Genomic DNA, 53292 nt, shown 5'->3' with positions numbered 1-53292 from the left:
AAAAAAAGAGCCCGTTTTTTTATAGAAAACGGGCTCTTTTTTTATTTGGAATTTTTATTTAATTGTAAAGTATTCGGTTTGTAGTAAATGCGTTCTTTCATCAAATGAGAAGTCTACATATTTTGCATCGTCTTTTTTAATAGAAACCTCTAAACTGCTTCTTCCGATTTCTTTTTTATCGGCATCAAAAGCTTTTAAAACTAGATTTCCTTTAAAATCTTTTTTAGCAATTAAGTAAATTGTTACTTTCTTTTGTTTATCAGTATCTGCTCCGTATATTTTTTCGGCTTTGCATTCCTCAAAGTTTGCTTTAAAAGTGGGTTCAGAAATCACTTTAGAGGTGTTGATGCTTTCGCTCATTCCTGAATTTATTCCTTTTATAACATCTCCAATTCCTTTAGATGCGCTTTTGGCGGCGTCTTTTCCTTGTTCTTGGAGTGCTTTTCCTGCACCTTCTATTAATTTAGATTTTACAGCAACTGCTTCGTTTCCGTCAGCTTCTGCTTCTTTCATTTTCTCTTCTTTACTCATACAGGAAACCAGAAGGGTTAATGCGCCAAATAAAACTGCTATTTTTTTCATTTTAAATTTTGATGTGGTTAGTTGGTTAAGATTATAAGTGTTAAAGTCAAAGATATAAATTTAAAATATAATTTCTATATTTAGCTTTTATTATTGAATATGAGAAATAGTAAACCATTGGTGATTTTTGGGGAATCCATTTTACCAGGTGAAAGCAAAACCGTTAACGTCGAAATTGCTCGACTGCACACTACAACCAAATTAAACATTCCTGTTATTGTAAGACGTTCGAAGATTGAAGGGCCTGTTGTACTTTTTTCGGCAGGGATTCATGGTGACGAAATTAATGGTGTCGAAATCGTACGTCAGATAATAAGCAAGAGAATTAATCGTCCGCAAAAAGGAACTATCATTTGTATTCCGGTTATAAATATGTACGGTTTTGTAAATAAAGCGCGTGAGTTTCCTGATGGGCGTGATTTAAACCGAGTTTTTCCAGGAAGTAAAAAAGGCTCTTTAGCAAGCCGTTTTGCTTATCATATTGTTACCGATGTTTTGCCAATTGTAGATTATGCTGTCGATTTTCATGCCGGTGGAGCAAGCCGTTTTAATGCACCGCAGATTAGACTCTCTGAGAATAATCATGACTTAAAGGTTCTTGCAGATGTATTTAACGCACCATTTACTTTGTATTCTAAAAATATTTCGGGTTCGTTTAGGAGTATTAGCGAAAAATTAAAAGTAAAAATGTTGCTTTTTGAAGGCGGAAAGTCATTAGATATTAATCATGAAATTGCTAATATTGGTATTGATGGAGTAAAGCGTTTGCTAGCTTATTTAGGAATGTTAGATTCTAATCATATTGTTGCAACGCCTGAAGAACCGTCTATTTATATCGAAAAATCGGTATGGCTTCGAGCTAAATGCTCAGGGTTACTACATGACTACAATACAATTGGAAAGTTTGTTAAGAAAGGAACTATTCTGGCAATTATTACCGATCCTTTTGGTAAGTTTGAAAGAAAAGTAAAAGCACCGCATGATGGGTATATTATTAATGCAAACCATTCGCCAATTGTGTACGAAGGGGATGCTATTTATCATATGTCCAAAAACAATCTAGAAGAAGATGATAACTAAAAAAGAATTGCGCTTACAAAAAAAAGGGTTGAGGAAACAACTTACGGAGACTGATATTGACGAATTGAGTTTGGTTATTGCCAATAAAGTACTTTCATTACCAATTTGGGAGAAAACTTATTTTCATGTTTTTTTACCAATAGTAGAACATAAGGAAGTAAATACGGAGTTTATTTTGCATTTACTTGCTGGAAAAGACAAAGAAATTGTAATTTCTAAAAGTGATTTTGAGACCCGAGAAATGACTCATTTCTTGCTTACTGATAATACTAAAATAAAGAAGAACGAGTATAATATTCCTGAACCGATAGATGGTCTGGAAGTTCCGTCGAGTAAAATTGATGTTGTTTTTGTTCCTCTTTTAGCGTTTGATACTTCTGGAAATAGAGTAGGATATGGAAAAGGATTCTACGATAAGTTTTTATCTGAATGTAAACCAGAAACAATTAAAATAGGTTTATCTTTCTTTGAGGCTGAAACCGAAATTACAGATGTTTTTGAAGGGGATATAAAACTTGATTATTGTGTTACGCCTGAGAAGGTATATGAGTTCTAGGTTTTGGGTTTTTACCGCAAAGTTTATTTTGGGTCTTTTTACCGCAAAGTTCGCTAAGAAATTAGGTTTAGTTTGTGGTGTATTAAGGTTCGCAAAGTTTCTCCGTTTGTTTTTTTTTACCACAAAGTTCGCTAAGAAATTAGGTTTAGTTTGTGGTGAATTAAGGTTTGCAAAGTTTCTCTGTTTGTTTTTTTACCGCAAAGCTTCGCTAAGAGATTATATCTAGTTTGTGTTGAATTAAGGTTTGCAAAGTTTAAGAAAACAACATTCAATTTTAAATCGTTTATTTTCATTTGTAGAAAAAATTTAAAAAAATTTTGGCATTGAATTTGAATTGGCTCAAATCGCAGATAATTTTAACTAGTACATCCGGAATGCTAGCCATTATTTGAAAGAAAAACCAATTTACTAATTCTTAAAATTTATTTAAATGAAAAATAAACATTTTTATTTGATGGCATTCCTTGTTCTTGTTTTATTTAGTTGTTGTAAAAAACGTGAGTATAGCGATGAGGCTGCGGCGGCTGATGATGTAGTAGTTTATGATACGGAAATTCCCGAAAACATACTTCCAGATTCTAATACCGAAAGTTATGTTGGCCTTGAAGAAAATCCTTTTGAATCTCCTATAAAATCACCACTTTCTACTTTTTCTATTGATGTTGATAACGCATCTTATACCAATATCAGGCGTTTTATTAACAACGGACAAAAGGTTCCTCAAGATGCCGTTCGTGTTGAAGAAATGATGAATTTCTTTAAGTATAAATACCCACAACCAGAAGGACAAAATCCATTTTCGATTAATACAGAATTAAGCGATAGTCCTTGGAATAAAAACAGTCAATTACTAAAAATTGGTTTGCAAGGAAAAGATATTCCAATGACGAATTTACCAGCATCAAATCTTGTTTTTTTAATAGATGTTTCTGGATCTATGAGTGATGATAATAAGCTTCCGCTATTAAAAGAATCTATGAAGATTTTAGTAAAAGAACTCCGTAGTCAAGATAAAGTTTCGATTGTAGTTTATGCTGGTTCGGCGGGAGTGGTATTAACGCCAACTTCTGGAGACAATAAAGAAGAGATTTTAGACGCTTTTGATAATTTAAGTGCGGGCGGAAGTACAGCAGGAGGTGAAGGAATCGAATTGGCTTATAAATTGGCACAACAAAATTTTATTAAGGAAGGAAATAACAGAATTGTTATCGCTACTGACGGAGATTTTAATGTTGGAGCTTCTTCTGACATGGATATGGAAAAACTAATTGAAGAAAAAAGAAAATCGGGTGTTTATTTAACTGTTCTTGGATTTGGAATGGGGAATATTAAAGACAGTAAGATGGAAATTTTGGCAGATAAAGGAAATGGAAATTACGCTTATATTGATAACATTCAGGAAGCGAATCGATTTTTAGGAAAAGAATTTAAAGGTTCAATGTTTGCCATTGCAAAAGATGTAAAAATTCAGATAGAATTTAATCCTAAGCATGTTCAGGCTTATCGATTAATTGGGTATGAGAATCGCAAATTGAAGCCTGAAGATTTTAAAAATGATGCAATTGATGCTGGAGAATTAGGAAGTGGTCATACCGTTACGGCATTGTATGAAATTATTCCGACAGGTGTTGAAAGTGATTATATTCCTTCTGATTTAAAATATACAAAAGTAAAATCGGACAATTCGAATTATAATGATGAGCTTGCAACTATTAAATTTAGATACAAAAAACCAGATGGTGATAAAAGTATAGAAATGGTAAGTACTATTGATAATAAGAAAGTCTCTTTGGATAGTAGTTCTTCGGATTTTAAATTTACAACGGCAGTTGCCTGGTTTGGATTAAAATTAAGAGATTCCAAACTTATTGCGAATAGTTCTAGCACTGATATAAAAAAATTAGCAAAATCAGGATTAGCAAATGATGATGAAGGTTATAAAGCCGAATTTATACGATTGGTAGATGCTGTAAATTAGATAGATGTAGCAAACAAAAGAAAATCCCCAATTCAATATTATATAAAATTGAATTGGGGATTTTTATTTTTTAAAACAAATGAATTATTTCACCTCTTTAACAGCCGAGGATTCTATCCAACCTTCAGTTCCATCGGTTAATTCTATTTTTTTCCAGTTTTGTAATGACTGTTTTACGTATACTTTTGCTCCTTCGTGAAGGGTGAAAATTGGAGAACCAGCTTTTTGAGGTTCGCTACGTACTTCGGCAATTTCTGCAAATACTATGGCAGGTCTTTCGTTATCAAAATGACTTTTTTCTAAAAACCCTGCTGTTAAGCTTACCAATAAAGCAAGTAATATCAAAAACATTCCGATAAAATAAACTCTTTTAGAACGTGTAAGTTGCGAAAAATAGTATCCGATAAAGCAAAGCAAGAATGCCGATGCTATCCCTACAGAAATCCATGCCCAAGTGTTGTAATGATATATTCCGGTAAAGTTTCGGATGAGTTTTGCAAAACCCACTTTAGGAACTTCTTTTATTTCGTCGATTGTTAGTTTTTTAGCAAATTTTAAATTGTTTAGAGCCTCTGGATGATTAGGGTTTAATACCAAAGCTTTTTCGTAATTGTATATTGCTGGAGCTACTTTATTTAGTTTGTAATAGCAATTACCTAAATTATAATATAATTCAGCCGATTGTTTTTTATCAACTTTTATAACGTTTTCATACTCTTGTACTGCTTGCTCGTATTTTGATTCTTGGTATAAAGCATTCGCTTTATCAAAGCTATTTTGAGCAAAGAAAATTTGGGATAATAATAAGAATAGGTATAAAAGAATATTTTTCATTTTATTGATATGTAATAAGAGTTTCAACTTTGCGAACCTTAATTCAGCGTAAGCTAAATTTAATTTCTTAGCGAACTTGTATGGTTAGAAACTATATTAAACAATTTGTTTTTCTAATTCTGAAATTATCAATACAGCTTTATCAAAATCTTGCTGAATAGAAGCGCTAGATGCTGGTGCATATCGTGCAAACTCACAGTTTTCGGTTAGGCTAATGAAATTTTTAACCGATTCTGGATTTGCTTTTCGAGACAATAAAAGCTCTGTGATATTATCTTTGCTCATTTCTGAAGTTTCGATATGTAATTTGGCTTTCAGAAAATTATGCATTGCTTTTTCAAGCGCAATATAAAACGGCTCTTTGTTATTGATTTGTTTTTTAGCTTCAGATAAATATTTCTTAGCCAGTTTATTGTTCATTTTAATTCTGTTTCCAGTAATGTCACCATCAATAGCTTCTTTTTTCTTCTTAACTAAAACTATAATTGGTAAAATCAGGAATGGTAAAAACAATAGGGCATAAAACAAGTTTGATCCATAAAAATCATCGTTTACGACAGAGGTAAAATTGCTTTTTAGCTTAATATACTTGAACTGTTCTGTAGCCGATATTTTGTTTTTTGCAGTTGGGCTAGAAGCCACATTTGCGTCTGATGGCGTTGGACCATCAAGAACATTCACCATGATTTCTGGAGAAGTAACTGTTTTGTAACTTCCTGTATTTAAATCAAAATACGAGAACTGCATTGGTTTTATGGCATAATTCCCTTTGTATTGTGGTATAATGGTATAGGTGTCTGATATTTTTCCAGACATTCCGCTAAGTGTTGTGTTTACCTTCTCGTCATGTACAGGGTCGTACATTTCTAGCGCATTTGGTACAACTGGTTTAGGCAGGGTAAATAATTTCATATTTCCGCTACCAGCAGCACTAACAACTAACTCCAGGCTTTCTCCGTTTTTTAACGTAGTTTTAGATGGTGTTACTTTAAAGTCAAATCGACCTACAGCGCCCGAAAATCCTTCTGGTTTGCTAGATTCTGGAAGTGCTTTTACATTGATAGTTTTAGCACCTGCCGATACGCGTTTGTTGCCATCGGTAACTACAACCTGACCAAACATATTTCTTCGGTTAGTAGGTAATTGCACATCGATATCTAACGCTAAAGGTTCAATCACTAATTTACCAGATTTTTGTGGATATAATACCGTTTTTCTAAGTACTACGTAACGATATTTTTCGCCTTTAAACATACCTTCTTCAGCAACAAGTTGTTTAATATCGATATTCTGACTCCAGAAATCATTGTATTTTGGTTTGTCTAATTCTCTCCAATTTGTGATACCGATATTATAACTGAAATACAATTTGTAAACAACTGTAATTGGTTCGTTTATATATGGGTTTGTCTTAGATATATCGGCAACTAGATATAAATTATCATCGGCAGATATTTGTTGTGGATCATTTGGATCTCTTTCTTGTGCTACTGCGGCAGTAACATTTATTTTTATAGGAGATGTTTTGTAAACCTGACCATTATATTCTATTGCAGCTTGTCTTATAACAAGGCTTCCTTTTTGGTTTGGTAATAAGAAATAGGAATACACTTTCTCGAATGAACTTCTTCCGTTTACCCATGACTGACTTACTTGCTGACTTGGTCCAGCAACAATTCTAAAACCTTCAAATGTGGGCTGAACAAAGTTATCGCCATCAACATTCATAATGAAGTCAATTCGAACTCTTTCGTTTAAACCAAGCGTAGTTTTGCTTACTCTGGCCTCAAATTGAACTTGAGCCATAAGCCCTTGGAAACTTAATAGTAATAGAATTAAATATCTTTTCATTACCTGTTTAATCGTTTTTTTTAAATCGTTTAACTGTTTAATCGTTTAACCATTAATTGTCTATCAAATAAACAAACTAACAGCTAAACGATTCAACTTTATTTTACCAGTCTTTTTCAGTTTTTCTAGGAGTACCTTTTACTTTTTGACCGTTTACTTTATCCTGTATTTTCTTTTCTTCGTTATTTACTGCATCAAGAAGATTTTGTAAACGTTCTTTTGAGATTCCACCTGGAGTAGGTTTTGGCTCTCCTTTGTTATCCTCTTTCTTAGGGTCGCCTTTATCGTCTTTTCCGTCTTTTTTATCTTTATCAGGATCTCCCTTGTCATCTTTTTTATCCTTGTCCTTATTGTCTCCTTTGTCGTCCTTTTTGTCTTTATTATTGTCCTTCTTGTCGTCTTTTTTATCCTTGTCCTTATCTTTATTCTTGTCTTTGTTTTTATCGTTTTTAGGAGGATTTTCTTTTAGCATTTTCTTTGCCAATGCATAGTTGTAACGTGTTTCTTCATCTGTAGGATCGTTACGTAATGCATTTTTATATGCTTCGACAGCTTGTCCATAATCTTTCTCTTTCATAAAAACATTACCTAGATTGTGGAATGCTTTGTGTTTTTGAGATGGTGTCTTAGCATTCTTTAATGCTTTTACGTAAGCAAATTTAGCTTCGCTAGCCTGGTTTTGCTTATAAATAGCATTTCCTAAGTTATAAGGTGCAACGGTACGATTTGGGAATTTAGATTGCGAGATTCTATAATCAGCTTCGGCATCTACAAATTTATTCTGTTTATATTCTTCATTAGCTTTAGGCAACGCTTTGTCCTTTTCTTGAGCTGAAATAGCCAAAGAAAGCGTTAATAAAATATATAGAAGTAAATTTTTCATTCTAATTTTTTTGTTTTTTTGTTTCAAAAGATAACTGTATTGAAACAATTATTTTGTTTCGTTAAATAAATTCAACTCTTTAATCCAATTTGTTTTTCTTTCTAATAAGAAAAGATCTATGAACAATAATGCAAAAGCAATACCAATAAACCATTGGAATTGAGACTGAAAATCCGCCATTTGCGTAGCTTCAAATTCTGTTTTCTGAATATTATCTAAAGCATTTTTCACATAATCCAAAACTTCTTTGGTATTACTGCCATAAACATAACCACCTTTGGTCGCTTTTGCAATAGCTTTTAATCCTTCTTGATTTAATTTTGTTATAACGACTTCATTATTATTGTCTCTCTGGAAACTCTCGACAACACCATTTCTTTTTAATGGAATTGTGGCTCCTTTTTCGGTTCCGATACCAATAGTAATGATTTTCATTCCTAGTTTATTGGCTTCTTCTGCAGCAGCTTCGGCACCTTCAGAGTGATCTTCTCCATCTGAGATTAAAATCAGTAGTTTGCTTGTTTTGCTTTTTTCGTCAAAATAAGTTGCCGATAATTTTATGGCTTCGTCTAGTGATGTTCCTTGTGATGAAACCATATCTGGACTCATACTTTGCAAGAACATTTTGGCAACGCTATAATCTGTTGTAATTGGTAAAACCGGGAAAGCACTACCTGCATAGGCAACGATTCCTATTCGGTCGTTTCCTAATTGATTGATAATTTGCGAAACGAGTTGTTTACTTTTTTCTAAACGGCTAGGGGCAACGTCTTCGGCAAGCATACTTTTAGAAACGTCTACTGCAAACACAATATCAATTCCTTCACGTTTTACAGTTTCCATTTTTGTTCCAATTTTCGGATTAACCAATCCTAAAATTAATGCAGCTAAAGCTAAAAGGATAACTCCTAATTTTAAAAATGGTTTAAAAACAGAATGCTCTGGAGTTAGTTTTTTTACTAAATCCAAATCTCCAAATTCGCGTTGTTTTTTTCTTTTCCAATACATATTGAAAAGAAAAATGCACACCAAAATTGGAAGCAATATAAGAAGGTATAAATATTTTTTTTCGTCTAATTCCATTTTAAATTTTAGATTTCTGAGTTTAGATTTTAGATTTTTTTAATCCAAAATCAAATAAAACTCCTGTAAACAGTATTTCGTAATCCGATTTCCAATAATAGCAATAAACCAGCTAATATCACAAAAGGTCTGTATTTTTCGTCGTAATCATAGAATTTTAATTCTTCGATTTCGGTTGTTTCCAGTTTATTAATCTCATTATAGATAGAAGCTAATTTTTCATTACTTGTAGCTCTAAAATATTTTCCGCCAGTTTTGTTTGCAATGGTTTTCATCATTTGCTCATCAATTTCTACTTTCATCATTCTGAACAAAAATTGACCATTTGGAGCAATTGCATAAGGAAATTCGGCCATTCCGTTAGTTCCTATACCAATTGTATATACTTTAATACCGTATTGTTTTGCGATGTCTGCTGCAGTATCAGGCTCAATAAATCCAGCATTATTAACACCATCGGTCATTAATATAATAACTTTACTTTTGGCTTTACTGTCTTTAAGTCTGTTTACGGCAGTTGCCAATCCCATTCCTATTCCCGTTCCGTCTACTAGAACATTGTCATATTTTATACTTTTAATAGCCTCAAGGATAATTGCTTTATCGCTAGTTACAGGTGTTTTTGTATAAGCTTCAGATGCGTATAAAACAAGTCCAATTCTGTCGTTTGGTCTTTCGCTAACAAAGTCGGCAGCCAATTTTTTAAGCGCTTGCATACGATCTGGTTTTAAATCTCGTGCAAGCATACTACCAGAAACGTCTATTGCCATTACAATATCAATTCCTTTTGTTGTTTTTGTTTTATTACTTACATCTACCGTTCTAGGTCTTGCTAGTGCAATTATCAAAGAGCTTAAAGCTAAAATCCTAAATACACCCAAAAATGGTTTTAGTTTTGCTAATAATGATTCTGAAGATTTAAAACCTTGCAGTGAACTCATTTTTAATGTTGCCGATTGCTGATTTCTTTTCCAGAATAACCAAGCAATTGCAATGGGAATCAAAAGAAACAACCAGAAAAACTCAGGGTTTAAAAAAGTTATTTTATCCATTAATTAGTTGCTTTTTTTAGTTCTACAGAGTTTAATATGCGGTCTGCAATATCATTGGCATAAGTATCTCCTTCTTCGTGAAAAATCATTATTTGTTGTAATCCGCCTTCTTGGCTAAATAAAAGGATTTCGTAATACATCTTGGTACTCGATTTGGTTCCTTCATCTATACTAGAGAAAGTTCCGTAACCTTTAACTCCACGAATTCCTTCTTTTGTTTCGAAATCTTCTTGTTTTACAATCATATTTCGTGCTCCTTGTGCTTCGATAGTTTTTATGGTAACTTCTAGTGATTTTGATAAATCGATTTGAGTTTCTTCTTTATATTTTAAAGTAGAGATCATCAATGAGAAATTATCTACCAAGCTTCCGTATCCAAAAGATTGCATTTCTTTAATCAATGCTAATCCTTCTTTAGGGAACATTTTGGTTAAATCCATTCTTTTTAAAACTTTTGGAGTTTCAATCAGGATACCAGGATTTCCGTATTCGCTTTTTACCCATTCTCCTTCTAATAGTTCTTTAGATGGATGTCCGATAATATTATCTTTTACATAAGTAAAACCTTTGGTCGCGATAAAATAACTGGTTACAAGAATAATCAAAAACAATACAGTTGCTACTGATAAAGCAATACGTTTGTTGCGTTTTTTAAGTAACTGAAGTTTTATTTGTTTTTGTCTTTGTGCTTCGTTTAATAAAGTATCTTCCTCAACAACTACTTCTACAGGTATTGCGCTGTCTAGGGTAAGGATTGCTTTTTGAATCTTATTTCTGTCTTCAGTAATTTCAAAATCTAAAGGTTTAGATTTTGCAAATTTCACTAAATCGGCTTGTTTTAATACACGCTCTAAGTTCTCGACAGTTTCTGGCGTTAAAGCCATTTTTTTCTTTACCGAAGCTGCTCTAATTCCTTGTATTAACTCAGATGTAGTGCTTTCCATTGCTGGAATTTCGATTGCTTCCTCGATATAATTTCTAGCAATATCGGTCAATTCGCTATAATAAGCTTTGATTTCACCTTTTTGCCAAAGTTCTTTTTTCTCTAGTGTGTTAAGCAAACTTGTTGCTTTTTCGATAGGAGTTTTATAAACTTCTTCTTCAATTTTCTTTTGTTGTCTTTTTTTTATAAACCAATATACTAAAGCACCAATTCCTAAAATTAAAGCTAGAATCAAAAGGTATTTCCACCAATCTCCAATTCCATCTTCAACTTTGGTTATATCTTTAATGTCATACATTTTTTGTTGTAATGTATCTACCTTTACATTTGCAACTTCTACTCGGATAGAATCGGATAAATACGATTTTTTATCAATAATAATTGGGATGCTAGGAATAGTATATCTTCCAGAATCAAATTGAGTTAACCCATATTTTTTAATCAATTCATAGCGGTCATTTTTCTTGACAGTATCAATTGGATATGATTTAATTACCTCAAGAGGTCCGATGTTTTTAAGTTTAGGAAAAACAACTTTCGACTTAGAATCGACAGAAGTTTTAATTGTTAACTTAAACTCAGCTCCAATTTTATTTTTAGTAGTATCTATGCTAGTCTCAATTTGTTTTTGTTGTCCAAAAACAGTTGCAGATAGCAAGAATAAAAATATGTAAAGTTTTAATTTCATTTGATTTTTTTGATTCAGATTTTGGTCTAAAACGGATGCTTAAAAATGGAACGATGTTGATACAGATTTAAGCGGATTTTATTTTTATTTTTTTCTTCAGATTATATTTAAAAATCTAATTTTCTAACAATCTAAGAAGTCTAATAATCTAATTCTTTATCTCGATTTAAAATAGCCTAATAATTTAGTTACATAACTTTCGTCTACACGAGTATTTACAACACCAGCGCCTGATTTGCTAAAAGTTTCTTTAAAATAAGCTACTTTACTATGGTAATGTTTTTCGTAATTTGCGCGTATTGTTTTGGAACCGGTATTGATTAATTGTGTTTTACCTGTTTCGGCATCAAGCATTGAAACCATTCCGATATTAGGTATTTTTTCTTCTCGAATATCATATACTCGAACACCTGTAATATCATGTTTTTTGGATGCAATTTTTAAGGTATGCTCATAATCATCAGACATGAAATCGGAGATTACAAAAACGATAGCTTTCTTTTTTTGTGTACCCGATAAGAACTTTAATGCTTGTGCAATATCGGTTTTATGACTTTTAGGTTCAAATTCGATTAATTCGCGGATAATACGTAATACGTGCGATCTTCCTTTTTTAGGCGGAATATACAATTCGACTGTATCCGAGAATAATATTAAACCAATTTTATCATTATTTTGGGTTGCCGAAAAAGCCATTGTAGCTGCAATTTCGGTTACAATATCTTTTTTAAACTGATTTTTAGAACCAAAACTTTCAGAGCCCGAAATATCCACCATAAGAACCATGGTAAGTTCACGTTCTTCTTCAAAAACTTTTACGTGAGCTTCATTATAGCGTGCGGTTACATTCCAATCGATAGCACGTATATCATCACCATATTGGTACTGACGCACCTCGCTAAAAGTCATACCACGACCTTTAAATGAAGAGTGATATTCTCCCGAAAAGATATGATTACTCAATCTTTTGGTTTTGATTTCTATTTTACGTACTTTTTTTAATAGGTCTTTTGTATCCATTTTTAATTTGTTTAAAGTTTAAGAGTTTAAGGTTTCAAGTTTGATATGCAACAGTTTGAAACTTTAAACATTAAACAAATTTTTAAGGTACTTCAATCTCGTTTACAATTTTATTGATGATGTCTACAGAAGTGATGTTCTCAGCCTCCGCTTCGTAAGTAATACCTACTCTGTGACGTAATACATCATGAACAACTGCACGAACATCTTCTGGGATTACATATCCACGACGTTTAATAAAAGCATAACATTTTGCGGCATTGGCTAAGTTGATACTTCCACGTGGAGATGCTCCAAAACTGATAAGTGGTTTTAAATCTGCTAATTTATATTTTTCAGGGTAACGCGTTGCGAAAATAATATCAAGAATGTATTTCTCTATTTTTTCATCCATATAAACTTCACGAACAGCTTCTTGTGCACGTAAAATTTGCTCAACAGAAACAACAGGATTTACTTTCTCATAACTTCCTTTTAAATTCTGGCGAATAACAAGACGTTCTTCGTCCATTTTTGGATAGTCAATTACGGTTTTAAGCATAAAACGGTCAACTTGAGCTTCTGGAAGTTGGTATGTTCCTTCTTGCTCAACAGGGTTTTGTGTTGCAAGTACTAAAAATGGGCGATCTAGTTTAAAAGTAGTGTCACCAATAGTTACTTGTTTTTCTTGCATCGCCTCCAAAAGTGCTGATTGTACTTTGGCTGGAGCACGGTTAATCTCATCGGCAAGAACGAAATTGGCAAAAATTGGTCCTTTTTTGATGGAAAATTCATTTTGCTTAATGTTGTATATCATCGTACCAACAACATCGGCAGGTAATAAATCGGGTGTAAATTGGATACGGCTAAACGAACCTTGTACTGCTTGGGACAGTGTATTTATCGCTAATGTTTTGGCTAATCCAGGAACACCTTCTAATAAAATATGGCCCTGACCTAATAGTCCGATTAATAAACGTTCGACCATATGTTTCTGGCCCACAATAACTTTGTTCATCTCCATTGTGAGAAGGTCTATAAAAGCACTTTCTCTTTCAATTTTTTCATTGATCGCTCTAATGTCTAAAGTCGTTGTATTTTCTTCCATATAAATATTTTTAAAACCTTGAATTTAATGCCTTACTTTTGAGAGTGCAAATTGAATATTTTTTGAGAAGTAAGATGTTAAAGAATGGTTAAAACTTCGACCAAAGCTCTAATTTTAAGGTTGAATTGTGATTCTATTTTTATATTTTTAAGAACTTTGATGATTATGTTTTAGAAAGCAAGATTTATTACTACAAATAATGTTATATTACCATGAGCAAAACGCTATTATCGCCTATAATTGTGGGCACTATGAATTGGGGAGTTTGGGATAAAAATCTAACTCCAAAAGAAATGGAAAACCTTATCCAAGTATGTTTAGAGAATAAAATAACCACCTTTGATCACGCAGATATTTACGGTTCATATACTACCGAAGCTGATTTTGGAAAAGCATTCGCAGCAAGTAAAATCTCAAGAGAGAAATTACAACTGATTTCGAAGTGCGGTATTCAGATGATTGCCGAGAACAGAAATAATAAAATTAAGCATTACGACTATTCTAAAGAATATATTACTTGGTCTGTAGAAAACTCTTTGAAGAATCTAAAAACTGATTACTTAGATGTTTTTTTACTACACCGACCAAGCCCTTTAATGCAAGCTGATGAAATTGCTGAAGCTGTTGAAAAACTTAGAACTGAGGGGAAAATTGTTGATTTTGGATTGTCGAATTTTACAACTTCACAAACAGAATTAATTCGCCAAAAAATCGATGTTAGTTTTAATCAAGTACAATTTTCGGCAACAAATTATGAGCCGATGGTTGATGGTAGTTTTGATTATATGCAAATGCACGGAATTCGTCCGATGTCATGGAATCCGCTAGGAACTGTATTTAGAGAAGATAATAAACAGACAAGAAGATTAAAGAAATTATTGGCAACATTGGTTTCTAAATATAGTTTAGGTTCAGATACTATTTTGTTAAGTTGGATTTTAAGACATCCTGCAAAAGCTATTCCGATAGCAGGAACAGTAAACGTTGCCAGAATTCAATCTTTGATGAAAGCTGTTGAACTAGAATTAGAAAAAGAAGACTGGTTTGCTATCTGGGCAGAAAGTATGGGAGACGATGTGCCTTAATAATAGTTTTAAGTGTCAGTATTCAGTTTTCAGCAGCTATTAGTGTGAAAAAATATTTGCCACAGATTAAAAGACTAAGATGATTTTTTTTAATCTTGAGAATCTTTTAATCTGTGGCTAAAAAATAAAAAACATAGAATGAAAAAAACAGTTCTAATTACTGGTGCTACAAGTGGTATAGGTAAAGCCACGGCACAGTTAATGGCAAAAAATAACTATAAAGTTATTCTTTGTGGTAGAAGACAAGATCGATTATCAGAATTAGAGAAGGAACTTTCGGAATTTACAGAAGTGCATACTTTGGCATTCGATGTTAGAGATAAAGAAGCTGTTTTGGAGCGCATTAGTTCTTTGCCAGAATCATTTTCTGTGATAGATGTTCTTATTAATAATGCAGGAAATGCGCATGGATTGGATCCAATTCAAACAGGAGATTTAGACGATTGGGATGCAATGATTGATATTAATGTGAAAGGACTTTTGTATGTTTCTAAAGCGATTATTCCGCAAATGACAGAAAGAAAATCGGGACATATTATCAATATTGGTTCAACTGCAGCCAAAGAAGTTTATCCTAACGGAAATGTATATTGTGGTACAAAACACGCTGTTGATGCAATAAGTAAAGGAATGCGAATAGATCTGAATCCATACGGAATTAGAGTAGGAGCAATTCATCCTGGAATGGTTGAAACTGAGTTTAGCGAAGTACGTTTTAAAGGCGATGTAGAGAGAGCTTCAAATGTTTACAAGGGGTTTGCTCCATTGCAACCAGAAGATATTGCCGATATTATTCATTTTGTGGTTTCAAGACCTTATCATGTAAATATTGCCGATTTAGTAGTTACGTGTACAGCTCAGGCATCCTCGACTATTGTTAAAAGAAATTAATTAGATTATTAGACTAGCTTAGACTTCTGAGATTTTTAGACTAATAAAAATCGTTAAATGAGATAATTGAGGTTTTAATAATTGCACTAATATGAATTAAGATGGTTTTATTTATGTTGCCTTACGATAAGACAATCGAACAATCCAGTAATCAAATAATCCAACAGTCTAAGAAGTCTAAGCTAGTCTAATAATCTAAGAAGTCTAAATAATGATTAATAAACGCCTTTTAATAAAAAACCTACTCGCTCATAATGATGAGAGTAGTTTTTATGACAAAAAAAGGCAATTGAACTTGCATTCTCGCGAAGGGAAAGCAAAGTTTTTAAAGCATATCTGTGCTTTGTCAAACTCGAACCCTACTAATAATTCTTATATAGTTGTAGGTGTTGAGGACCAGGATAATGAGATTGTAGGAGATGACTTTTTTGACGATAGTCGGATTCAGAATCTGGTAAATGCTTTTCTTGAAAATCCTCCAAAAATTCAATACGAAAATGTACCTTTTCCTAATCTTCCAAAAGATAAAGTAATAGGATTGGTTACAATTAAGCCTAAAAGTAAGATCTCTTATTTTAAAAAAGGAATTCATACCATTGTTGCTAATAGTGTTTTTATTAGACGAGGAAGTAATTCGGTTCCTGTTGAAGAAAGGGAAGTGGAGAAAAATTATCAAAATACTGAAACCGTAATTGGGATAGAGAATAGTTCCCGTAATAGTATAGAGTATACGCTGGATGGTGTAATCGACTTTATGAATTTTCGACATAAAGATATGTCGCCTAAGTATAAAGTTTTTAAAGAATTATTTGTTATTTGTTGGGCTGGAGTTCCTAATAAATCTCGTGATAAAACGTTTTTGTCCCGTGTTGATATCGAGCTGATAAATGAGCAAATTAAGTTGTTTTATTCGGCACAAGATGTGGTCACAATTACTTTTGATGAAGATAGTTTTACTATTCTCGAATACGTTCCGTTGGGCTTAAATGATAAAACAAGTTATTATCCGCTGGAACAACAAACAATTCATTTTTTTGATAATGGTTACTATAAAATAGATAGAGAAATACTTTTTCAGCCGCCAGAGTTTAATCGAAAAATGCTTTATCATATATACAACTCCAATATTGCATTGCTTGGCAAACTACAAAAAGGAGTCGCCTTGTCTAATCGTGAAATGATTGATCTGGAGAATTTACCTTCGACTTTTATGATTTGTTATCTTAACGGTTTTGAAGATGCAAAACAAAAATTAATTGATGCAAAATTACTTTTAAAGCCTTTTACTCAAGTGTATTTATCTTTTAAAGAAGCTTTACGAATCTTGAGAAAGATGAAATATGATGTTTAGTGAAGAAGGTGAATTAGGTGCTAAGGTTCTGAGAAGCAAAGGTTCAAAGGTTTTTCCAGACTGCATCTAATGAAAATTTTTCATGAATGGGAATCAATAATGTGTCTCGCAAAGGTTTTTCGTAGAGACGCACCGTAGTGCGTCTAACTCAAAAAAAATCTAATTTTTGATATTGAAATTAATGATTATTTAAAAATTAAATAGTCATTTACTTTATCATAAGGTAATAATAATTCTTTTGGACCATCTGCATACGAAGCTGCTTCATACGAATTGTAATAAAGTAGTAATCCTTCTTTAGTATAAAAAATATTTAAAGGTAGATTGAACTTTTCGTTTTCAAACATTAATCCTGTTGCATTGATGCTTCCGTTGGCAGGAATTTTATATTTGTTTCTGAATTCTTTTTCGGCGAAAGCCTTAAAATCTTTTTCGCTTTTAAATAATTGATTGTTTGTAATTGTTTTTCCTGTTTTAGGATTAAATAATAAAGAACGATATCCTTGGTAACCATGTGCGCCACCAGTAAAGGTATAATGGTTAAATTTTATGTTTAGAATGCTATCAGATTGATATTCTACATTACCCTCAATTTTGGCCTCCCAACCAAATTTATCTTCGGGAAATTTTTTCTGCATTTCTTCGTAAGAGCTAATAAAGGATGCAGTTAAGTCATTATAGTCGGTAGATTGGAATGGTTTTTCTCCAAAATAAACGATTTCTTTTAAGACAGAAAATACTTTCTTATTGATGCTATCTGCTACGATTGGAACATTTTGAGCAATCGGAACTTTTAAACTAATCTGAGGACAATTGGTTTTGCAAGGTAAAGCTGATTTCTTTTCGAATGTTTGTTCTTTAAAAGAAAGTTCTTTGGTGCAACTTGTTAAAAACAAAAGGCTTACGAATAAAAAGGTATATTGTCTCATCTTGAAAAATGTTAATTAAATACAAAGGTATTAACTTGTAACTTGATTAAAATAAATTAATGGGTAAATTTGTAGAGTATTTTGGAGTCTCAAAAATATAAAGGTATGAAATTGATAAGATTTCAAGCATAAAATTATAATTAAGTAAAAACAGTGCCATATTGCACTAAAAAAATAAATATTATCTACATATGAAATTCAATACAAAAGTTATACATGGTGGTCAGCATCATGACCCAAGTACAGGAGCAGTAATGCCTCCAGTATATCAAACATCTACGTTTATCCAAACAAGCCCAGGACAACCTCTTGGAGATTACGAATATAGTAGAGCATCAAACCCTACAAGAAGTGCTTTGGAAAATGCCTTGGCTAGTATTGAAAACGGAACACGTGGATTAGCTTTCTCATCTGGATTAGCTGCTACTGATTGTGTTTTACGCTCATTTAAAGCTGGTGATGAAATCATTGCTATGGATGATTTATACGGAGGAACATACCGTATGTTTACACGAATTTATAAAGATTCAGGAATAAAATTTCATTTTGTAGATATGAATGATATCGCAAAATTTGAGTCTTTAATAAACGAAAATACAAAATTGGTTTGGGTAGAAACACCTACAAACCCGTTGATGAAATTGGCGGACATTCAGGAAATTGCCAAAATCACTAAAGAGAAGAAAATATTATTTGCAGTCGATAATACTTTTGCGACACCATATTTACAAAAGCCTCTTGATTTAGGAGCTGATATTGTAATGCATTCTGCTACTAAATATTTAGGTGGACACTCAGATGTTATTGCAGGAGCTTTAATTGTAAAAGATGAAGCTTTGGGTGAGCAATTACATTTTCAGCAATTTGCTACTGGAGGAACTTTAGGGCCAATGGATAGCTTTTTGGTTTTAAGAGGGATTAAAACGCTTTCGCTAAGAGTACAAAGACATTGTGAGAATGGAGAAAAAGTGGTTGATTTTTTAAGTAATCATCCAAAGATAAAAACAGTTTATTATCCAGGTTTACCTAGTCATCCGTTTCATGAAATTGCTAAGAAACAAATGAAAGCTTTTGGAGGAATGGTTTCCTTTACTTTTGTTTCGGGTAAAAAAGAAGATTCGATCACTTTCTTGGAAAAATTGAAAGTTTTTACTTTGGCAGAATCTTTAGGAGGAGTAGAATCTTTGGCAAATCATCCTGCTTTAATGACTCATGCTTCTATTCCTGCGGATAAGAGAGCAGAAGTAGGAATTACAGATGATTTGGTTCGATTAAGCGTAGGTATTGAAGATGCAGAAGATTTAATGGCTGATTTGAAACAAGCTTTAGAATAATAGAAAATAATAGAAATAAAAAACCCCAACATTTATAAAATGTTGGGGTTTTACTTTATGTAAAAGTTTCTAATAATCTAAGTAGTATACATAACCTAATGTAAACCAAACCTGAGAATCATTGGATTTATTTTCTGTGAATACTTTCGAATTTGGGTTTAATCCGTCAATCCAATCTGAGTTGTAAAATTGAGCTCTCATTTCAAACAATAAATCGTGCATAGGAGCTAATTTAAATCGTGTTCCGATACCAGCGGTTAATGATAATACAGTTCCGCTTTCGCTAGAAAACCCGTATGGGTGCCCGTCTGAAGGAACTAAGTATTTATAAAAAGTAGTTGCTGGATCTCCTAAAGGGCCAAGTTTAGAACTTACTTTGGTGTTGTAATAGCTAAATTGAATTCCTCCACTTATATAGGGGCTAAAGCTTCCCATAGTATTTTCGTAATCATGCATTTTCATAAATGGCGAATACTCTAGTTGTGTACCAAGATTAACCAATGATGTTTTTCCGCTCATGGCTTTAAGTTGGATAACTCCTATTTTATTAGGATTGCCATTAACCGTTTCACCAAAGTGGTCTAAACTTGTTTGGTTGTATGAAATTTCAGTACGTACTTTAAAGTGTTCATTAAAATACGCTTCACGTCTTGAATTGTATGAAAAATTTAAAAAGTGTACTACACCAATACCAAAACCTGTGTTTTTGGTATTTGTAGAGTTATCATTTCTTTGGCCATAGTCTGACTTGAAAGCAGAGGGGCCAAAAATAACACCAACTTCATGAGCTAGCCTAGATTGTGCCTTGGAATTGTATGAAAAAATAAACGAAATTAATAGTGAGATTACTGTGTTTTTGAGCATTAGGTTTAAATTTCTTTTCGCGACAAAGATATAAATATCCATCACAAATCATAAAATTTTCAAAAAAAATAAAAATGCTAAGGAGTATGTTGTTTTGACATTAAAACTATAACGTTTTCGTGCAAGACATTGCGTTAAAAATATCTATTTTAAAAAATATGTATTAATAATACAATTCTACTCATAATTTATAAAATATCAAGCCCAATTTCTTTATTAGGCGTATATTTGTGGAAAATAACAAAAGGATACTTTTATGTGTGTTTTTTGTTGTTTGGTTGAGTAAATAATAAAATTAATTTATTTGATAATTTTTTTAGAAAATGAAACAAAAAATAAATGAATTTATGGCTCTTGTAGAGTCAAAAAATCCAAATGAGCCTGAATTTATTCAAGCAGTTAGAGAATTTGCTGAAACAGTAATTCCATTCATTGCTGAACAAAAAAAATATGACGGTAAGAACTTGCTTCTTAGAATCGCAGAACCAGAACGTTCTATAATTTTTAGAGTGCCGTGGGTTGACGATAAAGGAGAAATTATAGTAAATAGAGGTTTTAGAATTCAGATGAATTCAGCAATCGGACCATATAAAGGTGGAATTAGATTTCACCATACAGTAAATTTATCAGTTTTGAAATTTTTAGCTTTCGAGCAAGTTTTCAAAAATAGTTTAACTACACTTCCTATGGGAGGTGGAAAAGGAGGTTCTGATTTTGATCCTGAAGGAAAATCTGATGGTGAGATTATGCGTTTTTGTCAATCGTTTATGACCGAATTATGTCGTCATATCGGACCAGACTTAGATGTACCTGCCGGAGATATTGGTGTTGGAGCTAGAGAAATTGGATACTTATTTGGTCAATACAAAAGAATCAAAAATGAGTTTACAGGAGTTTTAACAGGTAAAGGAATCGCTTACGGTGGTTCATTAATCAGACCAGAAGCTACTGGATACGGTGTTGTATATTTTACAGACCAAATGTTACGTACTATCGGACATGAGATTAAAGGAAAAAGAGTTGCGATTTCTGGTTTCGGAAACGTTGCTTGGGGTGTAGCTTTAAAGATAAATGAATTAGGAGGGAAGTTGGTAACAATTTCTGGACCTGATGGATATATTTATGATGAAGAAGGTATTTCTGGAGAGAAAATCGAGCATATGGTAGAAATGAGAGCAAGTGGAAATAACAGAGCAGAAATGTATGTTAAGAAATATCCAAATGCTCAATTCCATAAAGGGAAAAGCCCATGGGAAGTAAAAGTGGATATCGCTATTCCTTGTGCTACTCAAAATGAATTGAACGAAGAAGATGCTAAGAAATTAATCGCAAATGGTGTTTTATGTGTTACTGAGGCAGCAAATATGCCATGTACACTTGATGCAATAAAACAATTTGTGGGTAAGAAAGTTCTTTTTGCTCCAGGAAAGGCTGCAAATGCTGGTGGAGTTGCTGCATCTGGATTAGAGATGACGCAAAACTCAATTCGTTTAAACTGGACTAGTGAAGAAGTAGATCTTAGACTAAAAGACATAATGGTAGGAATTCATAACCAATGTAAGAAATACGGCGTTGGTGCAGATGGTTACGTAAATTATGTAAAAGGAGCTAATATTGCTGGATTTGTAAAAGTAGCAGATGCTATGCTTGCTCAAGGAGTAGTATAGTTTTTTAAATACAATTAAAATGCCTCCATTCGAATTTTCGAATCGGAGGCATTTTTTATTTATATCAGAACGAAATTCAAATACTTTTGTTTGTATTATATTTGTGGAACCAATTGTATAGATAATGGAAAAAAAGTTTCTTTACGTTTTGTTCTTATTGCTCATGCAATTTGGTTTTGCACAAAACAAATTATTATGGCAAGGTTATTTCTCTTATAACCAAATAAAAGATGTTTCGGATTCTCCTACAGCAATTTATGCTGCTACAGAAAATGCATTGTTTTCTAAAAATACTGCAACAAATATTGTTAAGACAATAAATACTGTTGATGGCCTTTCTGGGCAATCTATCTCGTCTTTATATCATAGTGAATCATTTCGTAAAACACTCATTGGGTATGAAAACGGATTGATGACAGTGATTAATGAAGTTGATGGAAGTATTGTAAAAGTGGTTGATATCATAAACAAACAACTTCCTGCGAATCTTAAAAAAATTAATCATTTCATGGAATATAATGGGATGGTTTATGTTTCATGCGATTTTGGAATTGTTCAGTTTAATCTCAAGACATTGCAGTTTGGAGATACCTATTTTATTGGAGACAGTGGAGCTCAAATTAATGTAAGACAAACTACGATTTACAACGGATTTATTTATGCAGCGACTAATAGTGGTATAAGGAAAGCTAATATTACGAATCCTAATTTAGTCGATTATATTCAATGGTCATTAGTTACTGCGGGCGATTGGTCAAGTGTAGAAACAAATGACACAAAACTGATTGCAATTAATACTTCAGGTTATATTAATAACTACGATTCAGGGTCTAATACTTTTGTTGGATTTATGTCGCTCCCTCTACCGTCAAAAGATATGAGAGCTAAAAATCATAATTTATTTATAACTACAGCAAGTGCAGTTTATGTATATAATAACCAAATGGTTTTACTACGCCAGATAAATAATAGTGACGTTTCGATCACAGGATTGAGTTTTACTTGCGCAACTGCTATTGGCGACAATATCTATATTGGTACAAATGAAAGCGGACTTTTTATTTCGACGCTTTCGGGGACTTCTATGTTTGAAAATACGATGCCAGCTGGGCCATCACAAAATAATATTTTTGCTATAAATGTTACGCCAAATTCACTTTGGGCTGTTTATGGGAATTATGATGTTGCCTATAATCCATATCCATTGGATAGTTATGGAATTAGTAAATTTAATACTGCAGGATGGTTAAACATACCATACGAAAAATTGTTTCAGGCAAAATCTATATCAAGAATTATAGTTAACCCTAATAATGAAAATCAAGTATATGCAAGTTCTTTTTTTTCAGGATTATTAAAAATAGATAATGATACTCCTTCAATTTTATTTAATCAATCAAATAGCGGATTAGAGACTCTTACCTTTGCGGGACCAAATTATATTGATGTTAGAATAAACGGAACTGCTTTTGATAAGTCAGGAAATTTATGGGTAACAAATAGTTTAATTAAAAATGGACTAAAGGTGCTGAGAACTAATGGGCAATGGCAAACTTTTCCTATTGGTATGGTTCTTATTAAACCTGAGGATGTAAGTTTTAGTAATGTAGCTATTGATAAGAATGGGACAAAATGGATTGGTACAAATACAGATGGCGTAATTGGTTTTAATGAAAGTACAAATACAGCCAAAAAAATTGCAGTTGGTATAGATAATGGGAATTTACCAATTACAGATGTAAGGGCAGTTGCAGTAGATGCTAAAAATCAGCTTTGGATAGGTACAACAAGGGGGCTTCGTGTTTTGAGTAATGTAAATAATTTCCAGACAGAAAATCAATTAAAAACAAACCCTATTATCATAATGGATGATGGTTTGGCTCAGGAATTACTTTACGAGCAATTTATTTCGGCAATTGTTGTAGATGGGGCAAATAATAAATGGATTGGAACCACAGATTCAGGTGTTTTTTTTGTTTCACCAAATGGTCAGGAAACTAAATATCACTTTACGATAAATAATTCGCCATTACCAAGTAATCAGATTAACGATATTGGTATAAATAGTGTCACCGGAGAAGTTTATATTGCTACAAATAAAGGAATGGTTTCGTTTAAAGGAATTGCTACCGAAGCCAATGAAAATTTAAATAATGTATATGTATATCCAAATCCTGTACGTCCAGAATTTTCGGGAACAGTAAAAATTGCAGGATTACTAGATAAAGCCAATATTAAAATTACAGATATCGAAGGTAATCTTGTGTACGAAACAACATCCGAAGGAGGAACAATCGAATGGGATACGACTGCTTTTGGAAAATACAAAGTAGCTTCTGGTGTGTATATGATTGTTGTTTCGGCTGAAGACGGAGGAGAAACCAAAGTTAAGAAAGTAATGATAATACGATAGTTTTTAGTGTCAGTCTCAGTAATCAGTCTCAGTTTCTAAAAATCTAAAAATCTAAGAAGTCTAAGCAAGTCTAAATAATCTAAGAAGTCTATTTTGCAAGTAAAAACCAAAGCAATTGTCATTTCGGCTATAAAATTCCAAGAAAAAAGCTTGATTGCCAAGTGTTTTACACTTTCGCATGGATTGAAAACTTATTTTGTTAGAGATGCTTTTTCAACTCGTAAATCCAGTCAGAAAATAGCCTATTTTCAGCCATTAACTATTCTTGAAATTGAGGCTGTACATAAAAATAAAGGCACATTAGAAAATTTTAAGGAAATAAAAATTGGAACTCCTTTTCAGACTATTCATACCGACATTGTAAAAAGTACGATTGTCATGTTCTTATCTGAGATTTTGCATTACTCAATTCAGGAAGAAGAAAAGAATGAATCACTTTTTATTTTCTTAGAAACAGCTTTGTTTTGGTTGGATCAACATGATGAAATTACCAATTTCCATCTTATTTTGATGTTGGAAACTACTAAGTACCTAGGTTTCTATCCCGATGTTTCTGATGCCGATCTGCCGTTTTTCGAAATGAATGAAGGTGTTTTTACTCTTTTTCATGGGTTAAGTGCCCTAACCGAACATGAAACTAATTTGTTCAAAAAGCTAATAGATTTGAAGTTTGATAATGATCAAAAAGTTTTTCATGTTATTGAACGACAACTACTCCTGAAAATCTTAATAGACTATTATAGTTTTCATTTAGATGGCTTTAAAAGGCCGAAATCACTAGAGGTTTTGAAAGAAATATTTTCTTAAAAATCGAATCCTATTTTTATATATTTGCGCTGTAATTTTTATAAAATTTTGAAGTTTTCAATCTTTTATAATTAATTTCAAGAACATTATTCATTCTTAACTATAAAATTTTAAAAAACCAAACATGAAGAAAATTACGTTTTCGATTATTTTACTTTTATTAGTCAGCTTTTCGGCTATTTCCCAAAGGAAATATGACGAAATAGTTAACACAGAGAATACCGTACAAGATATGGTACAAAATGGAATTACAGGAATTGTTGTTTTTAATGAAGGAGGAACAATAAAAGGTTTAGATCCTGAAACTAAAAAAGTTGTATGGACTTTGACCAAAGATGATTTTGGAGGTAAATCAGCATTGACTATCATAGGTGATACCGATCTTACAAAGCTTTTTGATGATAAAAGCGCTTTAACTACTGTTGCCGGAAGTCCTTATGTTGAAGCTTACATCAATAACAAGTACATTATCATCAATACTGATACTGGTAAAGTGGTTTACAACTCTTCAAAAGAATCTTTTTGGGTAACACAATCAGATTTTATTCCTGAGACAAATGAGTATTTGCTTACCTTGAAAAAAGATGGCGACATGGCAATTGCATTATTGGATATGACGACTGGCGAATTAAAATGGAATACTACTGTAGATAAAGCAAAATCATTATTTAGCTTCTCTTTTAGAGAATCAGTAAACACAAACGTTGCTAAAGTACACGGATCAGTAATTTATTATTTACTGTACGGAAAATTATATTCTTTTAACAGAGCTACCGGAAAGTTAAACTGGAAAGGTGAAGAAGATTATTCAAAATTCTTCCTGACGCAAAATGATAAAAATATTGTTGTAGTAAACAACACTGGAACTTTTTCGAATAAACAATATTTGAATGTTTTGAATACAGAAAACGGAAAAAGTATCTGGAAAGAATCAATCAAAACAAAGAGAGTTGTTTATCTTGAAGATTGGGGAACAAAATTGTTAGTAGCTCATTATAGTGGTTTTAACTTTTTTGATTTAAAAACAGGTGAGAAAATCTGGAAAAAAGATGCTCGTGGAGATGGTTTGAAAAGAGTAATTCCTATCGATCAGGATTTCTTGTACGTTGCTGAGAACGAAATGATGTTGATCAATAAAGACGGAGAAAAACTTTGGAAAAAATTTATTGAAATTTCAGATGATAAAGAAGATCCAATTTATTATTTAGGTAAAGTAGGTGAAAAAGTAATGTATCTTACAGGTACTTACGGAAACATGGTTGATTATAAGACTGGAGTTAAACTTTGGAAACGTAACATCAACTTTGATAAAAACCGCCCGGTCTTACCAACTTATGATGAAGCTACAAACTCGTACTTAGTATATAATGATGAGAAGTTATATAAATTTGATCCAAGTATTAAAGACAAACCAGAGCCTTTTGCTAAAGTAAATATCAAAAAAGAAAAAGACTTAAACAGCATCGAATTATTTCCTTGGGGAGTTGTGCTCTCAGGACCAGTTGAGGTAATGGGAGTTAATATGGATGGTACAATCAAATATCACCTTACTTATACACAACCAGGAGAGTCAACAAGACGCCTTCTAAAAAGTGCTGCCATTGTAGGAAGTATCGGTTTAGGAGTTGCTGCAGGAGTAAGTGATTTTAAAGGTTCAGAAGTAACCATGACATATCGTGATTCTGGCGGAAATATGAGAACTACAGTTGTGAAGGCAGAAGATCAAACGAATAAGGATCAGGCAAATGCTTATGCAGCCGGATCTGTAGCTCTTGGTATTGTAGCAGCTAAATTTAATTCTCGTTTTAATGCAATGAAACAAAATAGAGATTACTCTTATATTTTTGCAAAAGCAGAAACAGGAGAAAAAATTCTTGTAAAAGTAAGTAAAATAGACGGTGTTGAGGTTGATAAAATTATTTTTACAAACAACAAACCGGTTTATGAAGTAGATCCTGCAACACAAAATATTTTTTATGTTTCGGATAAATCTATTCAGATCTTTAATAAAAAATAAGAAAAATAAAAACCCAAAGCCATCAGGATTTATTTCTGGTGGCTTTTTTTTTGCCTATGAAAAAAGTATTACTCTTAGTGGCTTTGCTTGTAATTGGATCAATTCAGGCACAAGAAAAAATAAGCTCAAAAACAAAGAAATTTAAAATTCCGGTAATTAGATATTCTGAATTTCCAGCTCTTGATAATGTATTAACGCAAACGGCTTTTTATCAAATGGATAAATCGCTGCAGGAAGAAGAATCTAATTTAAAGAAAGATTTTTTTAATATTGATGGATTTATAAAAGATCCTGTAAACGGAAAGCTTAAGCTTTATTTAACCTTTGCGATGCCCAGATATACAGACACTCAAATAGATAGTGTGTATGATAAGGAAAAAAATCGTTGGACTTATAATGCGCACTCTAATTATATAAATAATGTAAAATTGGATGTTAAGCTTGGCGATAAAATTATATTGACTAAGGATTTTGGAGGTTCAGATTCTTATTCGGTAAGTGTGGGAAATAGTATGGGTGCTTTGAAAGTTGTAGCCTCAGAACAGGATAAAAAAGTAAAGACAGCTGTAAAGAACTCAGATTACAGTGATGTAGGGCTTGGATTTGATAATGTTGTCTACAAAGCGGCAATAAGAATCCAGGATTTTTTAAATTATAAATTTGGATATTCAACTAGTGTAGTAAAGGAAAAATTTGAGTTTGTAACTTCAAAAGGACATTCAGAATACGCACAAATGCTTGCTTTCGAGACAGAAATTACAGCTCAGTTGGAGAAAGTAACTCTTGAGAAAGGTTTAGACGAGAAATTACTAACGCCACATTTGCAGTATTTAGAAAGTCTGTTGGTAAAATACCCACTTTCTCCGGCAAATGAAGATATTCGTTTTATTGTCACCAACAATTTGGCTGAAACTTATTTTTTACTTGAGAATAAAGAAAAAGCCCTGAAATATGCTAATTTATTAATTGAAAATGATAAACAAGATTCGAGAGGATCTACAATTATCGAAAGAGTTAATAATGGCTATTTTGCAGATAAAAAAATAAGAAGCCATACACCTCGTTTTGCAGAGCTTAAAAAATTAGGTTTAAAAATTGCCGAAGAAAAAGAAGAGTTGAGATTAGCTTTTTTTGAAAAAATCGACCGTCAGGAAGCTGATTGGAATATCGAAAAAGAGAATAGAGCGGCAGCCTTAGAAAAAAGTAAAATTCAACGAGAAAATATGCTTGATTCTATTGCATATCAATCTAATCCAGATTTGTTAGCGAAGATTATTGCTAATCTTGGTGGAAGCAATATTCTGAAAAAAGTAGAGAAAACACATTTGGTGTCTAAGTTAACTTTAGAAGAAAGTAATATACCTCACACCGAAGAAAGATGGGCGACAACGACAAATTATCTTTTGAAAAAGAAAATGCCGGAAACCTATTATGAAATCGTAAATGGACCAGAAGCATGGAGTCACAGTGATCGCGAAAGTGGAGTGGAAGCCAAATGGGCAAAATTGCCAATTTACAAGTATAGTAATCTTTCTGCAAATTTGGACCCTGTGAATTTCTTAACTGCTTTTAGACTTGATTTATGGAATAAGCTGGAGCTATTGCAAGACGAAATGGTTGACGGGAAATGGTGTTATCATTTTAATTATTTCGAAAAAACATTGAACACAAGTAATAGAACCATTCCTAAAACAGATTATCATCTTTTTATTGATAAAGAGGATTTTTCGATTGTTGCAACGGAAAGAACAGAATTTGATGATGGAAATAAAAGTTTTTTTGAGCGAAAGCTTTTCAAAGATTATCGCCATGTAGCTGCTTTAAATTCAGGAAAAATTCCGCATAAGATTAATTATGAAATTGAAGATTTTTACGGAGATACTTCCTATCAGGAAAACCGCGAAAAAGTGGAAGTAAATGCCGTTTTTGGTAATAGAATTTTTATGAAAGAAGTTTATTTCGGAAGTTTTAAATAAAGATTAATACTATTAATGACGACCGTCTTTTTTGCTAATAAAAGACTGTTATATTTTCACTTTTGTAGACACTAAGAAATATTTTCTTGAAGATTGAATCCTTAGGGTTTTCAGTTTTTGAGAAAATATTTCTGTTTAAATCAATAACTATTTTTTGATAAATGCGGAATTATAAATGTATTAACAAATTTAATTAGTGAATTGGTGGCTAAAAAAATCAAAATTCCTTACTTTCGCACTTCGATTTAAGAAAAGGATAAAATGAGCACAAAATTTACTGAATACAAAGGACTTGACTTGCCTACTGTAGCGTCTGAAGTACTTGACTTTTGGAAGAAAGAAAATATATTTGAAAAGAGTGTAACTACTCGCGAAGGTGCAGTGCCTTACGTATTTTTTGAAGGTCCTCCTTCGGCAAATGGATTACCAGGAATTCACCACGTGATGGCACGTGCGATTAAAGATATTTTTTGCAGATATAAAACTCAAAAAGGCTTTCAGGTAAAAAGAAAAGCCGGCTGGGATACTCACGGATTGCCTGTAGAGTTAGGTACCGAAAAAGAACTAGGAATTACAAAAGAAGATATTGGTAAAACAATTTCTATCGAAGAATATAACGAAGCGTGTAAAAAAACCGTAATGCGTTATACCGATGTATGGAATGACTTAACCGAAAAAATGGGATATTGGGTAGATATGGAAGATCCATATGTAACTTATAAACCAAAATATATGGAGTCTGTTTGGTGGCTTTTGAAACAAATCTACGATAAAGGTTTGTTGTACAAAGGATATACTATTCAGCCTTATTCTCCAAAAGCAGGAACAGGATTATCTTCTCACGAAGTAAATCAGCCTGGAGCTTACAGAGATGTTACAGATACTACGATTGTAGCACAATTTAAAACTTTGCCGGAAACATTGCCAAGCTTTTTACAAGGTTTTGGAGATATTCATATTTTGGCCTGGACGACTACGCCTTGGACATTGCCATCAAACACTGCTTTGACAGTTGGGCCAAAAATCGATTACGTTTTAGTGCAAACATTCAATCAATATACTTTTGACCCAATAAATGTTGTTTTGGCTAAGAATTTAGTTGGAAAACAATTTGCAGGAAAATATTTTGAATCAAATGGTTTTGATATTGGAAGTTATAAATCAGACGACAAAAAAATTCCTTATAGAATTCATGATTTGAATTTTAAAGGTTCAGATTTAGTTGGTATTCGCTATGAGCAATTATTAAATTGGGCGCAACCATATGAAAATCCGGAAAATGCCTACAGAGTTATTTTAGGGGATTTTGTAACAACGGAAGATGGAACAGGAATTGTACACACAGCTCCAACTTTTGGTGCTGATGATGCTAAAGTCGCAAAAGAAGCTTCACCAGTGGTTCCACCAATGTTGGTTAATTCATTTCATAATTTAATTGCTTCGAATAATCCAAATAAAGACAATAGAGTAATAAAAGATGATGAAGATTATTTTGCAAATTCATCTTTTGAAACTAAACATCAGATTTTAGTTCCGCTTGTTGATTTACAAGGTAAATTTATTGATATAGATACAGTTCCTGAGAAATTTAGAGGAATGTACGTTAAGAATGAATACTACGACGCGGGTCAAGCTCCTGAGCGTTCTGCTGATGTTGAAATTGCTATTCAATTAAAAGAAGAAAATAAAGCCTTTAAGGTTGAAAAATACGTACATAGTTATCCACACAGTTGGAGAACTGATGAGCCGTTATTATATTATCCACTAGATTCTTGGTTCATTAAAGTAACCGATGTAAAAGATAGAATGTTCGACCTGAACGAAACTATCAATTGGAAGCCTAAGTCTACTGGTGAAGGACGTTTTGGAAACTGGCTGAAAAATGCCAACGACTGGAACTTATCTCGTTCTAGATATTGGGGTATTCCGTTGCCAATTTGGAGAACTGAAGATAAAAAAGAAGAAATTCTTATTGGTTCTGTTGAAGAATTGTACAATGCGATTGAGAAATCTATCGAAGCAGGTTTTCAAAAAGAAAATCCGTTTAAAGGATTTGAAATCGGAAATATGTCTGAATCTAATTATGATTTAATCGATTTGCATAAAAATGTAGTCGATCAAATAACTTTAGTTTCGGCTTCAGGCCAGCCAATGAAACGCGAAAGCGATTTAATTGATGTTTGGTTTGATTCAGGGGCAATGCCTTACGCACAATGGCATTATCCTTTTGAGAATAAAGACAAAATTGACGAGAATAAAGATTTTCCAGCTGATTTTATTGCTGAAGGTGTCGATCAGACTCGTGGATGGTTTTATACGCTTCACGCAATCGGAACTTTGGTTTTTGATAAAGTAGCTTATAAAAATGTGGTTTCAAATGGTTTGGTTTTAGACAAAAATGGAATAAAAATGTCTAAGAGTAAAGGAAATACAATTGACCCTTTTAAAACCATTGCAGAATACGGTCCCGATGCCACACGTTGGTATATGATTATGAATGCAAATCCTTGGGATAATTTAAAATTTGACCTTGAGGGAATTGCTGAGGTTCGTCGTAAATTCTTCGGAACATTATATAACACCTATTCATTCTTTTCGTTGTATGCAAACATCGATGGATTTAAATATGCTGAAGCAGAAATTCCGATAAACGAAAGACCAGAAATTGATCAGTGGATTATTTCTGAATTAAATACACTTATCAAAGAAGTTGATGGCTTTTATGCCGATTATGAGCCAACAAGAGCTGCTCGTGCAATTTCAGATTTTGTACAAGAGAATTTAAGCAATTGGTATGTTCGTTTATGTCGTCGTCGTTTTTGGAAAGGAGAGTACGCGCATGATAAAATAGCAGCCTATCAAACACTTTATACTTGTTTGTTAACTATAAGTAAACTAAGTGCTCCAATTGCTCCATTTTTTATGGATAAGCTTTACAGAGACTTAACAACTTCAACACGGTCAGAAAATTATGACAGTGTACATTTGGCAGAGTTTCCAAAATACGTTGAAAACTTTGTTAATAAAACGTTAGAAAGCAAAATGCAGAAAGCGCAGACTATCTCATCACTTGTTTTATCACTTCGTAAGAAGGAAATGATTAAGGTACGCCAACCGTTGCAAAAGGTAATGATTCCAGTACTTGACGATAATCAACGTAGTGAAATTGAGGCAGTTTCAGAGCTTGTAAAAGCAGAAGTTAACGTGAAAGAAATCGTTCTTTTAGATGATGCTTCGGGTATTTTGGTGAAACAAATTAAGCCTAATTTTAAAGCATTAGGACCTCGATTTGGTAAAGATATGGGCTTGATTTCCAAAGAGATACGGTCTTTTACGGCGCAGCAAATCAGTCAGTTAGACAAGGAAGGTTCGTTAGATATTGTTATTGCAGGAAATAATGTAACTTTATCATTAGAAGATGTCGAAATTACATCACAAGATATCGAAGGTTGGTTGGTTGCAAATTCAAACGGAATAACAGTTGCGCTTGATATTACGATCACGGAAGAGCTGAAAAATGAGGGTATCGCAAGAGAATTGGTTAATAGAATTCAAAACATCCGTAAAGATTCTGGATTTGAAGTAACTGATAAGATAAAGGTACAGATAAAGAGAAGCGGTATATTAGAAACTGCAATTCTTAAAAATGAAGACTATATTAAGTCTGAAACATTAACAGATAGTTTGGTTTTCTTAGACGAATTAGAAAGCGGCATAGAAATTGAATTTGATGATATAAAAACAATGATATTAATTTCAAAATAATATAAAAATGGTAGATGAAATTACAAGATACTCTGACGCTGATTTAGCTGAATTTAAAGAGATCATTTTGGGTAAAATACAAAAAGCGCAAGCAGATTTAGACTTGATTAAAAGTGCTTACATGAATGACTTAAATAACGGTACAGATGATACGTCTCCAACATTTAAAGCATTTGAAGAAGGAAGCGAAACTATGTCCAAAGAAGCAAACTCACAGTTAGCTATCAGACAAGAAAAGTTTATTCGAGATTTAAAGAATGCGTTATTTCGTGTAGAAAATAAAACATACGGAGTGTGCAAAGTAACAGGAAAGTTAATCGGAAAAGAAAGATTAAAGATTGTTCCTCATGCTACAATGAGTATTGAAGCAAAAAACTTGCAACGATAGTTTTTTAAATAAATAATAAAGCGCTCCTATTTAAGGGGCGTTTTTTTTGCGTCAAAATGAAGAAAAGTAATTTAAGTGTAAAAAAGGAAGTAGTTAAATTAAAACTGTCTTTGTGCAAGACAGTTTTAATTAAGAAAGTAATGCTGTTACGCTAGATTTTTTTCCAAATCAGTTTTGTATTTTCTTAAAACAGCTCTTGTCATTCCTAAGTTGGCTTTTGTAGAGTCTGCGACTAGATAAACCATGAATTTATTATTTGGTGAAATATCAATAATGTGAATTTGATTGGTAAGCGTAATTAAGATATCCTCGATATCTTGTTTTAAATTTAAGGCCTTTACAGCGCTTAATTTAGCTTTAACTACTTCAAGGTTATATGCAGAAGCTAATTCGGGATCAAATGCCGAATCGATGCTTAAATTACCATAACTAAGTCCTGTTTCAATCTCGGTTACAGCTACAGCTATAAAACCATTCACATTTGTTTTCATTTCGGTTAGAAAAACATTTAAAAAGTCGTTGCTCATAATTTTTGGGGATTTATTGGTTATTAATTATTTTAAAAGACTGTTTTTGTTAAGCTGAGTGGCTAGTTCATCGATATTGCGCAGAAATAATCCGAGATTGCTACCATCATTAGAGAAAACGATGATGCTATGAGAATTGTTTATTTTGTTCATTACAGCGACTCCATTGGTGGTTTTAAGGTATAATTGTTTAAGTAGTCCTTTGTCTAAGTCATTAAGGAATTTGTCGCTCATAGATAGGATTGCGTCGCTCATTGCGGCAACACTGTCACTATATTCTAAGTGTAAAGAGGTAATCAATTTTCCTTTTGTACCCGATATAAGTGCCGATGTTGATTTAGTCTGAATTAAAAACTCATTTAGCATGGAAGTGATTTCATTCATTGTGTGGAGATTTGGGGAGTTGTTAAAAAATAATTGATTAAGCTAATTTAATTAAAAATTCATAGCTTTATCATGTGTTATCTCGTTAATTTATTTAAAAAATATAAAATTTTTGCGTATTATTGTAAGAAAGGAATGGAGGATTAAGTAAGTATTAATTTAAGATAAAACGTTATGGCTAAAGTGTTGAAGTTTAAAGATGTGAAGTCGGATGTTGATAGTAGAATAAGGGAATTTGATAAAATAAGGGTTAAGTTGAATGTTGCCAAAGCAAAAAAGGCACAGGGTAATATTGTTAAGACTAGAGATGGGAAAAAAGAAGCTAAAGGATTGTTCAATTCAATCTCAAGTTTTTTTTCTGAAGGATCTAAGCCAGTTAGAAATAATGGAAAATAATAATGAAACATTTTGTTACGAAATAATTAACGCTCCTAAGGGGGCGTTTTTTTTGATTTAATTGTTACTTTTGCGCCAATAAAAAATTATAAAATGTCACTACGAAAAGCGTATTTACTTATTTTCATTATTTTACTTATTGATCAGCTTTCTAAAATTTATATAAAAACCAACTTCGTTTTAAGCGAAGAAGTGGAGGTTTTTAAGTGGTTTAAGATTCTTTTTATTGAGAATGAAGGAATGGCTTGGGGAACAAAAATACCAGGAGAATACGGGAAATTGATTTTAACCGTTTTTAGGATTTTTGCTGTTTTTGGTATTGGATACTGGTTATATGACTCTATTAAAAAACAAAGCTCAACATATTTAGTTGTCGCTATTGCTTTAATTTTGGCTGGAGCTGCAGGAAATATTATAGACTCTGTTTTTTATGGTGTAATATTCGATGACAGTTATAACAACTTAGCAACACTATTTGCTCCAGAACATTATGGAACGTGGTTTCATGGTAAAGTAGTAGATATGTTGTATTTTCCTATTTGGGAAGGAAATCTACCAACTTGGTTGCCAATATGGGGTGGACAACAATTTAAATTTTTTAATGCAATTTTTAATTTTGCCGATATGGCAATTTCTACAGGTGTTGGTATTTTAATTGTTTTTAATAAAAAAGCATTTAATAAGCACTAATTAATTTTACTTTATAGAATTTTAGTTTTTTGCAACCGAATAGTTCTCGGGATGTTTTATTTTTACAGTTCGAAAAAATTAAAAAATGCAAAGACCTTCCTTCTCTATATATGATGCATCCGCAGGTTCAGGAAAGACATATACCCTAGTTAAGGAATATCTTAAAATTATACTTTCGGCTCCTAAAAATGATGCGTATCGCAATATTCTTGCAATAACTTTTACAAATAAGGCAGTTCATGAGATGAAAAGCCGAATTGTAGGTAGCTTATCTGAGTTTGCCAAAGAAGAGCCTTCCGCGAAAGCGATAGATTTAATGGAGGATTTGGCGAGGGAAACTGGCCTTTCAATCATTGAATTAAAAACAAAATCACAAAATATCATTAAGCATATTATTCATAATTATGCTGCTTTTGATATTTCTACAATCGATAAATTTACCCACAAAGTGATTCGTGCTTTTGCGCATGATTTAAATTTACCTATGACTTTTGAGGTAACTCTGGATACAGAAAATTTACTCATAGAGGCAGTCGATGCAATTATTGCACAAGCGGGACAAGATGAAACTTTGACCAAGTTGCTGATTGATTTTACGATGGAGAAAACCGACGATGATAAAAGTTGGGATGTTTCTCGTGAAATTCTTGAAACAGGAAGGTTAATCTTAAATGAAAATAATCGAAATGAGATTACTCATTTTCATGATAAATCAATTGGGGAGTTTGTTGAGATAAAAAATAAGCTAAAGGATTTGTGTAAAAATCTTGAGGAAGAAAATGCTGTTTTTGCAACTGAAGCTCTTTTGTTAATTGAGAAAAACGGAATCGATTTAAAATCTTTTTCAAGAGGAACATTTCCAAATCATCTGGAGAGCATTCGAGATGGGAAGTTTAATCCCAAGAATAAAACATTTCATGAGTTTGATGATATTGCAATTAATAAAACGGCCAAAGACAAAGCCGTAATAGAAAATATTATTCCAGAATTACTTCAAATTCTGGATAAGATCTATAAAAATTTCGAAAAGAGGGATTTCTACAAAGCGTTTCTTAAAAATATTACGCCATTGTCATTGCTGAATACAGTAAGCAATGAGTTAGAAAAGATTCAGAACGAACAAAATGTTTTGTCTATTTCTGAGTTCAATGCAATTATTCATCGCGAAATCCAAAATCAACCTGCGCCTTTTATTTATGAACGTTTAGGAGAAAAATACCGTCATTTTTTTATTGATGAGTTTCAGGATACTTCCGAAATGCAATGGCAGAATTTGATTCCGCTAATTGATAATGCCCTTTCTGGGCAAGATGATTATGGGGTAAAAGGAACTTTGATGATTGTGGGAGATCCGAAACAATCTATTTATCGTTGGAGAGGGGGAAAAGCGGAGCAGTTTATTGAATTAAGTAAGGATTTAAATCCGTTTAATAATCCAGATAAGAAAATAACACATTTAGATACTAATTACAGAAGCTATAGTGAGGTTATTGAATTCAATAATGGCTTTTTTAAATTAATCTCTTCAGAGTTTGAAAATGCAGATTATAAAGATTTATATGAGAATCATAGTTATCAAAAGACAAATGCGAAGAAAGGCGGTTATGTAAATATTTCGTTTCTTCCGGTAATTGATAAAAATGAACAAATTGATGATGATGATGCTCTGGAGAAAACTGATTTGTATGTTTTAGCGACTTTAAATACAATCCAGAAAGTACTGCGTGAAGGGTTTGAGTATAAAGATATTGTTGTTTTGACTCGTAAAAGAGATCAGGGTATTGCTGTAGCAAATTATCTCACAGAGCAAAATATTCCGTTATTATCATCAGAAACATTGATGATTCAGAATGCAACCGAAGTTCGATTGATTATTCATTTATTAAAGTATTTGAATAACAATGCAGACTTAGAAGCCAAAGCTAATTTTTTGCATTTCTTAACTAAGAATATTGAGATTAAAAGGCCTGTTCATGACTTTATAGCCGAAGGAATGGCTGAGAGAAATGAAGCTGCTTTTGAAAAATGGTTAGAGAAATTTGATATTTCGCTTTCGTTTGAAAATATTCGAAAGAAATCACTTTATGAAGCCGTTGAAACTATCGTTTCTAAATTTGTGCGTTTGGAATATAATAATGCCTATGTGCAATATTTTCTTGATATAGTTTTGGAACGCGATATTAGGAATCAAGCAGGTATTTCGGATTTCTTAAGTTATTGGGATAAGAATGCGGGGAAATTTAGTATTCCGTCTCCTGAGGGGAATAATGCTGTTCGTATAATGACAATTCATAAATCAAAAGGATTAGAGTTTCCAGTGGTAATTATGCCTTTTGCAGAAGAAGATTATAGTCGAAAACCAAAAGATAAGTTATGGTTAAATGCGGAGGAGTCAGACTTTGGATTGCCAAAAGTGTTAATAGATAATAGTAGTGCGGTAGCTGGTTTTGGAGAAGATGCCGCTGTTGTTTTTAATTCAAAAAAACAAGAAGAACTACTTGATAATGTAAATGTTTTATATGTTGCCTTGACTCGTGCTGAGGAGCAATTATATGTTATTTCTCAGGAAATAAAGCCTAGAAAAGATGGAGAATTCCCAGGTAATATGGCGTCTTTTTTTATAAAACATTTAATTAATCTAGGGGTTTATGATGAGAGTAAATTGGAGTATGAATTTGGAAATTCAGTAAAATTATCTTCGGGAGATAAACATTCTTCGTTTACAAAGACGATTCCGCTAGTTTCGGAAGTTTTAAATCCAAAGAATATTAAAATTGCACAACGCGAAGCATTAATGTGGGGAACGCATCAGCAGGAAGCTATATCTTATGGAAATGTGATTCATGAAATCTTAGCGTTTGTAAAATATAAATCAGATGTTGATTTGGCGATTGTAAAAGCATTAGAAGATGGGCTAATTGTATTTGAGCAAAAAGAGATAGTTTTAAAGACGATTAAGGAAATTGTAAATCATTCAGAAATCAGTATTTGTTTTGAGGAAGGTAATAGGGTTTTAAATGAGGAAACAATAATCCAGAAAGCAGGAAAGACATTGAAGCCTGATAGGGTAGTTATTACTCCAAAAGGAGAAGCTTATCTTTTGGATTATAAAACAGGTTTGAGTAATCCTAAATACATACAACAGTTACAAGAATATCAGGATGCTATTGAAAATATGGGTTTCAAAGTGTTAAAAAAAGCATTGGTGTATATAGGAACCGATATCGTTGTAGTAAATTTGTGAAAAAATTAATCAGACGTTAAAGAAAAGAATCAGGCTAACTTGTTAAAATTTAACATATTAAATAAATAAAAATGTACGGAAAAATTAAAGAGCATTTGCAGAATGAATTGCAAACTATTGAAGAAAACGGAATTTTTAAAAAAGAACGAATAATAACTTCTGCTCAAGATGCTGAAATAACAATTTCTACAGGAGAGAAGGTTTTGAATTTTTGTGCCAATAATTATTTAGGATTGTCTTCGCATCCAGAAGTGGTTCAAGCTGCAAAAGACGCTATGGATACACATGGTTTCGGAATGTCATCTGTACGTTTTATATGTGGTACGCAAGATATTCATAAAACATTAGAGAAAAAGATTGCTGATTTTTACGGAACAGAAGATACAATTTTGTACGCAGCAGCTTTTGATGCTAATGGTGGTGTTTTTGAGCCTTTATTAGGAGAGAACGATGCGATTATTTCAGATAGTTTAAATCATGCTTCTATTATAGATGGAGTTCGTTTGTGTAAAGCAGCTCGTTATCGTTATGAAAATAGTAATATGGAAGACTTGGAGCAACAACTAATAAAAGCAAATGCTGCAGGAACCCGTTTTAAATTAATTGTTACAGATGGAGTGTTCTCTATGGATGGACTTGTAGCTCCATTGGATAAAATATGTGACTTAGCAGATAAATATGATGCTATGGTTATGGTTGATGAGTGTCATGCTGCTGGATTTATTGGTGCAACAGGAAAAGGTACTCTAGAGGCAAAAGGAGTAATGGGTAGGGTTGATATTATTACAGGAACACTTGGTAAAGCTTTAGGTGGAGCTATGGGAGGATATACAACTGCTAAAAAAGAGATTGTAGAATTGTTACGCCAAAGATCAAGACCATATTTGTTTTCAAACTCATTAGCGCCTGCAATTGTTGGAGCTTCGATTAAAGTATTTGAGCTTTTAGAAAAAGATACTGTATTAAGAGATAGATTAGAGTGGAATACTAATTATTTTAAAGAAGGTTTAAAGAAAGCAGGCTTTGATATAATAGATGGAGACTCGGCTATCGTTCCAGTTATGTTATATGATGCAAAATTATCGCAAAATATGGCAAATGAGCTTCTAAAGGAAGGGATTTATGTAATTGGGTTCTTTTTTCCGGTAGTTCCTAAAGAAAAAGCAAGGATAAGAGTACAGTTATCTGCAGCTCATACTAAAGACCATTTAGACAGAGCCTTAGCGGCTTTTGTTAAAGTAGGTAAAATGTTAAAAGTTGTATAATTCCCACTTTTTACACTTCTTATTGCTTTTTTTTAACATTTCATTTTGTAGTTAAAAATTTACGCATTACTTTTGTCTATAATTAACTAAATTGTAATTAAATAAATTAAGTATGAAACATCTTAACAAACTTTTAGTTGCTGTGATGATGGCGATGGGTTTAACTTCTCACGCACAAGACAGTAACAATCCATGGGCGATCTCTTTTGGAGTTAATGCCGTTGACACTAGAACCAGTTCTGGTGCAGGGAGCGGTTTCTTTGATCAACACTTTTCTCAGCCATTCGCAGTGAAAGACAACTGGAATATTCTTCCTTCTGTATCTTATATTAGTGTATCTAGATACGTTGGTAGTAATTTTTCTGTAGGATTGCAAGGTTCTGTGAACAAAATTGATAAATTAGTTACTTTTGCTCCAACAGCTCCAGGTCATGATTCAAGAGGAAATGTTGTAACTAATCCTGGTGATTTGATGTATTATGGAATTGATGCTACTATTAGATATAGCTTCCAAGAATTAATCAAATCTAAAGTAATCGATCCTTCGTTAACTGTAGGTGGAGGTTATACTTTCTTCGGAGATAGTAGTTTTGGTACAGTTAATCCAGGTGCTGGAGTAACTTTTTGGTTTACTGAATCTATTGGTCTTGAGCTTGCTACAAAATACAAATGGGCTGTTTCTCCTAACGAAACTAAAGCTACTGACAGATCTGTTTTCCAACACACTGCTGGTATCGTTTTCAAATTCGGAGGTAAAGATACTGACGGAGACGGAATCTACGATAAAGATGATGCTTGTCCAGATGTTGCTGGTTTAAAACAATTCAACGGATGTCCTGATACTGACGGAGACGGAATCGTTGACGCAAGTGATGCTTGTCCTACTGAATTTGGTTTAGCTGCTTTAAACGGTTGTCCTGATAGAGACGGAGACGGTGTTGCTGATAAAGATGACGCTTGTCCAGACGTATTTGGTTTAGCTGCTTTAAAAGGTTGTCCAGATGCTGATGGTGATGGTATTGCTGATAAAGATGACAAATGTCCTACTGTAGCAGGTCCTAAAGAAAACGGTGGATGTCCTTGGCCAGACGCTGATAAAGATGGTGTACTTGACAAAGATGATGATTGTCCTACTGTAGCTGGTCCAGCTAGTAACAGAGGTTGTCCAGAAGTAACTACTGCTGTATTAGATGATCTTAAAGTTCAAGCTAGAGCGGTATTCTTTGATACTGGAAAAGCTACTTTCAAAAAAGGTGATGCTCAAACTCCAGTTAGATTAGATGCTATCAAAGAAATCCTTAAAGATTATCCAAATGCTAAATTCAGCATTGAAGGACACACAGATAGTACAGGTTCTGCAAAAATTAACGATAAATTATCTCAAGAAAGAGCTGATGCTGTAATGAACGCATTAATCGCTAGAGGTGTTAATCCAGCAAACTTAACTGCTAAAGGATTCGGTTCATCTCAACCAGTAGCAAGTAACAAAACTGCTAAAGGAAGAGCTGAAAACAGAAGAACTGAAATTAGACACGTAGGTTCTAAATATGAAGGTAAATTGTAATTTACTTTTCTAAATAATTTTAAAAAGCCATTCTTAATTGAATGGCTTTTTTTATTTTTATACAATGACAGAGACTTACTTTTTAGATAAGATTGCAAAGGTTATTATTGAAAACTATTCGGGTAAATTAGCCGAAACTACAATTGTGTTGCCGAATAAAAGAGCTAAAATTTTTCTTATTGAAGCTTTAAAAAAACAAATTACTAGTACAGTTATTAGCCCAAAAATAATTAGTATAGAAGACTTTATCCAAGATATAGCTTCTGTGCGCTCTATTGATTCTATTGAATTGTTGTTTGAGTTTTATGAAGTTTACCTATCTGTTACTGAGAAACAGAATCAGCAGTCTTTTGAACTGTTTGCGAACTGGGCAAAAACACTATTACAAGATTTTAACGAGATTGACAGGTATCTACTAGACCCTTCTCATGTTCTTTCTTATCTTAAAGACATTGAGGATATCAAAAAGTGGGGAATTGAGGTTGAAAACAAAACACAATTATTAGAGAATTATATAGATTTCTGGAAACTGTTACCTAATTATTATGAATCGCTGTATACTCATTTGTTGAATAAACAAATCGGATATCAAGGATTGATTTATAGAGAGGCTGTTAATAATATAAATCACTTTACAAATTCAGTTCCGGGGAAACATTTTGTTTTTGCAGGATTTAATGCTTTAAATGCTTCGGAAGAAAAAATTATTCAACATTTAATTGCTTCGGATCAGGCTAAGATATATTGGGATATTGACAGAGTATTCTTGAATGATCCATATCATGATGCAGGATTGTTTGTGCGACGTTTTAAACAAGACTGGAAACATTATAAAGCAAATGATTTTGAGTGGATATTTGATGATTTTTCTCAATCTAAAAATATACAAGTTATTGGAACACCAAAAACAATTGGGCAAGCTAAAATAACAGGTAGTATAATTGAAGAAATAATTACAAATAATCCAGGTTCTTCGCTAGATAAAGTAGCTGTAGTATTAGGGGATGAAAATTTATTGATTCCGCTTTTGTATGCTTTGCCATCTACAGTTGGAGCTTTAAATATTACAATGGGGTATTCTAGTAAAAATAACCCAACACAAATTTTAATTGCTAAGTTATTTAAAATGCATACTAATGCATTGTCTAGAAATGGAGCATCTTATGTTTTTTATTACAAAGATGTTTTAGATATATTGACTCATCCATTAGTAGAACCTTTTGCAAATGTAAAAGAGTTGGTAAAAAAGATAAATCAGAATAATTATACTTTTATAACCCATTCTAAAATCATTGAACTTAATGAGAATCCTTCGGATTTATTTTTATTACTTTTTCAGAAATGGGATTCAGGTTCTGTAGCTGTTTTAAATAATATTTCTACTCTCTTACTTGTAATAAAAGAGAATTTAAGTAATGATAATGAAGAAGATAAAATAGCTAAAACATTTGTTTTTGCCATTTTTAAAGTAATCAATAAATTAATTAACTATTACTCTCAACATGGACATATCGATAAGATAGAAACGCTGTATGCTATTTATAAGCAGGTTATTGATGTTGCTGAAGTTTCATTTGAAGGAGAGCCTTTAAATGGTTTACAGATAATGGGAGTTTTAGAGAGTCGTGTACTAGATTTTGATACCGTTATAGTCACTTCTATGAATGAAGGAAAATTTCCAGCAGGAAAATCTATGAATTCGTTTATTCCTTATGATGTAAAACGCGAATTAGGCTTACCAACCTTTAAAGAAAAAGATGCAATCTATACATTTCACTTTTATCATTTGTTGCAACGTGCCAAGAATATTTATTTACTATATAATACCGAAAGTGAAGGACTAGATGCGGGAGAAAGAAGTCGTTTTATAACACAACTAGAAGTCGAAAAAAAGCCTAAACATAATTTGACTCAGGAAATTTATAATGCAGTTTTACCAGAAACGGCTTATCAGCCAATGGTTATTCCGAAATCTGAAGCTGTAATGACACGATTGAAGGAAATAGCTACTACAGGATTCTCACCATCGGCATTAACGAGTTATATTCGAAACCCAATTCAATTTTATTTTCAAAAGATATTGCGAATTCGTGAAGTCGAAGAGGTTGAAGAGAATATTGCTTTAAATACTTTAGGGACTATTATTCACGAAACGTTGAAAGCGCTTTACGAGCCTTTTATTGGAAAGTTTATTTCAGAAAGTGATATTGCTAATTGTTTCAAGTTATTAGATGCTGAAGTATTGAAACAGTTTAAGGTAGTTTACAAAGAGGGAGAGATTAAAAAAGGACGTAACCTTTTGGCTTTTGAAGTTGCTAAGCGTAATGTTTCTAATTTCTTAAAAGTTGAGCTTGATAGTATTAAAGATGGTGATGCGATTAAGATTTTGGCAATCGAAGAAACTTTTGAAAGAACATTAACGCATCCAAGTTTACCTTTCCCTGTTTTGATAAAAGGAAATGTTGATAGAATTGAACAACGTAACGGAATACTTAGAATTATAGATTATAAAACTGGCAAGGTCGAAAAAGCAAATGTTGTTCTTAAGAATTGGGACGGACTTACGGCTGATATAAAAAACGACAAAATTATTCAGGTTTTAGCATATGCTTTTATGTATGAGAATAATGCCAAAGGATTGCCTATTGAAGCTGGAATTATTTCTTTTAAGAATTTAAAATCAGGGTTTTTGCCTTTTGGATTTAAAGAAGAAAAGGATGTTAATATGATTATTAACAATGAAATAATGCATAATTATTTAGAACAAATTGTATTGTTGCTCAACGAAATATTGGATATTGCAATTCCTTTTGAAGAGAAAATATTATGAGAATAATTAAGAAGTTAGGGAATGCTTTTGAGTTTTTTAAAAGTACAATAGCGATTAATCTGGCTGTTAGTATCTTGCCTTTACTTTTTGGAGGATTGCTTCTCTTTAATTATTCGGTTGTGAGTTTTGGTTTTGCCATAAGTTTAGCGGTAAAAGAAATTAATTCTAAAAATGAGTACTTATTTTATTTCAATAATGGACTTTCCAAGGGTGTTCTTTGGTTTTATTCTTGGTGTTTTATTCTGATTTTTCTAATATCAGGAATTTTTGTTTTTAATTTAATAAATAGATTATTTTGAAAAGACATATTTTAGAAATTGATAGTGTTAAAAAGTCTTTTGGTGAGAAAATAATTCTTTCCGATGTTTATTTGCAATGCGAAACAAATGATATTATTGGGCTTCTGGGAAGAAATGGCTCAGGTAAATCTACTTTTCTTAAAATTATTTTCGGAGTTATACCGGCGGATTTTAAGTTTGTTAGAATTGATGGAGTTATGAAAATCAAGATCAAAGAATTAATGAATGAAATAAGTTATTTGAGTCAAGATAATTTTATTCCTAATGTTTTTTCTGTTAAAAAAGCAATTCGACTTTCGATTGCAAAAGAAAGGATTGATTCGTTTTGTAATGACGAAATGATACAGGTAATAACCGACAAAAAGATTGCTCATTTATCAGGAGGCGAATTGCGTTATCTCGAAATAAAACTTGTATTAGAGAACTCTTCAAAGTTTGTATTACTCGACGAACCCTATAACGGATTATCTCCTTTGATGATTGAGAAAGTAAATCAATTAATTATCATGAATTCGTCTAAAAAGGGAATCATAATATCCGATCATAATTACAGAAATGTAATTAGTATTTCGACAAGATTGGTTTTAATCAAAGATGGAAAATTAAATCATGTAAAAGATAAAAACGAACTGATCGAAAAAGGATATTTAAGTCCTGAGATGATTTAAATCCCTTTAAAAAAATCTAATAATACAGCAGTTAATTCTGTTTCATTCTCTATGGAACTCATGTGTCCATCAGGAAAAGTAACGAGAGATACATTTGTATTTTCTATTTGTAAAATACTTTCTTCGTAATTTAAAACAGGGTCTTTTTCTCCTAAAATTAATAACATCGGGAAAAGATTAGTATGTAAAATAATTTCCTTGTCTTTTCTTATTTTCATTCCTTCTAAGGATGCAATTATCCCCTGAAGTGGAGTTTTTAAGGCTTCTTCTTTTACGAGTTCTATATTCGTAGCAAGTCTTTCTCTATTGTTTTCGCTAAATAAATTTCCAATAGCTAAACCTATAAATGCGGGATAGTTTTGTTTAACGGCTTTAATAGCTCGATTTCGATTTAGTTTTCGTTCAGCACTATCGGGCTTAGATGTAGAATTTAATAAAACCAAACCTTCTACCTTTTCGGTATATAATTCGGCGAAAGCCAAAGCAACATATCCGCCCATAGAATGTCCTATAAAAACGGCTTTATTAATCTCAAGGTGAGATAATACTTCATTAACTACATCAGCATTATCCTCCATGGTATGAACGTAACCTAGAGGTTCGGTCTTCCCATGACCCAATAAATCAATAGTAATAACACGGTAATTTTTAGAGAATGCATCAACATAGTGGTTCCACATAGTTTTATTTTCCAAAAAGCCATGAAGTAGGACTATTGTGGTTCCTTTTCCTGTGTCTGAATAAGAAATATTGGTGTTTTTAAAAAGAATATTTTTCAATGAGATAGATTTAATGTTGCAAAAATAGCGGTTTGTTGTGTAAGGAAAAGCAAAACGGCTAACATTTCTGAAAGCCGTTTATTTTATGAATTTAGTGAACTGAATTAAACGTTCATTAAGCTTTCTATTTCATCAGCTTCGATAGGAATATTGCGCATTAAATTAAATGGTTCTCCAGTTTCTTGGATTACAACATTATCTTCTAATCGAATACCAAAACCTTCAGCAGGAATGTAAATTCCAGGTTCAACCGTAAAAACCATATTAGCTTTCATAGGTTCGTGTAACAATCCATAATCATGCGTGTCCAATCCCATGTGGTGAGAAGTACCGTGCATGAAATATTTTTTATAAGCTGGCCAATCAGGGTTTTCATTCTGTACATCGGCTTTGTCTATTAATTTTAGATCTAATAATTCCGAAGTCATTATTTTTCCAACCTCTATATGATATTGTTTCCAAAGTGTTCCAGGAGTAAGCATTTTTGTAGCCTCATTTTTCACACGTAAAACAGCATTATAAACCGCTTTTTGACGCGCTGTAAAAGTACCTGAAACCGGAATAGTACGCGACATATCACTAGAATAATTAGCATATTCGGCAGCAACATCCAGTAAGATTAAATCTCCAGCTTTACATTGTTGATTGTTCTCGATATAATGTAAAACATTTGCATTATTTCCAGAAGCAATAATCGGAGTATAAGCAAAACCTTTAGAACGATTACGAATAAATTCGTGAATAAGCTCTGCTTCGATTTCGTATTCCGTTACATTAGGTTTTACAAAAGACAATAATCTTCGGAAACCTTTTTCGGTAATATTACAAGCGTGCTGAATCAAATCGATTTCTTCACTTTCTTTTACCGAACGAATGCGTTGCAATATAGGGTTGCTTTTTGCAACCTGATGTGCTGGATATCTTTCTTTCCACCATTTTACAAAACGAGCTTCACGAGTTTCAGTTTCAACAGTTGCACGATAATGCTCATTAGTATTAATGTACATAGTATCGGCATAAGTCATCATTTCGTTCAGAATCTTATGGAAATCTTGTAACCAATAAACGGTTTTAATTCCCGAAACTTCAAATGCGCGTTGTTTAGTAAGTTTTTCCCCTTCCCAAACAGCAATATGGTCATTAGTTTCTTTCAAAAACAAAATCTCACGCTGATTTTCGTATGGAGCATCTGGAAAAAGCAACAAGACACTTTCTTCCTGATCTACACCACTTAAGTAAAAAATGTCTCTATGTTGAGCAAAAGGTAATGTGCTATCGGCGCTAACTGGGTAAATATCATTTGAATTAAAAACCGCTACACTATTAGGCTTCATTTGAGCCATGAATTTTTCGCGATTTTTTATAAAAAGAGAGCTGTTTATTTGATGATATTTCATATTAATTTAGTTTTATACTTTGAATACTCAAAAATACTAATTTTAGAAATACTAGATTGGTTTGGTTTATTAAAATTTTCTTATTTGTTTGAGGTTTTTTGTTTACACAACACTCGCGCAATCTTGCTTTTCTGATGTCTTATCAACTTAGATTCTTAATAATGGCGTGTCCCTCCGGGTCGGGCTTTCGGCTATATCTTTTACTCCGCTATCGCTTCATAAAAGGATGCCGCCTCTATCCCTCACGCGAACTCAGTATTGTGGGAAATTGTGTTTGTAAAGATAAATGATTGAATTAATTATATGATTTTGTACATTGTCATGGATATAAAACAGTTGTGCCAATTTGTAAAATAACAGAAGTGATAATTGAGAGTAAGGGAATAAGAACGGATAAATATTTTATACCTCCATTCGAATTAAGAATGGGCGAAATAGTTGTAATTTATATTCATGGTGGAACTAACTATTATGATGTAAAAATGGAATTGGTTGATGTTTTTACGGGGAAAACAAAGAATGATAATGTAAATGTTTTTCAGCCATTAACTTTTGTAAAGCATTTTAAGGAATCAAAGTTTAGGAGATTGTTTTGCCCTGTTTCAGTTGCAGAATATTTGAGAAAAAATGCAGAATTAAAAAATAACTTTGCATCTAAAATTTATGAAACCAAGTGGATTACTAAAAGAATAAAAGTAAATACGCTTGCAGGAAATCCAAGGAAATTACTTAGTTTATATTCGACTTTGTCAAAGACAAATAATATTGTTTTTGACTTGGCGGGACAAGATCCTCAAGGAGCAAGTGAGGCATATCAAATCATTAAAGATGAGATTAGAAATGGAGGTTCAGCTATTTTAGTTGATTGGAAAGATGATATGAGAAACGATTGTTCAAAATTCATAACAATTGAATGGCAGTAGTAATAAAAAAAAACACATTTAAAATGAAAAAAAGAATTCTATATTTTATAATACTTTGTATTGCTTTTAGTTGTAATAAAAATAAAGAGAAGGAAGTATTACAAAAACAGAAAGAAGAGTTTGTAGTTCCGCTTCCGCCACCACCACCTAAAAAAATTGATGAAAATAGTTTGGTGGGGTTTGCTTGTTATTATTCTGGAAGAAAGTCTAAACCAGTTAAAGAAATTTCAGAAATCCTCGTTAAGAAAGAATATTCACGTGTAAAAGAAAAGCTTTACAGTATAAAAACCGCAGAGAAATATTTGGCAACAGTTATTTGTGAAAGACTTTTGCAAAAAAGATTAATTACGTTAACTGAAAATGAATTAAATCAAATTGAAAAGAATAAAGTTAGTAATGAAAAAGTAACAATATGTTCAGGTTGTACTCATGGAGAAGAATTGACAATAAAAAAAATGTTTTCTTCAAATGAAAATTTTTTATCAAAATCGATTGAAGAATGGTTGAAAGGTATGATAAAGTAAAATCAAAAGTATTGAGGTAACTTCAAATCGTAAGAGAGTTGAAAATACTCTTATTTATGAAAATCAAGGTTTTAGTTTTATAAAAGATAAGTTTACTATTTATAGATTATGACAATAGAAAAAGCAAATATAACCGACCACGAAATCTTAACAGAAATAACCAAAAAGTCAAAAGCATATTGGGGATATTCAGCAGAACAGATTTTACAGTGGGATAAAAATCTAACAATTACCGAAGAGTATATTAAAGATAATGATGTGTTTAAGTTACTAAGCGAAGATTTAACCATTGGTTATTATTCCTATTTTATTGAAGAAAAACAGAATGTAATACTGGACAACTTATTTATAAGACCAGAATATATTGGAAAAGGATTCGGAAAATATCTAATTGACGATTTTTTAAGTAGGATTAGAGAGGGTAAATTTGAAAAAGTAATGCTCGATTCTGAGCCAAATGCAGAAGCATTTTATTCGAAACTCGGATTTGAAAAAGTTGGAGAATTCGAAACTTCAATAAAAGACAGATTCATGCCAATTATGGAAATGAAACTAGAAGAAAACACGAAATAGATAGTGTTAATTTATTAATGCATACGCTAGAATATATTTAAAATAAGGCAGTAAAAAATGAATAAGTTAGATTTTAAATTAATAACAATAAAAGAAGTCAAATCGCAATATCCATTTTTGATAGAGCGAGAAGGATTCGATTATTTTGAAGAATGGGAAGATCAGGATTTCTTTCTTATAGCAAACGGAAATGTAAATTTTGAAGGTAATTTTTATTTAGATCTTTATGAGGATAAAGAGAAAAAATGGCTTACGAATGTATTAAATCTACCGTTAAAAGATATTGATGCAAGAAGAATCGAAGGAATTTTAATAAACGGAGATTTCTCTACCAATGGAACAATTATAAATGCCGAAGGAGATTATGGTCCTTACATTTATATTAACGGGAATGTTACTTGTCAGAGTTTGTTATTAGGAGGTGCTTATACCGAAATAATAGGTAATGTTAAGGCAAAGGAAGTTGTAATGACTTCTTATAATCATGGTAATTTTAAATGCACAGGACTTATTGAAGCGCCAGTATTTATAGTCGAAGATCATTATACAACATTTGTGGAGCGTAAAAATAATTTGTTTTATTATAATGATAAAACAGATGATTTTGATGCTAAAAACGAATGTGAATACGATGAAGTTTCAGGAGAAGATATTATCTCAATAGAATTGCGAAAACATCTTGATAATCCATTAATAGAAACTTTCGAAGAATTAAAACGAGAATTAGAATTTGGAGAATTGATTTTAAAACAAAATAATCCTCCTGCAAAAACGTATGAATATTGGCGCGGTCGTGTTTTATCAAATTATAGAGATCTTAAATTGGTTCCGAAAGAATTTAAAACCGAGGAACTTTGTAATTTGGCATTAAATATTAGTTATCATGCTTTGTCATTTATGGATGAGAACTTAATAACTTTTGAATTCTGCGATAAATTAGTTGGTAAAGATGGTTTTGCAATTCAAGTTATTCCGGATGAATTTATAACAAAAGAACTTTGTTTTAAAGCGGCTGAAAAGGGAACAATGTTAAGATTAATTCCGTCAGCATATTATTCTGAAGAATTGATTTTGTTAATTTTCAAGAACGGAAAACATCAACCGGATATTAATGATGTTCCTTCTGAGTTTGTTACTGAAAGTTTGCTCAAAGAATATGTGAAAATTGGAAGAGGATTATGGCTTGATAAGGCTTGTAAAGAAAATAGAATTGATAAATTATCTATTCTAAAACAAGTAGTTGATTCTGGAATAGAATATTTGGATACTGTTTTTGGAAACCATTTCAGTAAAGAAATAGTTGATTATGCTTTTTCTGTTTATAATAATGAAAAGTACAAAGAAGAGTGGCGTAATTATGTTGAGAAATACAGGGTTAAATTTGAACGTATTGGTTTAGAAGGGGACTCTCAAAAAGAATAAAAGATTATGGAGTCAAAAATTAAAATCAGAAAAGTTGAAAAAGATGACCTAAATTTTGTTTACAAATCGATATGCGAGCTTGAAAATGGGATATTAGATTTTGGAGTTTTTGCAAAAATATTCAATGAAAATATTTCAAACCGAAACAATCTGTATTTGCTAGCAGAAAATGAGAATGTAGGTGTAGGTTTTATTAGTTTTCACACACAAAATCTTTTGCATCATTGCGGATTAGTTGGTGAAATTCAGGAATTTTTCATCAATAAAGATTATCGAGGTAAAGGAATTGGGCGACAATTAATACAAAAAATATTGGATTACGCCGATCAGAATAATCTAAAAAGTATTGAGGTAACTACTAATCGCAGAAGAGTAGAAAATGTCTTGATTTATGAAAATCTAGGTTTTGGATTAACACATAATAAGTTTACTATCTACAGGTAATGCTTCAAAATGAAGTAGTTGTAAAGTTATTACGAGGAACGAAGTAATCTCCCTTTGTATTTACCACTGGTTGGTTTTGTTAGGGCGGTTGCTTCGTTCCTCGCAATGACAAGATTGTCTATAAATATATCCTTTATCAAAAATTTAAATTTTGACAAAGGTTCTACGCATTTAATTAAATTGGAATTTTAATCAACCCATTTATAATATCTCGCCCCAATTAAGTTTGGGCTTTCTTTCTCGATTCTATCCAGAACCCATTCGTTTTTGGGAGTTCGGATGCTTTGTTTTTGTTCTTTTTTGTGAAGCTTCTCGTAGGTTTCAAAATCAATTTCGGTACTTTTTTCTAAAGTCTCAAAAAGTTTGGTTTCAGTAAGAGCAGATTTCCATTCAGGTTGAATTGTTCCTTCAAAAACTTTCGATTTAGATCCACTTCCGTAAGCTAGAAAACCGAATTGAGTTCCTGAAATTTCATTTTTGGTATCATAAAAATGAGCCAAAGTCGATAATAATCCCATGAAAATTGATCCTGTATAAAGGTTGCCTATTAAAGAAGAAGCTAATTCAGCAGGTTGCAGTTTATCAGTAACAAAAGTTTTGTATGCTTCGGATTTGCTTATTTCTTTTAGTTTATTTTGATATTCAGTTGTGGATTCATCTCCCGAAATAATTTTAGTTTCGCTGTCTAAAGCATAAATTTCTGATAACATTCTGCGTCCCTGAAAAGAGTATGGTAAGTGCATGATGATACTTTTCCAGGAATTGTAAACAGTCTCTGAAGTGTTTTTTAATTTCTTAAACGAAAAATAAGCATTTCGAGTACGATCCATATAACATTGATTCGAATATTGTCCGTCGAAAACAGGTTGGTCCTTATGGATTTCTATTTCGGCTTCAAGATTGTCAAACCAAGATTCATTGGTTACATTTCCTGTTATAGATTCTTTCGAAATAGTACGGTATGGTTTAAAAAAGTCGAAAACGCCTTTTGTGCTTGTTGCCCAATTATTTTCGAAAGCAATAATTCTAGGGTTTGAAGTTACAAGCATTGCAAGAGCTCCGGCACCTTGAGTATATTCTCCAGTTGAATTTAAATCGTATTTTGCAAAATCGGTAGTAACTACAATGGCTTTTTTAGTCGGATTTAATTTTACATAATCGATACAGTTTTGCAAAGCGTCAACTCCGCCAATACAAGCAAATGTAAAATCGACAACATCGCATTCGGCTAAAGTATCTTCTCCAAATTTCTGTTCCATCAAAGCAATCAAGAAAGAGCTAATAGGTTTAGAACTATCAATGGCACTTTCGGTTCCAACATAAATACGACCAATTTCGCTTAAATCGATTTTATTGTCTTCTATTAATTTGGTTAAGGTATTTGCTCCAAAAACTACAGTATCCTGATAAGTGTCTGGAAGCGTCATATTAATTAAACCCAAGCCTTTTTCTAGTTTTTCGGGTTCTATATTTCTGGCGGTTGCCAATGTTTTTATAGGTAAATGTATTTTGGCTACATCAAATGTAATAGCGTCAATTCCTGTTTTCATTCTGGTTTCTTTGAGGCGATAAAGGTAAAATTAAGCGATCAAACTTCAATTGTTTTAAAAGGATAAAATTCGGTTTTGGGATACTTTTGAGGAAAACAAATTAAAATGTTAGAAAAAATAACAATTTGGTAATTATATAAAAAGCAGGATTTTGTTAAAACAACCTTTAGAGAAAATGTATTTTATTGTTTTTAAATAATTTGCAATAAAATCATTTAAAACTCTTTAAAATCATTATAAATAACAACGAAATGGTTGTAGTTCATGTCTATTTGAGTTATTTTTGTATAATTTTTTAAAACAAACTACTTAAACACTTATGGCACAATCTGCACTATTGAATGCTTCCATCTTAAAGAAAGTGGCTATGGCTCTTTCGGGAATATTCTTAATCACGTTTTTAGCGCTGCATGTTTCTTTAAATTTTATTTCTATTATTAGTAAAGATGTTTTTAACGAAGCTTCTCACTTTATGGGATACAATCCGCTGATTCAATATGTAATGCAACCAGTTTTGGCAATCGGGGTAATTTTCCATTTCGTAATGGGATTTGTTTTGACTTTACAAAATAGCGCTGCAAGACCAATTGCGTATGCAAAATACAATGGAGCGGCTAATGCTTCTTGGAGTTCTAGAAATATGATTATTTCTGGATTGGTTATTTTAGCATTCTTAGGATTGCATTTTT

The 53292-nt window shown here is 32.3% G+C and carries 44 protein-coding genes (1 of these 44 cut by a window edge); 28 read left to right on the top strand and 16 right to left on the bottom strand.

Annotated features, from left to right (window positions below; translation table 11 throughout):
• Positions 1-54: 54 nt before the first annotated feature.
• Positions 55-582 carry a hypothetical protein gene (locus tag B8T70_RS02595; protein WP_052250002.1) on the bottom strand — a complete coding sequence of 176 codons (528 nt, stop codon included), beginning with the start codon at positions 580-582 and terminating at the stop codon, positions 55-57.
• 99 nt (positions 583-681) lie between these two features.
• On the opposite strand from B8T70_RS02595, the gene B8T70_RS02590 reads away from it, so the two are divergent.
• The 3 genes from B8T70_RS02590 to B8T70_RS02575 all read left to right on the top strand — a co-directional run bounded on the left by B8T70_RS02590 (position 682) and on the right by B8T70_RS02575 (position 4196).
• Positions 682-1662, top strand: a complete 981-nt coding sequence (locus B8T70_RS02590; protein ID WP_086893805.1) for a succinylglutamate desuccinylase/aspartoacylase family protein — start codon at positions 682-684, stop codon at positions 1660-1662.
• Entirely contained in the window at positions 1652-2218 is a 567-nt protein-coding gene (locus B8T70_RS02585; RefSeq protein WP_165763179.1) for a 5-formyltetrahydrofolate cyclo-ligase, read from the top strand. The genes B8T70_RS02590 and B8T70_RS02585 overlap by 11 nt, the downstream gene beginning before the upstream one ends.
• Positions 2219-2648: 430 nt before the next feature.
• Complete coding sequence (locus B8T70_RS02575) at positions 2649-4196, top strand: VWA domain-containing protein (RefSeq protein WP_086893803.1); 1548 nt, start codon at positions 2649-2651, stop codon at positions 4194-4196.
• Between the two features lie 84 nt (positions 4197-4280).
• On the opposite strand, the gene B8T70_RS02570 is transcribed toward B8T70_RS02575, so the two are convergent.
• The 8 genes from B8T70_RS02570 to B8T70_RS02535 all read right to left on the bottom strand — a co-directional run bounded on the left by B8T70_RS02570 (position 4281) and on the right by B8T70_RS02535 (position 13637).
• Positions 4281-5030, bottom strand: a complete 750-nt coding sequence (locus B8T70_RS02570; RefSeq protein ID WP_039113164.1) for a tetratricopeptide repeat protein — start codon at positions 5028-5030, stop codon at positions 4281-4283.
• 96 nt (positions 5031-5126) lie between these two features.
• Positions 5127-6881: a BatD family protein gene (locus B8T70_RS02565; protein WP_086893802.1), complete on the bottom strand. Its 1755-nt coding sequence runs from the start codon at positions 6879-6881 to the stop codon at positions 5127-5129.
• Between the two features lie 103 nt (positions 6882-6984).
• Positions 6985-7764 (bottom strand): tetratricopeptide repeat protein, encoded by a 780-nt coding sequence (locus B8T70_RS02560; protein WP_086893801.1) that lies wholly within the window; start codon positions 7762-7764, stop codon positions 6985-6987.
• A gap of 48 nt (positions 7765-7812) precedes the next feature.
• Positions 7813-8847 (bottom strand): VWA domain-containing protein, encoded by a 1035-nt coding sequence (locus tag B8T70_RS02555; protein WP_035617650.1) that lies wholly within the window; start codon positions 8845-8847, stop codon positions 7813-7815.
• Between the two features lie 50 nt (positions 8848-8897).
• Entirely contained in the window at positions 8898-9899 is a 1002-nt protein-coding gene (locus B8T70_RS02550) for a VWA domain-containing protein (protein ID WP_039113160.1), read from the bottom strand.
• Positions 9899-11530 (bottom strand): hypothetical protein, encoded by a 1632-nt coding sequence (locus tag B8T70_RS02545; RefSeq protein WP_086893800.1) that lies wholly within the window; start codon positions 11528-11530, stop codon positions 9899-9901. Before B8T70_RS02545 ends, B8T70_RS02550 begins: the two co-directional genes overlap by 1 nt.
• 156 nt (positions 11531-11686) lie before the next feature.
• Positions 11687-12550, bottom strand: a complete 864-nt coding sequence (locus tag B8T70_RS02540; protein ID WP_086893799.1) for a DUF58 domain-containing protein — start codon at positions 12548-12550, stop codon at positions 11687-11689.
• 82 nt (positions 12551-12632) lie between these two features.
• Positions 12633-13637 carry a MoxR family ATPase gene (locus B8T70_RS02535; RefSeq protein WP_086893798.1) on the bottom strand — a complete coding sequence of 335 codons (1005 nt, stop codon included), beginning with the start codon at positions 13635-13637 and terminating at the stop codon, positions 12633-12635.
• Positions 13638-13849: 212 nt separating this feature from the next.
• On the opposite strand from B8T70_RS02535, the gene B8T70_RS02530 reads away from it, so the two are divergent.
• The 3 genes from B8T70_RS02530 to B8T70_RS02520 all read left to right on the top strand — a co-directional run bounded on the left by B8T70_RS02530 (position 13850) and on the right by B8T70_RS02520 (position 16964).
• Positions 13850-14722: an aldo/keto reductase family oxidoreductase gene (locus B8T70_RS02530; RefSeq protein WP_086893797.1), complete on the top strand. Its 873-nt coding sequence runs from the start codon at positions 13850-13852 to the stop codon at positions 14720-14722.
• A gap of 138 nt (positions 14723-14860) precedes the next feature.
• Entirely contained in the window at positions 14861-15613 is a 753-nt protein-coding gene (locus B8T70_RS02525; RefSeq protein ID WP_039117980.1) for an SDR family NAD(P)-dependent oxidoreductase, read from the top strand.
• Between the two features lie 211 nt (positions 15614-15824).
• Positions 15825-16964, top strand: a complete 1140-nt coding sequence (locus B8T70_RS02520; RefSeq protein ID WP_086893796.1) for an ATP-binding protein — start codon at positions 15825-15827, stop codon at positions 16962-16964.
• Between the two features lie 185 nt (positions 16965-17149).
• On the opposite strand, the gene B8T70_RS02515 is transcribed toward B8T70_RS02520, so the two are convergent.
• Positions 17150-17893: a DUF3298 and DUF4163 domain-containing protein gene (locus tag B8T70_RS02515; RefSeq protein ID WP_086893795.1), complete on the bottom strand. Its 744-nt coding sequence runs from the start codon at positions 17891-17893 to the stop codon at positions 17150-17152.
• Positions 17894-18084: 191 nt separating this feature from the next.
• On the opposite strand from B8T70_RS02515, the gene B8T70_RS02510 reads away from it, so the two are divergent.
• Positions 18085-19227, top strand: a complete 1143-nt coding sequence (locus B8T70_RS02510) for a cystathionine gamma-synthase (protein WP_086893794.1) — start codon at positions 18085-18087, stop codon at positions 19225-19227.
• Positions 19228-19296: 69 nt separating this feature from the next.
• On the opposite strand, the gene B8T70_RS02505 is transcribed toward B8T70_RS02510, so the two are convergent.
• The gene (locus tag B8T70_RS02505; protein ID WP_086893809.1) at positions 19297-20091 is read right to left on the bottom strand and encodes a glutamate dehydrogenase; all 795 of its coding nucleotides are present in this window, start codon (positions 20089-20091) and stop codon (positions 19297-19299) included.
• A 323-nt stretch (positions 20092-20414) separates the two neighbouring features.
• Here B8T70_RS02505 and gdhA point away from each other — a divergent pair, with 323 nt between their 5' ends.
• From gdhA to B8T70_RS02470, 7 genes are all read left to right on the top strand, one after another.
• Complete coding sequence (gene gdhA / locus B8T70_RS02500; RefSeq protein ID WP_039113147.1) at positions 20415-21758, top strand: NADP-specific glutamate dehydrogenase; 1344 nt, start codon at positions 20415-20417, stop codon at positions 21756-21758.
• 124 nt (positions 21759-21882) lie between these two features.
• On the top strand, positions 21883-24171 hold the full coding sequence (locus B8T70_RS02495) for a T9SS type A sorting domain-containing protein (RefSeq protein WP_086893793.1): 2289 nt from the start codon (positions 21883-21885) through the stop codon (positions 24169-24171).
• A gap of 93 nt (positions 24172-24264) precedes the next feature.
• Positions 24265-24978, top strand: a complete 714-nt coding sequence (recO, locus tag B8T70_RS02490; protein WP_039117984.1) for a DNA repair protein RecO — start codon at positions 24265-24267, stop codon at positions 24976-24978.
• A gap of 124 nt (positions 24979-25102) precedes the next feature.
• Complete coding sequence (locus tag B8T70_RS02485; protein WP_086893792.1) at positions 25103-26995, top strand: PQQ-binding-like beta-propeller repeat protein; 1893 nt, start codon at positions 25103-25105, stop codon at positions 26993-26995.
• A gap of 56 nt (positions 26996-27051) precedes the next feature.
• Positions 27052-28971: a hypothetical protein gene (locus B8T70_RS02480; RefSeq protein ID WP_086893791.1), complete on the top strand. Its 1920-nt coding sequence runs from the start codon at positions 27052-27054 to the stop codon at positions 28969-28971.
• 261 nt (positions 28972-29232) lie between these two features.
• The gene (gene ileS / locus B8T70_RS02475) at positions 29233-32736 is read left to right on the top strand and encodes an isoleucine--tRNA ligase (RefSeq protein WP_086893790.1); all 3504 of its coding nucleotides are present in this window, start codon (positions 29233-29235) and stop codon (positions 32734-32736) included.
• Positions 32737-32743: 7 nt separating this feature from the next.
• The gene (locus tag B8T70_RS02470) at positions 32744-33124 is read left to right on the top strand and encodes a TraR/DksA C4-type zinc finger protein (protein ID WP_082001802.1); all 381 of its coding nucleotides are present in this window, start codon (positions 32744-32746) and stop codon (positions 33122-33124) included.
• Between the two features lie 146 nt (positions 33125-33270).
• Here B8T70_RS02470 and B8T70_RS02465 read toward each other — a convergent pair whose 3' ends face one another.
• The gene (locus B8T70_RS02465; protein ID WP_039113140.1) at positions 33271-33651 is read right to left on the bottom strand and encodes a hypothetical protein; all 381 of its coding nucleotides are present in this window, start codon (positions 33649-33651) and stop codon (positions 33271-33273) included.
• A gap of 27 nt (positions 33652-33678) precedes the next feature.
• The gene (locus B8T70_RS02460) at positions 33679-34035 is read right to left on the bottom strand and encodes a roadblock/LC7 domain-containing protein (RefSeq protein WP_039113139.1); all 357 of its coding nucleotides are present in this window, start codon (positions 34033-34035) and stop codon (positions 33679-33681) included.
• Positions 34036-34209: 174 nt separating this feature from the next.
• On the opposite strand from B8T70_RS02460, the gene B8T70_RS02455 reads away from it, so the two are divergent.
• From B8T70_RS02455 to B8T70_RS02420, 8 genes are all read left to right on the top strand, one after another.
• Positions 34210-34431: a hypothetical protein gene (locus B8T70_RS02455; protein WP_086893789.1), complete on the top strand. Its 222-nt coding sequence runs from the start codon at positions 34210-34212 to the stop codon at positions 34429-34431.
• A 93-nt stretch (positions 34432-34524) separates the two neighbouring features.
• The gene (locus B8T70_RS02450; protein ID WP_039113137.1) at positions 34525-35121 is read left to right on the top strand and encodes a lipoprotein signal peptidase; all 597 of its coding nucleotides are present in this window, start codon (positions 34525-34527) and stop codon (positions 35119-35121) included.
• 85 nt (positions 35122-35206) lie between these two features.
• Positions 35207-38365, top strand: coding sequence for an exodeoxyribonuclease V subunit beta (locus B8T70_RS02445; protein WP_086893788.1), 3159 nt, complete (start codon positions 35207-35209; stop codon positions 38363-38365).
• Between the two features lie 71 nt (positions 38366-38436).
• Positions 38437-39630: a glycine C-acetyltransferase gene (kbl, locus tag B8T70_RS02440; RefSeq protein ID WP_039113135.1), complete on the top strand. Its 1194-nt coding sequence runs from the start codon at positions 38437-38439 to the stop codon at positions 39628-39630.
• A gap of 112 nt (positions 39631-39742) precedes the next feature.
• A complete protein-coding gene (locus tag B8T70_RS02435) occupies positions 39743-41194 on the top strand; it encodes an OmpA family protein (RefSeq protein ID WP_086893787.1) in 1452 nt (483 codons plus the stop codon).
• 64 nt (positions 41195-41258) lie between these two features.
• Positions 41259-44024: a PD-(D/E)XK nuclease family protein gene (locus B8T70_RS02430; RefSeq protein WP_086893786.1), complete on the top strand. Its 2766-nt coding sequence runs from the start codon at positions 41259-41261 to the stop codon at positions 44022-44024.
• Positions 44021-44323, top strand: coding sequence for a hypothetical protein (locus B8T70_RS02425; protein ID WP_086893785.1), 303 nt, complete (start codon positions 44021-44023; stop codon positions 44321-44323). The genes B8T70_RS02430 and B8T70_RS02425 overlap by 4 nt, the downstream gene beginning before the upstream one ends.
• On the top strand, positions 44320-44991 hold the full coding sequence (locus B8T70_RS02420) for an ATP-binding cassette domain-containing protein (protein ID WP_086893784.1): 672 nt from the start codon (positions 44320-44322) through the stop codon (positions 44989-44991). Before B8T70_RS02425 ends, B8T70_RS02420 begins: the two co-directional genes overlap by 4 nt.
• Here the strand turns inward: B8T70_RS02420 and B8T70_RS02415 are convergent.
• Together B8T70_RS02415 and B8T70_RS02410 are read right to left on the bottom strand one after the other, a co-directional pair.
• Positions 44988-45770 (bottom strand): alpha/beta fold hydrolase, encoded by a 783-nt coding sequence (locus B8T70_RS02415; RefSeq protein ID WP_086893783.1) that lies wholly within the window; start codon positions 45768-45770, stop codon positions 44988-44990. The two genes, B8T70_RS02420 and B8T70_RS02415, sit on opposite strands and share 4 nt — an antisense overlap.
• A gap of 104 nt (positions 45771-45874) precedes the next feature.
• Complete coding sequence (locus B8T70_RS02410; protein ID WP_086893782.1) at positions 45875-47167, bottom strand: aminopeptidase P family protein; 1293 nt, start codon at positions 47165-47167, stop codon at positions 45875-45877.
• 425 nt (positions 47168-47592) lie between these two features.
• On the opposite strand from B8T70_RS02410, the gene B8T70_RS02405 reads away from it, so the two are divergent.
• The 5 genes from B8T70_RS02405 to B8T70_RS02385 all read left to right on the top strand — a co-directional run bounded on the left by B8T70_RS02405 (position 47593) and on the right by B8T70_RS02385 (position 51053).
• Positions 47593-48090 (top strand): hypothetical protein, encoded by a 498-nt coding sequence (locus B8T70_RS02405; protein WP_123912059.1) that lies wholly within the window; start codon positions 47593-47595, stop codon positions 48088-48090.
• The gene (locus B8T70_RS02400) at positions 48081-48614 is read left to right on the top strand and encodes a hypothetical protein (RefSeq protein ID WP_086893780.1); all 534 of its coding nucleotides are present in this window, start codon (positions 48081-48083) and stop codon (positions 48612-48614) included. Before B8T70_RS02405 ends, B8T70_RS02400 begins: the two co-directional genes overlap by 10 nt.
• A gap of 108 nt (positions 48615-48722) precedes the next feature.
• Positions 48723-49187 carry an N-acetyltransferase gene (locus tag B8T70_RS02395; RefSeq protein ID WP_086893779.1) on the top strand — a complete coding sequence of 155 codons (465 nt, stop codon included), beginning with the start codon at positions 48723-48725 and terminating at the stop codon, positions 49185-49187.
• Positions 49188-49244: 57 nt separating this feature from the next.
• Positions 49245-50609 carry a polymer-forming cytoskeletal protein gene (locus B8T70_RS02390; RefSeq protein ID WP_086893778.1) on the top strand — a complete coding sequence of 455 codons (1365 nt, stop codon included), beginning with the start codon at positions 49245-49247 and terminating at the stop codon, positions 50607-50609.
• A gap of 6 nt (positions 50610-50615) precedes the next feature.
• On the top strand, positions 50616-51053 hold the full coding sequence (locus B8T70_RS02385; RefSeq protein ID WP_086893777.1) for a GNAT family N-acetyltransferase: 438 nt from the start codon (positions 50616-50618) through the stop codon (positions 51051-51053).
• A gap of 188 nt (positions 51054-51241) precedes the next feature.
• On the opposite strand, the gene B8T70_RS02380 is transcribed toward B8T70_RS02385, so the two are convergent.
• Positions 51242-52603 (bottom strand): hydroxymethylglutaryl-CoA synthase family protein, encoded by a 1362-nt coding sequence (locus B8T70_RS02380; RefSeq protein ID WP_086893776.1) that lies wholly within the window; start codon positions 52601-52603, stop codon positions 51242-51244.
• A gap of 319 nt (positions 52604-52922) precedes the next feature.
• Here B8T70_RS02380 and B8T70_RS02375 point away from each other — a divergent pair, with 319 nt between their 5' ends.
• Positions 52923-53292: the 5' portion of a succinate dehydrogenase cytochrome b subunit gene (locus B8T70_RS02375; RefSeq protein ID WP_039113117.1), read on the top strand. It continues 296 nt past the right edge of the window; the window shows 370 of its 666 coding nt (coding positions 1-370); it begins with the start codon at positions 52923-52925; the stop codon falls past the right edge of the window.

Source organism: Flavobacterium sp. AJR (assembly GCF_002156885.1).
Taxonomy (GTDB): domain Bacteria; phylum Bacteroidota; class Bacteroidia; order Flavobacteriales; family Flavobacteriaceae; genus Flavobacterium.
Note: the sequence above shows the minus strand (reverse complement) of the source record. Positions and strands in the feature narration are given on the sequence as shown.

What these genes read in the sequence shown, in the direction of transcription:
- B8T70_RS02595 (WP_052250002.1), bottom strand. Translation starts at nt 582, where the DNA reads ATGAAAAAAATAGCAGTTTTATTTGGCGCATTAACCCTTCTGGTTTCC.
- B8T70_RS02590 (WP_086893805.1), top strand. Translation starts at nt 682, where the DNA reads ATGAGAAATAGTAAACCATTGGTGATTTTTGGGGAATCCATTTTACCA.
- B8T70_RS02585 (WP_165763179.1), top strand. Translation starts at nt 1,652, where the DNA reads ATGATAACTAAAAAAGAATTGCGCTTACAAAAAAAAGGGTTGAGGAAA.
- B8T70_RS02575 (WP_086893803.1), top strand. Translation starts at nt 2,649, where the DNA reads ATGAAAAATAAACATTTTTATTTGATGGCATTCCTTGTTCTTGTTTTA.
- B8T70_RS02570 (WP_039113164.1), bottom strand. Translation starts at nt 5,030, where the DNA reads ATGAAAAATATTCTTTTATACCTATTCTTATTATTATCCCAAATTTTC.
- B8T70_RS02565 (WP_086893802.1), bottom strand. Translation starts at nt 6,881, where the DNA reads ATGAAAAGATATTTAATTCTATTACTATTAAGTTTCCAAGGGCTTATG.
- B8T70_RS02560 (WP_086893801.1), bottom strand. Translation starts at nt 7,764, where the DNA reads ATGAAAAATTTACTTCTATATATTTTATTAACGCTTTCTTTGGCTATT.
- B8T70_RS02555 (WP_035617650.1), bottom strand. Translation starts at nt 8,847, where the DNA reads ATGGAATTAGACGAAAAAAAATATTTATACCTTCTTATATTGCTTCCA.
- B8T70_RS02550 (WP_039113160.1), bottom strand. Translation starts at nt 9,899, where the DNA reads ATGGATAAAATAACTTTTTTAAACCCTGAGTTTTTCTGGTTGTTTCTT.
- B8T70_RS02545 (WP_086893800.1), bottom strand. Translation starts at nt 11,530, where the DNA reads ATGAAATTAAAACTTTACATATTTTTATTCTTGCTATCTGCAACTGTT.
- B8T70_RS02540 (WP_086893799.1), bottom strand. Translation starts at nt 12,550, where the DNA reads ATGGATACAAAAGACCTATTAAAAAAAGTACGTAAAATAGAAATCAAA.
- B8T70_RS02535 (WP_086893798.1), bottom strand. Translation starts at nt 13,637, where the DNA reads ATGGAAGAAAATACAACGACTTTAGACATTAGAGCGATCAATGAAAAA.
- B8T70_RS02530 (WP_086893797.1), top strand. Translation starts at nt 13,850, where the DNA reads ATGAGCAAAACGCTATTATCGCCTATAATTGTGGGCACTATGAATTGG.
- B8T70_RS02525 (WP_039117980.1), top strand. Translation starts at nt 14,861, where the DNA reads ATGAAAAAAACAGTTCTAATTACTGGTGCTACAAGTGGTATAGGTAAA.
- B8T70_RS02520 (WP_086893796.1), top strand. Translation starts at nt 15,825, where the DNA reads ATGATTAATAAACGCCTTTTAATAAAAAACCTACTCGCTCATAATGAT.
- B8T70_RS02515 (WP_086893795.1), bottom strand. Translation starts at nt 17,893, where the DNA reads ATGAGACAATATACCTTTTTATTCGTAAGCCTTTTGTTTTTAACAAGT.
- B8T70_RS02510 (WP_086893794.1), top strand. Translation starts at nt 18,085, where the DNA reads ATGAAATTCAATACAAAAGTTATACATGGTGGTCAGCATCATGACCCA.
- B8T70_RS02505 (WP_086893809.1), bottom strand. Translation starts at nt 20,091, where the DNA reads ATGCTCAAAAACACAGTAATCTCACTATTAATTTCGTTTATTTTTTCA.
- gdhA (WP_039113147.1), top strand. Translation starts at nt 20,415, where the DNA reads ATGAAACAAAAAATAAATGAATTTATGGCTCTTGTAGAGTCAAAAAAT.
- B8T70_RS02495 (WP_086893793.1), top strand. Translation starts at nt 21,883, where the DNA reads ATGGAAAAAAAGTTTCTTTACGTTTTGTTCTTATTGCTCATGCAATTT.
- B8T70_RS02485 (WP_086893792.1), top strand. Translation starts at nt 25,103, where the DNA reads ATGAAGAAAATTACGTTTTCGATTATTTTACTTTTATTAGTCAGCTTT.
- B8T70_RS02480 (WP_086893791.1), top strand. Translation starts at nt 27,052, where the DNA reads ATGAAAAAAGTATTACTCTTAGTGGCTTTGCTTGTAATTGGATCAATT.
- ileS (WP_086893790.1), top strand. Translation starts at nt 29,233, where the DNA reads ATGAGCACAAAATTTACTGAATACAAAGGACTTGACTTGCCTACTGTA.
- B8T70_RS02470 (WP_082001802.1), top strand. Translation starts at nt 32,744, where the DNA reads ATGGTAGATGAAATTACAAGATACTCTGACGCTGATTTAGCTGAATTT.
- B8T70_RS02465 (WP_039113140.1), bottom strand. Translation starts at nt 33,651, where the DNA reads ATGAGCAACGACTTTTTAAATGTTTTTCTAACCGAAATGAAAACAAAT.
- B8T70_RS02460 (WP_039113139.1), bottom strand. Translation starts at nt 34,035, where the DNA reads ATGAATGAAATCACTTCCATGCTAAATGAGTTTTTAATTCAGACTAAA.
- B8T70_RS02455 (WP_086893789.1), top strand. Translation starts at nt 34,210, where the DNA reads ATGGCTAAAGTGTTGAAGTTTAAAGATGTGAAGTCGGATGTTGATAGT.
- B8T70_RS02450 (WP_039113137.1), top strand. Translation starts at nt 34,525, where the DNA reads ATGTCACTACGAAAAGCGTATTTACTTATTTTCATTATTTTACTTATT.
- B8T70_RS02445 (WP_086893788.1), top strand. Translation starts at nt 35,207, where the DNA reads ATGCAAAGACCTTCCTTCTCTATATATGATGCATCCGCAGGTTCAGGA.
- kbl (WP_039113135.1), top strand. Translation starts at nt 38,437, where the DNA reads ATGTACGGAAAAATTAAAGAGCATTTGCAGAATGAATTGCAAACTATT.
- B8T70_RS02435 (WP_086893787.1), top strand. Translation starts at nt 39,743, where the DNA reads ATGAAACATCTTAACAAACTTTTAGTTGCTGTGATGATGGCGATGGGT.
- B8T70_RS02430 (WP_086893786.1), top strand. Translation starts at nt 41,259, where the DNA reads ATGACAGAGACTTACTTTTTAGATAAGATTGCAAAGGTTATTATTGAA.
- B8T70_RS02425 (WP_086893785.1), top strand. Translation starts at nt 44,021, where the DNA reads ATGAGAATAATTAAGAAGTTAGGGAATGCTTTTGAGTTTTTTAAAAGT.
- B8T70_RS02410 (WP_086893782.1), bottom strand. Translation starts at nt 47,167, where the DNA reads ATGAAATATCATCAAATAAACAGCTCTCTTTTTATAAAAAATCGCGAA.
- B8T70_RS02405 (WP_123912059.1), top strand. Translation starts at nt 47,593, where the DNA reads ATGGGCGAAATAGTTGTAATTTATATTCATGGTGGAACTAACTATTAT.
- B8T70_RS02400 (WP_086893780.1), top strand. Translation starts at nt 48,081, where the DNA reads ATGGCAGTAGTAATAAAAAAAAACACATTTAAAATGAAAAAAAGAATT.
- B8T70_RS02395 (WP_086893779.1), top strand. Translation starts at nt 48,723, where the DNA reads ATGACAATAGAAAAAGCAAATATAACCGACCACGAAATCTTAACAGAA.
- B8T70_RS02390 (WP_086893778.1), top strand. Translation starts at nt 49,245, where the DNA reads ATGAATAAGTTAGATTTTAAATTAATAACAATAAAAGAAGTCAAATCG.
- B8T70_RS02385 (WP_086893777.1), top strand. Translation starts at nt 50,616, where the DNA reads ATGGAGTCAAAAATTAAAATCAGAAAAGTTGAAAAAGATGACCTAAAT.
- B8T70_RS02380 (WP_086893776.1), bottom strand. Translation starts at nt 52,603, where the DNA reads ATGAAAACAGGAATTGACGCTATTACATTTGATGTAGCCAAAATACAT.